This is a genomic window from Mycobacterium conspicuum (assembly GCF_010730195.1).
Lineage (GTDB): Bacteria > Actinomycetota > Actinomycetes > Mycobacteriales > Mycobacteriaceae > Mycobacterium > Mycobacterium conspicuum.
Genome location: NZ_AP022613.1, coordinates 2,914,256 through 2,969,352, shown reverse-complemented (window position 1 = coordinate 2,969,352; position 55,097 = coordinate 2,914,256). Strand labels below are relative to the sequence as shown.

The following is a 55,097-nucleotide window of genomic DNA, read 5'->3' as shown; positions in this document are numbered from 1 at the left end:
GCGGCTGGTGCAACGCAATGTGTTCAGCCCGTCGTCGATGTTCAACTACAGCGCCGGCGGCACGGTGTACACCCGCGCCAACGCGGTGGTAGCCCCCGACGGCATCGTCGGTGGCCCCTACGACGCGCTCAAGCAGGCGTGCTACGGCGCGCAACGAAGCCGTCTTTTGTTGGTGCAGTACGAAACGCTCAGCAGCGACCCGGCCAAGACGATGGACGCGATCTACGCCTTCCTCGGCGAGCCGCCCTTCGAGCACGATTTCGACCACGTCGACTACGACGTCACCGAATTCGACGAGCGTGCCGGCACTCCGGGGCTGCACGCCGTGCGGCCCAAGGTCAGTGCCGAGCAGCGCGACACCCTGCTCCCGCCGGATCTGTTCAAACGCTTCCGCAACGACGCCTTTTGGCGCGATCCGCAGCGGGTTCCGGCCGGCTTGCAAGTCGTGTGAGGACCTAGCCTGTCTTCGAGCCCGATTCGACGTCGCTGAGCGCGCGCAGCAGCAGGTGCATCGCCACCGTCGTGGAACGCTCGCGGATGTCGGACCGGTTTCCCGGGAGCTGCAGTGTCCTCGTCGTCGTGGCGCCGTCGGTGAGCCTGACCGTGAAACAGACTGTGCCGACTGGCTTTTCGGGCGTCCCCCCGCTCGGTCCGGCGATTCCGGTGATCGCGACGGCGGTGTCGGCGCCGAACTGCTTGAGGGCGCCCGATGCCATCGCCTCGGCCACCGGCTCGGACACCGCGCCGTGGGTTTCGATCAACGCGGGGTCGACGCCGAGCAGCTCGACCTTCGCGTCGTTGGAGTAGCTCACCACGCCGCCCATCACGTACTCCGACGATCCGGGCCGGTCGGTGAGCCGGGCCGCCAGCAGCCCCGCGGTACACGATTCCGCGGTCGCGATGCGGCGGCCGGCGAGCAGCCGCGCGACCAGGTCGTCGACATGCGAGCCGTCCTCGGAATACAGCTGGTGTCCGTGCTTTTCGCGCAGCAGCTCGGTGAGGCGGGCGTAGCTATCGGCGGCGTCCGGCTCGTAGCGGGTGACCATCTCGATCTCTCCGCGCCGCAGGCAGGTGGTGATCTCCAACTTGCCGAAGTCGGATACCGATTTTTCGGCGTCACGCAGGGTTTCGGCCAGCCCCGATTCGGGCAGCCCGAACATCCGGATGGTCTCTTGCCGGTACACCGTCCGGCCGGCGATCGCCTGCTGTGCCGCAGCGGTCTGAATTGCGTTGTGCCACATGGGCTGTAGCTCGCGCGGCGGACCCGGGAGCACGATCACCGCCGGCCTGCCGGGGACGACGACGCCCGGCGCGGTGCCCACCGGATCGAGCACCTCGGCGCCGGCGGGAACCATGGCTTGCTTGCGGTTGGCCGCCCTGATCGAGTCGAAGCTGCCCGGCTGCAGGGCGGCGTTGCGCGCCCCCATCAGGCGTTTGAGGATGTTGGCGATCTTGTTCTCGACCTCGGCATCCAGCACCAGCTCGCGGCCGGTGAAACGCGCCACCACCTCGACGGTCATGTCGTCGGCCGTGGGCCCCAGGCCGCCGCTGGTGACGATCAGGTCCACCCCCTGGTCGGCCATGAAGCGCAGCTGCGCCTCGATGTCGGCCGGGCGGTCACCGCAGATGGTGATGTGGGCCAGCTCGACGCCGAGCTCCAGCAGCCGGTCGGCGATCCAGGGGCCGTTTTTGTCCTGGACGCGGCCGGTGAGGACTTCGGTTCCGGTGACAACGATGCCCGCGCGTGCGCTCACCGGCATGAGCCTACGCATGCAAGCTGCGCGAGCGGTAAGCCTCAGTCGCCGGGGCTGCCCGGTTGGCCGGGTTGGCCCGGCTGCCCCGGTTGGCCGGGCTGACCGCCGGGTCCGGGTGCCCCGCCGGCACCGCCCTCACCGCCGGCACCGGGCTGACCGCCCGCGCCGCCGTCGCCGCCGCGACCGCCGTCGCCGCCCCTGCCCCCGTCGCCGCCGCGACCGCCGTCGCCGCCTCTACCTCCGGCGCCGCCGGCACCTCCCCTGCCGCCGGCCCCGCCGGCTCCTCCGGCTCCGCCCCGGCCGCCCTGACCTGGCTGCCCAGGCTGACCTGGCTGACCGGGCTGGCCGGGCTGACCCTCGCCGGTCACGAGGTTCCCACCGATGCGGGAGTTGCGTATCGAGCCATGAGTCTGCCTCCTTAGCGGCCGAATTTCCTCGGCTCACGCCAAGCTACCCCAGTGGCGAGGGACACTGGGCCGATGATCGAGTTAGAGGTAGCCCAAACCGACGTGACCAAGCTCGAGCTGGACGCGATCGCTAACGCGGCCAACACCCAACTGCGGCACGGCGGCGGCGTCGCCGCGGCGATCGCCCGCGCCGGCGGTCCCGCGGTGCAGCGGGAATCCACCGCCAAGGCGCCGATCGGGCTCGGTGAAGCCGTCGAGACGACGGCCGGCGACATGCCGGCGCGCTACGTGATTCACGCCGCGACGATGGAGCTGGGCGGCCCGACCTTGAAAATTTGCGGAGCTGAAATCATCGCCCAAGCCACCGAATCCACCCTGCGCAAGGCCGATGAGCTGGGGTGCCGTTCGCTGGCGCTGGTGGCATTCGGCACCGGCGTCGGCGGCTTCCCGCTCGACGAGGCCGCACGTTTGATGGTCGACGCGGTGCGCCGGCACCGGCCGGGCTCGCTGGAGCGGGTGGTGTTCGCGGTCCACGGCGACGCGGCCGATCAGGCCTTTCGAGCCGCGGTGGGGGCCTAGTGCCGGGCTAGGTGCCGTTCGACGGAAGCGACTTTCTGCGTCATCGCGTCGGTCGCCCCGGCCCGCCAGTCCACCTTGATCACCGTGCTGACCCGCGGCGCGCGAGCGGCCACGGCCTCGACCGCGCGTTGTACCACCGCCATCACCTGTTCCCAGCTATCGCCTTCGATCACGGTGAACATCGAATCCGTCTTGTTGGGCAGCCCGGAATCGCGCACCACGCGAACCGCTTCGGCGACGATCTCGCCGACACCCTCGCCCACGCCGAGCGGGGTGACCGAAAACGCGACCAGCACAGACATTCGACGAGCCTACCTGGCAGCATCGAGCCCATGCGCGTTCTGGTGCAACGGGTCTCGTCAGCAGCGGTGTCGGTCGACGGCCAGGTGGTCGGTGCCATCCGGCCGGATCGCCAGGGACTGCTGGCGTTTGTCGGTGTCACACACACCGATAACCCCGATAAGGCGCGCCGCCTGGCTGAAAAGCTCTGGAACCTACGTATTCTCGCCGACGAAAAGTCCGCGGCTGACGTCCGCGCGCCGATCCTGGTCGTCAGTCAGTTCACGCTGTACGCCGACACCGCCAAAGGTCGTCGGCCGTCCTGGAATGCGGCCGCTCCCGGCGCGGTCGCCGAGCCGCTGGTGGCCGCGTTCGTGGAGGCGCTGCGGGGATTGGGTGCCCGGGTGGAGACCGGCGTGTTCGGGGCGCACATGGATGTCGAATTGGTAAACGACGGCCCAGTAACCGTGATTTTGGAGCTCTGAGGGCGCAGTCGCGGGTACTTTGGTGCGCACGGCTGCGTTTCGGGAGGGCTAGTGGCGTTCACGTCATCCGCATCACCTGAATTTGGGTCGCTTCGTTCCGACGACGACCACTGGGACATCGTCAGCGGCGTGGGCTACACCGCGCTGCTGGTGGCGGGTTGGCGCGCCGTGCACGCGGTGAGCCCGCAACCGCTGGTCCGTGACGACTACGCGAAACTTTTCATAACAGCCTCCCAGGACCCGTATCTGGCCGGCGTGTTGGCCGACCCGGGCACCTCCGTGGACGAGACCGCGTTCCCCCGCCTCTATGGCGTGCAGACCCGATTCTTCGACGATTTCTTCAACGCCGCCAGTGCGGCAGGCCTACGTCAGGCCGTGATTGTCGCCGCTGGGTTGGACTCTCGGGCCTACCGGCTCGAATGGCCGGACGACACAACCGTTTTCGAGATTGACCTACCGAAAGTCCTGGAATTCAAGGCGCGGGTGCTCGACGGGCATGGCGCCACGCCCAAGGCCCGCCGCCGCGAGGTGGCGGCCGATCTGCGCACCGATTGGCCAACACCGCTGCAGGCGGCCGGATTCGACCCGCGGGAACCCAGCGCCTGGTCGGTGGAGGGGATCCTGCCCTACCTGACCGACGACGCACAAACGACACTGTTTGCCCGGATCGGCGAGCTGTGCGCATCCGGCAGCCGAGTTGCGGTGGGCGCGCTGGGAACACGCTTGGACCACGGCCGGCTTGCGGCGCTGGAAGCCGAACACCCCGGCGTCAACATGTCGGGCAGCGTGGACTTCTCCGCGCTGACGTATGAGCCCAAGTTCGACACCGCGGGCTGGCTGGCCGCACACGGCTGGGCCGTCGACCCGGTCCGCAACACCTTGGAGTTGCAGTCGGGCTATGGCATGACGCCGCCGGAGGTGGATGTCAAGATCGACGGCTTCATGCACTCGGAGTACATCACGGCGGTCAGGTTATGAAGTTCTCGCCCGCGCAAGCCCTCGCCGAAATCGGCGCCAGTCCACCCGGTCCGGGCGTCGGTGCGTTCTTCGACCTGGACGGCACGCTGGTCGATGGATTCACCGCCGCCGTCCATGTCGGGGACCGAATCCGCCGCCGACAGGCCGGTTTCGGCGAGCTTCTGGGCGTCTTCGACGCCGCGCTCCGCTACAAATTCGGCCGGCTCGAGTTCGAGCGGATGATCGTCCGGGCCGCCGGATACCTGCGTGGTGAGGCGCTCGCCGAGCTCGACGAGTTGGGTCAACGGCTCTTCGTGGAACGTGTTGCACCACGGCTCTATTCACACATGCATCACATCGTTCGGGCGCATCAGGAACGTGGGCACACCGTGGTGATGAGCTCGTCGGCGCTGTCCATCCAGGCGCTGCCGGTCGCCCGCTTCCTCGGTATCGCCAACGTGCAGTGCAACCATTTCGAGCTCGACGAGCACGGGCGGCTGACCGGAGGGATCGTCAGACCGGTTGTCTGGGGCACCACCAAGGCCGCGGCGGTCCAACAGTTCTGCAACGACAACGGGATTGCGTTGCAGCACAGCTACTTCTACGCCGACGGTGACGAGGACGCCGCGTCGATGTCGCTGGTCGGGTGTCCGCGACCGGTGAACCCGCGATCCGGGCTGGCCGCCGCGGCCGCCGCGCACGGCTGGCCGGTGATGTGCCTTGCCTCGCGGGCTCGCCGGAGGCCGGTGCGCGCGCTGCGGCACCGGCTAGGGCGTCAGAAGGACCTTGACGCTGTCGCCGGAGCGTGAGCCCGCGACGTCGTAACCTTTGGCCGCGTCGTCCAACGGCAGTGTGGTGGTGAAGATGCCGTCGACGTCGAGCCGGCCGGACTGAAGCAGCGGAATCAGTTCCGGCCAGGTGCGCTGCACCGGCGCGGTGGTCATGCGCAGCGTGATGCTGCGAATCAAACAGCCCAGGGCGTTGAGCGGAAACGGGTTCATGTCGTGCACGCCGACGACCGAGACCGTGCCGCCGGGTCGTACCGCGTTGAACGCGTCGGTCAGGGATGCGTCGGTGGCGACGGCGTCGATCACCGCGTCGGCGCCGCGCCCGCCCGTCGCGGCGAGGATGGCCTCCACCGCCGGCGCCTTGACCGGCGTCGCTCCCCAGCGGGCGGCGCGGTCCAGGCGGCCGTCGACTCGATCGACGGCGAAGACCGTTGCCGCGCCCTGAAACAGCGCGCTGCGCAGCGCGCACAGCCCGACGGCTCCCAGGCCTATCACCGCCACGGTGCCGCCGAACGGGATGTCGGCGCGCTGCGCCGCCGCCCAGCCGGTGGGCAGGTTGTCGGTGAGCAGCAGTGCCTGTTCGGAGGTGATGCCCTCGGGCATCTTGAGCAGCTGAAAGTCGGCGGCCGGCACGGCGAGCAGATCAGCCTGCGCCCCGGCCAGCACGCCGCCGCCGAAAATCTGAAAACCGTTGTAGCACATGACCGGATCGCGGGTGGCACAGCCGGCGCACGCGCCGCAGCCGGTCACCGACGACACCATGACTTGGTCACCGACTTTGACGTTGCGCACCTCCGGCCCGGTCTCCACGACGGTGCCGATTGCTTCGTGGCCGACCGTCAGCGGCTCGGTGAGCGGAAAGTCGGCCTCGTAGAAGTGCAGGTCGGATCCGCAGATGCCGGCCGCCGTGACTTCGACGATCGCCCCGTCGGGGCCGGAAAGTGTTGGATCGGGCCGGTTTTCGATGCTGATGCTGCGCGGTCCGTCAACAACTACTGAGCGCATGGCGGCGTGCTCACTTTCTGTCTCGGATTACCAACTGTGACCAGTCGGGCTCGCGTACCGCGGCCCAGTATTCGTTGAGCCGCCATGGACTGACGGTGTGGATCTCCCCGTCGGCGTTCTTGAAGTAGGAGTGCTTGACCGCGGGATGCGCCCACACCATTTTCTTGATTTGGGTCTGTGTCCGCTGGTGCCAGTCGACGGCGGCTTCGGCCGTCGGTTCCATCGAGTGCACTGTGGGGTCGGACAGTCGTGCCAAACACTGGTCGACGTAACGCATCTGCAGTTCGGACTGAAAGATGAGGCTGCCGCCGTGCGCGAGATGCGTTCCTGGCCCGTAGATGATGAAGAAGTTCGGGAAATGCGGCACGGTGATGCCGAGGTAGGCGTACGGTCGGCTCCCCCACATTTCGTGCAGGTCAATTCCGTTGCGGCCGGTCACTTTCAGTGGCCACAGCACATCGGTGTGCCGGAAGCCGGTGGCATAGACGATGACGTCCGCGTCGTGTGTCACCCCGTCATTGGTGACTACGCTGCGGGCGGTGATCTGACGAATCGGAGTGCGGACCAGTTCCACGTTGTCGCGTTGCAGTGTCTGCAGCCAGCTGCCGTTGTCCTGCAACGTCCGCTTGCCGCACGCGGGATAGTCGGGCATGACCTTGGCCAGCAGCTCGTTCCCTTCGCCGATCTGGCTGGTGATCCACTGCGAGAACATCATGTGGGCGCCGGCGTTGATGTCGCTGACCGCGTGGTCCTGGTCGGCGTAGTTCGGATCGCTCTCGGCGGCGTCGAGACCCTTGTCGGACCCGGGCCACAGCACCAGGAACCGGTACCAGCGACCGTAGAACGGCAGGTGCGCCATTGCCCAGCGCACACCGTCGCCGACCTCGTCGTGATACATCGGGTTGGGGAACATCCACTGGGCGGTGCGCTGGAATACGGTGAGGTGCTCGACGCTGTCCGCGATCGCCGGGGCGATCTGAAAGCCGCTGGCGCCGGCCCCGATCAGCGCGACCCGCTTGCCGGTCAGGTCCACCGAGTGATCCCAGGCCGCCGAATGAAACGACGGACCCTCGAACGTGTCGGCGCCGGGGATCTCGGGAATGTGTGGCCGATTGAGCTGACCGACCGCGGTGATGACGGCCCGCGCGGTTACCGTGCTGGTCTGGCCGTCGGCCGAGCGCAGCGACACCGTCCAGATACCGTCGTCGTCGTTCCACTCGGTCCCGAGCACCTCGGTGTTCCACCGGATGTGCTCGGCCAAGTCGTGCTTGTCGATCACCTTGGTGAAGTAGTCGCGCAGTTCGTACTGCTCGGCGAAGAAATGCGTCCAGTCGTTGTTCGGTTCAAAGCTGTAGCAATAGAAATGGTTCGCGACGTCCACCCGGGCCCCGGGATAGCTGTTCTCCCACCATGTTCCGCCCGGCCCCGGATTCTTCTCCACGATGGTGAAGCCGATGTTGGCCTGTTTCAACCGGATTCCCGCCAGGATGCCCGATTCGCCGCATCCGATCACCAGTACCGGGAGGTCATCCGTGCGTTCGGTGGGCAGGGCAGCCGGCCGGCGAGGGTCGACGCCCTCGAGGTCCAGCTCCTCGCAAATCAACGGAACGTAGTCGTCGGGCACGTGCTCGCAGGCCGCCCAGTCCATCATTTCCCGGATGAGTTCGGCGTTGAGCGGTTCGGGTTCGGGGCAACCGCGGTCCCGGTAGTCGGTGATCACCGCCAGGGCTTCGGCGCGCGCCCGGGCCTTCTCCTCCTCCGACATGAACCCTTGCACCTCGTTCAGGAAGACGCCCATCTGCTTGAAGTCGCGGATGAATCGGGGGTCGCCGGTGATGTGGACGAGCGACAGCAGCAGTGTGGGAATGCTGACATCCTCCAGCGCGGCCGCGATCTCGTCTGTTGGCGTGGTGAAGGGCTGACCGGCGTAACGGCTGCGCATCGAATTACGCTACTCCTAGTTTCGTAATTGGCAGCACTACGCTACCGCGTAGCCGCGCGGCCGATCAAGGTTATTGCTTGCAGAATCGCGGGTGATCCCGTCCTCGAGCGCGCTCAAGCTTCGGCCTCTGCTGGCCGCGCTACCGGAAGGAGGTGAGCGCTATGGCCCCAGTGCTGACGGCGTGCAGTTCATTCCTGCTCGCCGTGTTGTGGATGGACCTCATTTTCGACGTTCAGGTGCTCCGGCACCGCATCGACGTCCCCGAACCCGTCCTCGATTCCATTGCCGCCTACTACCGTAGGGCGACCACCACCTCGCGGCCGATGAGCCGGCTGATCGTTCTCGTCATGCTGATCTTGTTGGGCGCGTTGGGGTTTCAGGCCGTCCGCGGACACGAGCCCGGCTGGTTGTTGACCACCTCGGCGATTCTGGCCGCGGTACCGATACTGCTGGCGCTCACGCGCACGGTGCCCTCCGCGGTTCGCCTGGGGCGGCGCACCGACGATGCACGCGAACAATCCCGTCTCGCGCGCGCCATCTGCCGAGATCACGTCGTCTGCGCTAGCAGCATGCTCGCGTTCCTGGTGCTGTGGGCCGCGCACAGCCTGGCGATCTGACCTGTCTGGCCATCCCCAGTCCGCGCGTACTAAACTAGAACACGTTTCAGTTTCTGCGAGCGCCCAGGAGCAGGCATGCACACCGCCATCTGCGACGAACTCGGCATCGAGTTTCCGATCTTCGCCTTCACCCACTGCCGCGATGTCGTCGTCGCGGTCAGCAAGGCCGGTGGTTTCGGCGTGCTCGGGGCCGTCGGGTTCACACCCGAACAACTCGAGATCGAGCTCAACTGGATCGACGAGAACATCGGCGACCACTCCTATGGCGTCGACATCGTCATCCCGAACAAATACGAGGGCATGGACTCCCACCTGTCGGCCGAGGAGCTCGCCGAGACGCTGCGCAAGATGGTGCCGCAGGAACATCTGGATTTCGGCAAGAAGATCCTCGCCGATCACGGCGTGCCGGTCGAGGACAGCGACGGCGACACCCTGCAGTTGCTGGGGTGGACCGAGGCGACCGCCACACCCCAGGTCGAGGTCGCGCTCAAGCACCCGAAGGTGAAGATGATCGCCAATGCGCTCGGCACCCCGCCGGCCGAGATGATCAAGCACATCCACGCGGCCGGGCTGAAGGTGGCCGCGCTGTGCGGCTCCGCCTCGCAGGCGCGCAAACACGCCGACGCCGGGGTCGACATCATCATCGCCCAGGGCGGCGAGGCCGGCGGACACTGCGGCGAGGTCGGCTCCATTGTGCTGTGGCCGCAGGTGGTCAAGGAGGTCGCTCCGCTCCCCGTCCTCGGCGCGGGCGGCATTGGCAGCGGCCAGCAGATCGCCGCGGCCCTGGCGCTCGGCTGCCAGGGCGCCTGGACCGGATCGCAGTGGTTGATGGTCGAGGAGTCCTCGAACACGCCGGTGCAGCAGGCGGCCTACATCAAGGCCGGCAGCCGCGACACCGTCCGCAGCCGCTCGTTCACCGGCAAGCCGGCCCGGATGCTGCGCAACGACTGGACCGAGGCCTGGGAGCAGCCGGACAACCCCAAGCCGCTGGGCATGCCGCTGCAGTACATGGTGTCCGGCATGGCGGTGCGCGCCACCAACAGGTACCCGAACGAATCCGTCGACGTCGCGTTCAACCCGGTCGGTCAGGTCGTCGGGCAGTTCACCAAGGTCGAGAAGAGCGCGACCGTCATCGAACGCTGGGTGCAGGAGTACCTGGAGGCGACGACGCGGTTGGACGAACTCAACGAGGCCGCCGCCGTTTAAGGTCGGCTACTCCTCGGCCTCTTCCTTGCCGGTGAACACCTCTTTGGTCCGTTCCACCGCGTAAGTGCCGATGTCGATCGAGTGCTGGACGATGCCGCTGGCGCCGCCCGCGACGTCGCCGCGGATGATGTCGCTGGCGTGCTCGACGATGTCTGAGGCTTTCTCGACGGCATTGGTCGCGATGTCCCTCGCCGCGTCGACGGCATCTTTAGGGTTGAAGGCCATCGGGGTCTCCTATTCGTTGGCTTGATTCGACTCTAGACGTCGGCGGTTGACGTGACCGCGCCCACAGCGGCGGAATTTCGGCATTCGATGTGTCTTGTGAATTCCACCTATCAATACGGGGCGCTGGTGCCTAGCATGAGATGTCCACCGATGTCAAATACGTCGAGGTTGGTCGCCGTGCCGTCGCTGTGGTGGGAATGACGATCGAGGTAGATGCCTGGTTGTTCGCAGGCCAGTGATTGGAGGCTAGGGATGTCCCTCGTGATTGTGGCGCCGGAGGCGGTGTCGGCAGCGACATCGGATTTGGCGCGGATCGGTTCGACCATCAGCGCGGCCAACGCGGGCGCGGCATTGCCCACGACGCAGTTGCTGGCCGCCGGTGCTGATGAGGTGTCGGAGGCGATTGCCGGACTGCTTTCTAACCACGCCCAGACATTTCAGGCGTTGAGCGCTCAGGCAAGGCTGTTTCACAGTGCGTTCGTGCAGGCGCTGGGCGCAGGTGGTCATTTGTATTCGGCCGCGGAGGCGGTTAACGCGTCGGTGGCGGCGTTTACGGATGTCGGTGGTGCGCCGTTTTCGCCGTTCCTGTTGCTGACCGGGCGTGCGCTGTTTGGCAACGGCGCCAACGGAGCGGCCCTCGGCGCCGATGGTGGCGATGGCGGGTTGATTTGGGGCAACGGCGGCAACGGTGCCACCGGGCACACCGGCCAGGCTGGCGGTAACGGCGGGGACGCCGGGCTGATCGGCAACGGCGGCAACGGCGGCAAGGGCGGCTTGACCGCCGACGGCGGTCGCGGCGGGGCGGGCGGGGTCCTGGTCGGCAACGGCGGTAACGGCGGGGCGGCCGACGAGACCGTGCTGGGTGACGGCCATGTGGGCGGCAATGGCGGTTCGGCCGGGTTGTTCGGTAACGGCGGAAGGGGCGGCGCGGGCGGAGAAGGGGCCGACAGTGGCGGGCATGGCGGCAACGGCGGCAACGCCGGCACGTTCGGCGGTGCAGGCGGTGCGGGCGGCGGCGGCGGCGACGGCGACAGCGACGTCGGCGGCGCCGGGGGCAACGGTGGTGCTGGCAGGCTTTGGGGGTCCGGCGGTGCCGGCGGAAGCGGCGGAGACGGTTCCAACGGCGGCGGCCTCGGCGGCGTCGGCGGCAACGGTGGGATCCTCGGCGGCAATGGCGGTCACGGCGGGGCCGGGGGGCCCAGGCATGAACGCCGGTGACGGTGGCGACGGCGGCAATGCCGGGTTCCTGTTCGGCACTGGCGGTGCGGGCGGTATGGGCAATCTAGGACAAACCGGTGGTGTCGGCGGTGACGGTGGCACAGCCGGGTTGATCGGCAACGGCGGCGCCGGTGGTGACGGTGGTGGCGGTACTTTCGCGGGCGGCGTCGGAGGCGATGGAGGCGACGCCCGACTGTTCGGCAGCGGCGGCGCCGGTGGCGGCGGTGGTAACAGTCCGGACAATGGGGGCGACGGAGGCGATGGAGGCGACGCCGGGTTGATCGGCAACGGCGGCGACGGTGGTGACGCGGGAACGGGCACGCCTCCAGGTAAGCCAGGAGCCGGCGGCGCTGGCGGACTGCTGTTCGGCCAAGAAGGGGCGCAGGGCCACTAGACGCCCTTTGCCGCCACGCCACCTGGGACATACCAACTGGCCAGGTTCAGGGGAGCTACGGCCGGTGCCAGTTGCTCCACACGCCTTTGGAACACATCACGCGGCCTGGTGAGGCAAGCAGGGCGGGGATATCTTCGCCGTGTCTGGTGAAGGCCAGGTCAACGGGAGTGAATGAGAGAGAGCCAGTACTCCTCGGGTATCTCCTTGCCGGAGCGCAGTATTCGCGCCAACCCGACGGCCATCGCGATTCCGAGCAGGCCGAGCACCAAACCGGCCAGCGCGATGAGTGCCCACAGCACGGCAGTGACCGTCGGCCACGGCGACAGCACCGCGAGCACCGGTGCGAAAAAGAAGCCCGTGCCGATGTACCACGCCGAGCCGGCGCGATCAGAGGCCAGGACGAGCCGCAGCCAGCGTGGAACTGGTGATTGCACTGGCCCGTCGGCGCTCATGTCATCGAGTTAACCGGACGGCGGGAAGAACCCTGCCCCGGTGAACCAGCCCGGCTGCCAGCCCTGGGCGCCCAGGCACAGCATCGGCAGCCCGTCGGGGGTCTGTGCCGCGCTTTGCGGGCCCGGGCAGGGCGCGCCAGTCTGCTGCACTCCGTACAGGGGGTAGGAGATCACCCAGTAGCCGACGGTCGCTGCCGGGAACTGATTGGGTGGTGGGAAGTGGCACGCTTCGGCTTGGCCGCTGGGCCCGCGCCCGAAGATGAAGCGCTCGTAGTTGTCGCACGGCGCGCCCAGCGACGCTTGCGGGTTCATGCCCGGTACGTCGCCCTCGTAGGCGGCCGCGACCGGCGCCAGGCCGACCGCGCCGCCCGTGATCGCCCCCGTAATCGTTGTGCTGGCGAGTAGTTCGCGAATCATGTCCCACCCTCGCTGTCGTGCCGTGCGGCCCATACCGGCCGGTGACCTGGAACAAAGCTTAATCGTTGCGGGGCGCGCCACAAGACCGTCGAACCTGAACACGTTCCAATTCGGCTTCGCCGATCTTGCTCTAACGCTTCCCAACTGGGGCGTACCAATGGTTTATTTGGCACTGAAAGACAACTAGACGGATTCGTATCGAGGAGTGGCCCGCATGCCAACCCCCAATCTGCCTCCCGGCTTCGACTTCACCGACCCAGACATCCATGCCGAACGCTTGCCGGTCGAAGAACTTGCCGAGCTGCGCCGCACCGCGCCGATCTGGTGGAACGAGCAACCCGACGGCGTCGGCGGCTTCGACGACGGCGGCTTCTGGGTGGTGTCCAAACACAAGGACGTCAAGGAAATCTCCCGGCGCAGCGACGTCTTCTCGAGTCTGGAGAACACCGCGTTGCCGCGCTACCGCGAGGGCACGGTGCGTGAACAGCGCGACACCGGCAAGTTCGTGCTGCTCAACATGGACGCGCCGCAGCACACCCACCTGCGCAAGATCATCTCCCGAGGCTTCACGCCCCGGGCCGTCGAGCGCCTCCGCGACGATCTGCACGAGCGGGCCCAACGCATCGTGGCCGACGCGGCGGCGCAAGGCTCCGGCGACTTCGTCGAGCAGGTGTCGTGCGAGCTTCCGTTGCAGGCCATCGCCGGCCTGCTGGGAGTGCCCCAGGAAGACCGGATGAAGCTGTTCCACTGGTCCAACCAGATGGTCGGTGACCAGGACCCCGAATTCGCCCGCAATGACGCCATGGGCGCCTCGGTGGAACTGATCACCTACGCCATGCAGCTGGCCGCCGACCGGGCTCAGAATCCCGGCGACGACATCGTCACCAAGTTGATCGAGGCCGACGTCGACGGCCACAAGCTCTCCGACGACGAGTTCGGCTTCTTCGTCATCCTGCTCTCGGTGGCGGGCAACGAGACGACCCGCAACTCCATCACCCAGGGCATGATGGCGTTCACCGAATTCCCCGACCAGTGGGAGTTGTACAAGCGCGAGCGCCCCGCCACCACGGCCGACGAGATCGTCCGGTGGGCCACCCCGGTCACGTCGTTCCAGCGCACCGCGCTGGTGGACTACGAGCTGTCCGGCGTTCAGATCAAGAAGGGTCAGCGGGTGGTAATGGTCTACCGCTCAGCGAATTTCGACGAGGAAGTGTTCGACGACCCGTTCACGTTCAACATTTTGCGTGACCCCAACCCGCATGTCGGCTTCGGCGGCACCGGCGCGCACTACTGCATCGGGGCCAACCTGGCGCGGATGACGATAGACTTGATGTTCAACGCGATCGCCGACACCATGCCGAACCTGGAACCACTGGCCAAACCCGAACGGCTGCGCTCCGGCTGGCTCAACGGGATCAAGCACTGGCAGGTCGACTATCAAGGCAGTGGGGCTGCGAAATGCCCCGTCGCGCAATAAAATACGACGGGGAAATAACGTGTCCACGCATCGAGCGGTCCACGTCAAGTCCGCGGGCGCACCGTTGGAGCTGGTCGAGGTCGAAACCACGCCACCGGCGCGCGACGAGGCCCGCATCACCGTGCGCGCTTGTGGCATCTGCGGCACCGATGCCCACTTCGTCTCCGGTGGATTCCCCGGCATGTCCTGGCCCTTGACTCCCGGGCATGAAATCGCCGGGACCATAGCCGAACTCGGCGAGGGCGTCGAGGGTTTCGCCGTCGGTGATCGGGTGGCGGTCGGTTGGTTCGGCGGGTGCTGCTACCACTGCGATCAGTGCCGCAAGGGCCAATTCATCCACTGCGAGAACGGCAAAGTCCCGAGCTACCAATACCCCGGCGGATACGCCGAATCGGTGACCGTACCGGCCAGCGCGATGGCCCGAATTCCCGCCGAGCTCTCCGACGCGGAAGCCGCGCCGATGGGCTGCGCCGGCGTCACCACCTACAACGCGCTGCGCCACACCAAGGCCGTGCCCGGCGACCGGGTTGCGATTCTCGGCGTCGGCGGGCTGGGGCACCTCGGCGTGCAGTTCGCCCGCGCAATGGGCTTCGAGACCATCGCGATCAATCGCGGAGCCGGCAAAGCCGACGACGCGCGAAAACTGGGCGCCCACCACTACATCGACTCCACCGCCGCCGACCCGGCCGAAGCGCTGAGGGCTCTCGGCGGTGCGGCGGTGGTGCTGGCGACCGCGGGCAATTCGGGTGCCATGGCGGCCACCGTCGGCGGCATCTCGCCCCGCGGCGAGCTGGTCACCGTCGGCGTCACGCCGGAACCTTTGCCGATCAGCCCCATTCAGCTCATCACGCCGGGCGTCAGCATCGTCGGCCATCCCTCCGGGACCGCCAAAGATGTCGAGGACACAATGCATTTCGCGGTCTTGTCCGGCGTGCGGGCGTGGATCGAGGAGTTGCCGCTGTCGCGGGCCGCGGAGGGCTACGCCGCGTTGGAGCAGGGCCGCGCGCACTACCGCACCGTGCTCACCATGTGATGGCGTGGACGTTTGACGCTTCCGACGGCGAGTTGCGGCTTCGCACCGGCGTGACGGGCAGGGCCGCGCGCATGGGCCACCGGCTGACCATCGCAATGACGCGTTGGCGGGCCACGGTGAATTGGGATGGCGGCGAACCCGTGACCGCCGAGCTCGTCGTCGACGCCGAGTCATTCCAGGTCGTGCGCGGCGAGGGCGGGGTCAAGGGATTGTCCGGACCCGAGAAGGCCGTCGTGCGCTCCAACGCGTTGAAATCGCTGAGCGCCAACCGTTTTCGCGAAATCCGATTCAGCAGTGACGCTATCGACAAGACCGACGACGGGTATCGCCTCAGCGGAACGCTGCAAATCCGCGGGGTGTCGCAAGACCACGTAATCGATTTGCGCACCGACGATCTCGGCGACTCGTGGCGAATGTCCGCCGAATCCGCGGTCCGCCAATCGGATTACGGCATCAAGCCGTTCTCGCTGCTGATGGGCTCCGTGCAGGTCGCCGACGAGGTGACGGTTTCGTTCAGCGCGGTCTACGGCTGCGAGTCCGAGTCGCCGTAGGCGGCGGGGATGTGTTCGAGCACCCGTGCCACCGCGGGCGGGTGGCCGTCGGGATCCGACGTCGCGTTCTGTTGTTCCATCGGCGCGACGGGCTGCGCCGCGGGCGCGGCGGGCGGTTGCACCTGCGACATCGGCCGCACCCCCTCCCGGGGGGCGGGCGGCGGCGGGGCCGTCGGCGCCGCCTCGATGGGTGGCCTCGAGGTACGCGGCGGGTGATTTGCCGTATCGGAAGCGTTGTCGGGAACCAACTGGAGGCCCACCGCCAGCGACAACGACGTGACGAACGTGACCGCAGCGGCGGCCAACGCGGTCACCGCGCCGGCGTAGGAGACGTGCCGCGACCGGACGGCGGGCGCGGGAGCGGGCTCGTTGGCCGTCTCGAGAAGCAGTTGCTCGTCGGTGAACTCGGTGCTGGCCGCCGCCGCCAGCGCGGCGCCGCGGGCGACCGTCACCTGGGCCATGCTCTGCGCGAAAACCGGTACCGGCAAAGTCTTTTCGAGTTGCCAGGACAGGGCATTGATGTCGAGGTCCGAACCGACCACCAGCACGCCCGCGGGGCGCCATCCGTCGCGGTCGAACATTCCGCTCAGCCAGGACGTCAGCCCGTCAAAGCCGCCGCGCACAAGTTTGACGGCCGTGCGCGTCTCGCCGTCATTGGTGTCGACCATGACGACGTTGGCCCACTCCTGCTCGAGGATGCACACCGCGGCCTGCTCGTAGCCGATGACCGGCGTGATGGCCCTGGCGAGCGTGTCGACGGCTTCCAGGTAGCGAATGGGCACCACGTTCTCGAAACCCGCGTCGGTCAGGGCCTCCAACAACAGCGCGGCCTCCGCCGACGCCTCGTCGTTCCAGGTCACGCCGACGACCCGCAGACGGCGCTCGCTCGCGCTCACCAGCGCCTCAACCCGCAATACCTCGTCTGCCACCTGCTCCGCGGTGCTCACCGCCCGCACGCCGCGTCCGCGGGGCAGCTTCAACTCGTGATGGTCCAGGATCGTGCCGTCTGCGCCATGTCCGTCAGCGAGGACCCACCCGACGGTGGTCGGCGTGACTGATACCCCTAGTACCGTATCCAAATTTGCACCTCAATCGGCCCCGGAACACTGACGCTCCCAGCCACACCGCCGCACACCATGCGGCCCGCTGGTGCGGTGATTCGTGGGAGCCGGAACGGACCGGGTTAGCGTGGTCTCTCGGCTTGCTTCGTGAGAGCCTACGCGGTCGGCGCGAGTTGGGTAGCCCCGAGCCCGAAGACCCAGGTGACGCACAGCGATATATCCCGCGCGCCACGGGCGCAACACGCCAAAACCGTCAAGCGGATTGCGCGGCGCCCCGCGGTTAGCCAAAAACCGAAACGCCATTTGCTTAGTGGCACTTTGTAACTTTTCGTGATGCGTCGCCGGGCGCGGGACTCGGCTGCGTTAAATCGGCCACTAGCTGGTGATTTCCGCGCCCTGCGGGCCTGCGGCGGGGCTGCGGGCACATCTTGCGCCGCCGCCGGCGCCGCGTTATCACCGTTGCTGTATTCGCGGCGGTGGCCGATACAAAACCGAGATTGGTTCGCGTCCAGATCGACATTTGGCCTATTCGCACGGTAAATTCCTGCCGAGAGCACGGCTCGAGCTACGCCAGACATAAGACAAGGTGGGCAGGTATGACAGACGTGAGCGAGAAGGTCCGGGCCTGGGGGCGGCGGCTGTTGGTCGGTGCCGCGGCGGCTATCACCCTGCCGGGCCTGGTCGGTCTTGCCGGTGGTGCGGCGACCGCGGGGGCATTCTCTCGGCCAGGTCTGCCGGTCGAATACCTGCAGGTGCCGTCGGCCGCAATGGGCCGCAGCATCAAGGTCCAGTTCCAAAGCGGCGGGAACGGCTCCCCCGCGGTGTACCTGCTGGACGGGCTGCGCGCGCAGGACGACTACAACGGCTGGGACATCAACACCCCGGCCTTCGAGTGGTACTACAAGTCGGGCCTGTCGATCGTGATGCCCGTCGGCGGGCAATCCAGCTTCTACGCCGACTGGTACCAGCCGGCCTGCGGTAAGGCCGGTTGCTCCACGTACAAGTGGGAAACCTTCGTCACCAGCGAGCTGCCGGCGTACCTGCAGTCGCAACGACAGGTCAAGCCGACCGGCAGCGCCGCCGTGGGCATCTCGATGTCCGGTTCGTCGGCGTTGATCCTGGCCGTGAACCACCCCGGTCAGTTCATCTACGCCGGCTCGTTGTCGGCGCTGATGGACCCGTCCCAGGGCATGGGCCCCAGCCTGATCGGCCTGGCGATGGGTGACGCCGGTGGCTACAAGGCCGACGCCATGTGGGGGCCGTCCAGCGACCCGGCCTGGCAGCGCAACGACCCGACCCTGCAGGTCGGCAAGCTCGTCGCCAACAACACGCGGCTGTGGATCTACTGCGGTAACGGCACCCCGTCGGAGCTGGGCGGCGCCAACATGCCCGCCGAGTTCCTGGAGAACTTCGTGCGCAGCAGCAACCTGAAGTTCCAGGACGCCTACAACGCCGCCGGTGGCCACAACGCGACGTTCAACTTCAACGCCAACGGCACGCACAGCTGGGAGTACTGGGGTGCGCAGCTCAACGCGATGAAGGGCGACCTGACGGCCACCCTGGGCGCGACCCCCGGTGGCGGCGGCTAACCCGCCCCGTTTCGAAGTCCGCTACTGCGCTCGACGGCAATCGTCGAGCGCAGTAGCGCGTTAGGGGCCCGGGAATTGGTTGGTGATGTCGATCCACCCGGATGCGTCCCTGCGGTGATCGTTGGTGTCGCGGCACTCGCCGTACGCGCGCAGGATTCCCAGGGACGAATCGTCGCCGTGCGGATAGATGATGGCGGTGACGGCGTCCTTGGCGACGGTCATCCCGAACACGTGATCGTTGGGCGGTAGGCCCTCCGTCCAGCCCCGGGTCACCAGCGTCGCTGCGATTGTCTTGAAATAGATGTCGGGACGAGCGCCCGCGGGCAGTGTGAAGGTCAGGTAGATCGCACCCTGGTAGGGAGGGTCATTCTGGTTCTTACAGGACATCAACAGATAGCCGGCCGACTTTGTCCGCAGCCCCGCGAGGCTCACGATTTGTTTGGCCGACCCGATTACCTGGGCGGAGGTCGCGTCGTCGCTGACCGGGTTGGCGGGATGGTCCAGCTTTTCCAACGGCGACGGACGCAGCGCGCTCACCACCAGGAACGCACCGCCCAGCAGCAGCGAGACCGCGAGCGCGGCCGCCAGCAGCGCCCGAGCGCGCCGCGCGCGCAACCAGTCTCCGCGTATAGCTATGTCAGCCAGGCTATCTCGCGATTGGCGCGCGCCGGGGTCGTCGTGCTGGCCGTCCTGCTGGCCGCACCGCAGGCGCGGGCCGACAGCACGAACCCGCTGAGCGAGCTGGTCGACGCGGCCGCGGCTCGGTTGCAGGTCGCCGACCCGGTGGCCGTGTTCAAATGGCGGACCCGTGGGCTGATTGAGGATCCCGGCCGCGTCGAGCAAGAACTCGCCGCGTTGCGCGCCGACGCCACGGCTAAACGCATTGACGCCGAATATGTCGCGCGAGTCTTCGCCGACCAGATCGACGCCACCGAGGGCATCGAATACAGCCGCTTTGCCGATTGGAAGTTCAATCCGCCGGCCGCGCCGACGGGCGCGCCGGACCTGTCGGCGTCCCGCGCGACGATCGATGGCCTCAACCAGACGATGCTAACCCAGATCGCGTTGAACTGGGATTTGTTGCGGTCACCGGGGTGCGTCGGCGCGCTCGACGCGGCCCGGGCCGACGTCGTCGTCGCCCGTGGGCTCGACGACCTGTACCGATCAGCCCTCTTCTCGGCGACGCGCTCTTATTGCTCTTGAAAGATATGAATTGAATAGGTATTCAGCTGGCGCCTGACGTGCCGATTTCTGCTGATTTCGTTGCCATAGATTTCTTATCTCGCGATTTATTCGAATCCGTAACACTTCGGACACGCCTGCCGAAAAGCTTGACATGAAAATACTCGGCAAGCCTCTCGTCGGGTCCGCCGTGATCGGCGGGTTCGTTGCAGTGTCGATGACCATCTCCGGCGGTGCGGCCAGCGCCGCCCCCGCGGCGCCCAACTGGGACGCGATCGCGCAATGCGAGTCAGGTGGCAACTGGCACGCCAACACCGGCAACGGCGAATACGGTGGGCTGCAATTCAAGCAAGCCACCTGGAATCAATACGGCGGGGTCGGCAACCCGGCCGCCGCGTCCAAGGAGCAACAGATCGCCGTGGCCAACCGGGTTTTCGCCGATGATGGCCTGGACCCGTGGCCCAAGTGCGGCTCGGCCTCGGGCCTGCCGACCGCGTGGTATTCGCACCCCGCTCAGGGCATCAAGCAGATCATCAACGGGCTGATCCAGGCTTCGGTCCCGCACCGGTAAGCCCTATGTCCCGGGGCGAACCTGTGTTTGGATCGGGTCATGGAAGGTTCGGCGACGGTTCACATGGCGGCGCCCGCGGACAAGGTGTGGGACGTGATCGCAGACGTCCGCAACACCCCGCGGTTCTCCCCGGAAGTTTTCGAGTCGGAGTGGATAGGTGGCGCGACGGGCCCCGAGCTGGGCGCCAAATTCCGCGGGCACGTCAAGCGCAACGAGATCGGGCCGGTGTACTGGACGACGTGCGAGGTGACCGCCTGCGAGCGGGGCCGCGAATTCGGGTTCGCGGTCCTGCTCGGCGGGCGAGCGGTCAATAACTGGCACTATCGCCTGGCACCTGCGGACGGCGGCACCGACGTCACCGAGTCGTTCCGGATGCCGCCGTCCGCGTTCAACAGCGTCTATTTCTGGTTGTTCGGCGGGTGGCTGCGTAAACGCCGCAACATCCGCGACATGACCAAGACGCTGGAACGCATCAAGGCCGTGGTCGAGGAGTGAAGTCCGTCTTCATCACCGGGGCGGGCAGCGGCATGGGGCGCGAGGGCGCAAGGCTGTTCCACGCCAAGGGCTGGCGAGTCGGTGCGGTGGACCGCAACGACGAGGGGCTGGCCGAGCTGAGCGGCCAACTCGGCACCGATCGGCTCTGGACCCGCGTTGTCGATGTGACCGACAAGGCGGCCCTGGACGGTGCGTTGGCCGACTTCTGCGCCGACAACGACGGCGGCGGGCTGGACATGATGTGGAACAACGCCGGCATCGGCCAATCCGGCTGGTTCGAGGACGTGCCCTACGAGGACGCCATGCGCGTCGTCGACGTCAACTACAAGGCCGTGCTGACGGGCGCCTACGGCGCGCTGCCCTACCTGAAAAAGACCCCGGGCAGCCTGATGTTTTCGACGTCGTCGTCGTCGGGCACCTACGGCATGCCGCGGATCGCCGTGTACTCGTCGACCAAGCACGCCGTCAAGGGGCTGACCGAGGCGCTCAGCGTGGAATGGCATCGGCATGGCGTGCGGGTCGCCGACGTGCTGCCCGGGATGATCGATACCGCGATCCTGACGACGACGCCCAACCACTCCGGCGACGCGCCGTCGAAGTTGACCGCCGACGAGATCCGGGCCCGAGCCCCCAAGAAGGGCATGATGCGGATGATGCCCGCGTCCAGCGTGGCCGAGGTGGCCTGGCAGGCCTACCAGCATCCGAGCCGGTTGCACTGGTACGTGCCCAACAGCATTCGCTGGATCGACCGGATCAAGGGACTCAGCCCGGAATTGGTGCGCCGCAGCTTCATTCGGGCGCTACCCCGGCTGATGCCGAGCGAATCCGAGGTGAACCGTTGATCGCGCGCGCCGCAAGTGCTTTGGTCCTCGCCGCCACCATCGCAGGGTGTGGGGCGGCGCAAACGATCCCCCGCCACGCCGCGCGCCTGACCATCGACGGGAACACGCGCACCGCGCGTCCGCCCGCGTGCAGCCAGATGCAGGGGTACCGGACGATCGACATCGTCGATCACGACGGACGGGTGGAGGCCGCGGTGCTGCTCAGCGGCGAGCGGGCCATCCCCCAATGGGTGAAGATCCGCAACATCGGCGGGTTCACCGGCAGCTTCTGGCAGGGCGGGGTGGGCGACGCGCACGTAGACCTGGCTCACAGCACCTACACCATCACCGGCAGCGCCTACGGCATCAACGACAGCAACCCCAACAGGGTCATCACGACGGACTTCAAGATCACCGCCGAGTGCTGAGCGGCCTAGGCTGGTCGCTGTGAAGCAGAGACTGCACTGGCTGGCGATGCACGGGTTCATCCGTGGCGCCGCGAAGATCGGAGTCCGGCGGGGCGACGTGCAGTCGCGGCTGATCGCCGATCCGGCAGTGATCGCCGACCCGGTGCCGTTCTGCGACGAGCTGCGCGCGCAGGGGCCGCTGACGAAGGGCCGCGCCGCCTATCTGGCCGTCAGCCATCCGCTCGCACATGAGGTGCTGCGGTCCGACGACTTTCGGGTGCTGATGTACGGCGGTAATTTGCCCGCACCGTTGCGGTGGCTGGAGAGGCGCCTCCGCGACGATCTTCTTCATCCGTTGCGCGCGCCGTCGTTGCTGGCCGTCGAGCCCCCAGACCACACGCGCTATCGAAAAACGGTGTCGGCCGTGTTCACGACGCGGGCGGTTGCCGCGTTGCGCGACGGCGTCGAGCAGACCGCGGCCGGGCTCTTGGACGAGCTGGCCGGCCAGTCCGATGTGGTGGACATCGTCGATCGGTATTGCTCGCAACTTCCGGTCGCGATCATCAGCGACATCCTGGGCGTGCCCGAGCCGGACCGGCGCCGCGTCCTCGACTTCGGTGAGCTGGCCGCGCCGAGCCTGGACTTCGGGCTGCCGTGGCGACAGTACCGGCGCGTGCAGGACGGGATCGCCGGGTTCAACCATTGGCTCGCCGATCATCTGCAGCAGTTGCGGCGCGAACCGGGTGACGACTTGATGAGTCAATTAATTCAGAAAGCCGAAAGTGGTTCTGCCGAAACCTATCTCAGCCCGAGCGAACTTCAGGGCGTCGCCGGTCTGGTGTTGGCGGCCGGGTTCGAGACCACGGTGAACCTGTTGGGCAACGGAATTCGGATGTTGCTCGACAATCCCCAACACCTGGACACGCTGCGCCACCGTCCTGAGTTGTGGCCCAACGCCGTCGAGGAAATCCTGCGGCTGGAATCGCCGGTACAGCTGACCGCGCGGACGGCGCTCAACGATGTCGAGCTGGCCGGCGTCCGGATCAAGGCCGGCGAGATGGTGGTGGTCTACCTGGCCGCCGCTAACCGCGATCCTGAGGTGTTTCCCGATCCGCACCGCTTCGACATCGAGCGCCCCAATGCCGGCAAGCACCTGGCGTTCTCCGGTGGACGGCATTTCTGTCTGGGGGCCGCGCTGGCCCGCGCCGAGGGCGAGGTCGGGTTGCGCACGTTTTTCGAGCGCTTCCCCGAGGTGCGGTCCGCCGGCGCGGGCAGCCGGCGGGACACGCGTGTGCTGCGCGGGTGGTCGAAGCTGCCGGTGACACTGGGACCGGTGCGCTCGATGGTGTCGCCCTAGGCGGGGTCGCCCGTTGACTCTGCGCTCAGCGCGGGTCCTACTCGAACATTTGCGCGCTCACTGCAGAGTCAATGGCGGGCTAGGCGAGGTAGCGGGCGAACCAGTCCAGCATTCGCCGCCACGCATCGGCCGCCGCCGCCGCGTTGTAGCGCGGGCCGGTGTCGTTGAAAAACGCATGGTTGGCATCGGGTTCGACCACCATCTCGTTGACCAGCCCGGCCCGGCCCAGGGCCGCTTTGGCCGCCGCCTGCGACCCGGTGACGCGGGTGTCCAGGGCGCCGTAGATGCCCCTTGCAGCCGGCGAAATCGGGGTTGTCGGGGAACGGCCCGTAGAACGGGACCGCCGCTGACACCCCCAGCGCGCCGTCGGCCAGCAGTTGCCACACCAGACCGCCGCCGAAACAGAAGCCGACCACGGCGACCTTCTCCCCCGGAGCGCGCAACTTCAATTGCGCGACAGCGGAATTCAGATCGTGGACGAACTGTTCCGGCGCGATCGCAGCCAACGCCGCGGTGGCCTGCGCCGGGTCGGCGAACGCTCCGGTGCCACCGCGCTCGGACAACAGATCGACGGCCATCGCCGAGTACCCGGCCCCGGCCAGTCGGCCCGCGACCGACCGCACCCAGTCGTTCAGACCCTTGTTCTCGTGGATCACCAGCACGGCGCCCTTGGAGTTGGCCGTTTGCGACCACGCCGCTTGCAGTTGGCCGCTGGGCCCTGGCCAGCTGATCGGCTGGGTGGGCAGCCGGTGGGCCATTCCCGGCGGCTGCGGCGGCCCGAGTGGGCCGGGCGGGTACGACGGCGCCGTCGACGGCCTGGCAGCTTCCTCGGGTTTCTCGCTGCAGGACGCGATGAGCGCCGCCGAGGCCGTCGTCGTCAACCCGAGTAGGCCGAGCCTTCTCAGCGTTTCGCGCCGGGTGAGTAGACCGCCGAGGTGATCGGTCGCGATCTCTTCGGCGAGGTAGCGCTGCAGGGGATTCACTGTGGCGAGTATGCGCCCGAGTCGTTGACAGCGGTGCCGCGGCGGGGTGTTATTGGCGACTATGACAGAGGTATCTATGAATGCGGTCGAGACGGAGGCGGTACTCGGGCTGTGGCAGGCGCTGTCGCGTCGCGATTGGGACGCGGTCAAAACGTTCTTGTCAGCCGATTGCCTGTACGTCGACATGCCGGTGCCGGCGCTGGCGGCACGCGGTCCCGACGACATCGTCAAACGGCTCAAGATGGGCCTTGCGCCGCTGGCCGGATACGAGAATCACGACGGCGTGCTGGTGTCCAACGGCGCCGACGTGCTCTACGAACACTCCGAAACATGGACGTTCGAGACCGGCGAGCAAGGCCTGCTGAGGTTCGTCACCGTGCACAAGGTCGTCGACGGAAAAATCACCGTCTGGAAGGACTACTGGGACATGAACAGCCTGGTCGCCTTCGCTCCCCCGAACCATTTCGAGAACCTGGCATCTGGGGATGTGAGCTGGGTGTTTGACGCTTCGGGGCTGGTCTGAAGGGCGGATGGGCCAACCCGCCCACCGGGGTCGGGGGTAACCCGTTTTCGGCGAAACGCGACAAGACGACCCAAGTCCCGTTCTAGGCTCGTCTCATCCTGACCGGGTGGGCAAAACGAGGGCTTGTTAGTGAGGTGGACCGACATGTCGTTTGTGAGCGCGGCGCCTGAGCTGATGACCGCGGCGGCAGCGGATTTGGCAACCATCAGCTCGGACCTCAGTGCGGCCCATTCGGCGGCGGCCGCCTCCACCGTCGCCGTGACGCCAGCGGCCGCCGATGAGGTCTCGGCGGCGATCTCGGGGGTGTTCGGTCGCTACGCCCAGGGCTTTCATAGTCTGGCCGGCCATGCAACGGCGTTTCACGATCTGTTCGGCCAAAACTTGAGCGCGAGCGCGGCCTCATATGCCGGCGCCGAGGCCGCCAGCGACTCGGTGTTGCGGACCATCCTCCACGAAATAGTCTTCCTGCAGCCCGTGATACAAGCCGTGCAGACCATCACCCAGGGTATCGAACAAAATCTGGCGTTCATCGGGCTGAGTCTGGTGAGCGTCGGGCAGGGTCTGCAGTTTCTGGGACTAAGCGCGGGGCCCAACGGGTATGGTCTGGCGATGTTCGGGCAAGGTCTGCAGGGTCTTGGACAAAGCGTGCTGAACCTCGTAGTAAATCTGGAGAAGCTACCGATAAGCGGGCAATCGTAGTATCGAATTTGGATCAATCGCTGCGAGCTCCCTTGTGCGCCAAGGGAAAAAGGGTTTCCGGCTCGCGCTTCAGCGCGTGCGGGACGGGTCGTGACTATCCACCGGCTGCGTCACGGCGCCTGCTCAGCGGTTCCGGCGCAGCACACTGCGTGCCACCGTCGTCGTCGCCTTCGGCCGGTGAGTTAACGCCGAACGTGTCCGAGTCGGCGAGCACGGTGTAGACCTCCCACCTCTCACCCGACGGGCCGGTGACCCACACCTTGTCCTGCAGGGCGAAGCAACACGTCGTCCCGATTTTCTCTTGGGTGAAGACACCCTCGTCGGTTAGGCGGGCGATCTCAGCCTGGACCGCCTGGCTGGACTCGACCTCTACCCCGAGATGGTTGAGAGTGCCTCCGTGGCTGGGGTTTTCGATCAGGACCAGCTTTAACGGCGGTTCGGCGACGGCGAAGTTGGCATACCCCGGCTTCACCTTCGCCGGCGCGGTCTTGAACAGCTTGGAGTAGAAGGCGATGGCCCGCTCGAGGTCATCGACGTTGAGGGCGAGTTGGGCGCGGGACATAAAGCCTCCCTACCTTTGCGGCTTATATCGAACTTGTTACGCTGCCGATGATGCCACGTCTTCGATATTTGTCAACAAGGTGTGGCATCATGAACAAGTGCCGAAGACACTGCCCGAGGTAGACGTTTCCGCGCCGGTGTGCTGCTCACCGGTCGCCGCCGGCCCGGTGGGCGACGATGCGGCATTAGAGATTGCGCTGCGGCTCAAGGCTTTAGCCGATCCGGTCCGGGTCAAGCTGGTGTCACTCTTGTTCAGTAGCAGCACCGGCGAGGAATGCAGTCGCGATCTGGCGGCGGCGGTCGGACTGGCCGAATCCACTGTGAGTCATCACCTGTCGCGGTTGCGCAGGACGGGGTTCGTTGAGTCCGAGCGACGCGGAATGAACGTGTACCACCGCGCTCGCGATGAATCGCTTGTCGCGCTGTGCTCGGTTCTAGATCCGAGTTGCTGCCGCTAACCCGGGCAACTCCGAGCGAAAGACCTTCGGCGCCAAGATGTTAAGCAGGACTCCCTAGAACGAAAACGTGATACCGTCGATGCTGATCGATCCGCCAGTGATGACCGGGCCTCCGTCGGTGATCTTCCCGGTCAACGACAACGCCTCGCTGCCACCCGGACTTTGCGCACTGATGTGACCGGAGAACCCGCCGTCAGTCGTGACGACCGCCTGTCCGGTCGCCTTGAAGATGTTCAGGTCCCCGAACGGAGTGTGGATGCCACCCGACGCTTTCAGGGTCTCCCCGACTTCGGTGTCGGTGTTGATCGGGGTCCCGGACGCGTGGAAGGCCAGCGGAGGCCCAAACGGACTGTGGCCACTCAGGGAGGCGGTGAATCCGCCGTTTGTGGTCGAGGTCGCGCTGCCGCTGGCTTCCAGCCAATTCACGGTGCCGACCGGGGTGTGGAAAGTGCCAGTTGCTTTCAGGGCCGCCCCCGAAGCGTTCTGGGTTGCGCTGAACGACAAGGACGGACGGAACGGCGTGTAAAACGTGATGTTCCCGCTCGCGCCCGTCGCGGACTGATTGAACGCATACGAGAAGAGGCCGTAGTTTCCGCTCAGGCTGGTGTCGCTGGCCGCTTCGGTGCCGACGTACTGCGCGGCCCCGCCTTTCAACAGGTTCACGAAGTCGTCGTGAAAAGCCGCCGCCTTGGCGCTGGCCGCGTGAAAACCCCGAGCGTGCGTGCCAAGTAGGGCCGTGATGGCTGCCGATACCTCATCGGCGGCCGGGGCCGCGATCGAAGTCGTTTGGGTTGCGGCCGTCGCGGTCGCGCTTCGCAACGCAGAACCGAGGTCCGCCAAATTTTCGCTAGCGCCCGCCACCATGTCCGGCGCGATGCTCAAAAACGACATTCCTCCCCTTCCCGGGTCGAACACCTTCCGACACAAAACGCCCACATGTCGAGCGATGCGCAAACTGTAAGGGTCACGATCGAATCGGCGTGGAGTTTTAGGAATATTCGGTCTCCACGGGACTGGTGTGCCGCTGCGAGTGCACCGATTCCTGTCCCCGCGTATGGGAAAGTCGCGATATTCGTGACAATCGGTTTGCGATTTCCCGTCTTTGCGTTCGCGGCGCGCCTGCTGGTCAGATTCACACCCACAGCGGCGGGGGCTGCCACCCGCCGAACACCGTCTCCAGGTGCGCCGCGACGGCCAGCGCGGTCGCGTCCTGCCATGGCCTGGCGACGATTTGGACACCGATCGGCAAGCCGTCGTTGGAAGTGCCGCACCGCACCACCGCAGCGGGCCATCGGGTGATGTTGTGCACCATCAGATGTGAGAAATCGCTGACTTCCACCAGACCGTGATGATGCGGTTTGGCCGGAGTGGGCATCGCCGGGCAAACGATCACGTCGTAGTCGGCCATGAACTTGAGCATGTCGACGCGATACTGATCGAGCTCGGCGAGTCGGCGTCGGGCATGGGTCACGGAGAACTCGACTTTGCTTGCCTGGGCGCGGAATTCGGCCAACTCCTCGGAGGTCTCGGTGACCCCGAGCGCCCGCAGGACTTCTTCGAATTCCTGTCCACCATCGCCACCGAGGAAGACCGACGTCCAGAGCAGCTCCATGGTACGACCCAAACAGCCCGGGATCGCGTGCCGAACATGCGCGGCCACCTCTCCCACCGCGGCGGCCGCCGCGGTCACCACCGCGGCCACCTCGTCGGTGGGCGCCGAAATGCCGTCGTCGAGGTAGGTGGCGACGCGAAGCGACGCAAGGTCGACGTCAGCCGGATTGCCCAGGGGCGCGGGTACCGCATAGGGATCGCGCAGATCCGGACCTTGCATGATCGAGAGGCCGAGGAAAAGGTCGGCAACCGATCGTGCCAGCGGACCGTAGTGGCTGAACGGACCGAAGATTCCCGGCGCGCTGCCGAAGACGTTGCCCGTCCGGGGAATCCGGCCATGCGACGGCTTGAGCCCGGCGATTCCGGTGTTGTGGCTCGGCTGCCGGATGCTGCCACCCTCGTCGGTGCCGACGCTGAGCGCCGCGCCACCGGCGGCGACAAGTGCGGCCGATCCGCCGCTGCTGCCCCCGGGCGTCCTGGCCAAATCGTACGGATTGTTGGTGCGGCCGTAGAGACTGTTGTTGGATTCGGCGCCGCGACCCAATTCGGGAACGTTGGTGAGCCCCAGTACGATCGCGCCGGCGCCGCGCAGCCTCGCGACCGCGGTCGCGTCGGCAGGTGCGACGGCGCGCAGCGCGCTGCTCCCACCGGAGCAGGCCAGGCCTGCCACCTTGATGACGTCCTTGACGACCACCGGCAGTCCATGCGCGGCACCCAGCGGCCGGCCACGCGCGGCGCACTCATCGGCGTGGTCGGCCAACCGCAGGCATTCCTCCGGATCCGCGGCCTCGACCAGCGCGTTGAGCGTGGGGTTCACGCGTTCGATCTGCGCCAGGTGGGCTTGCGTGACCTCCCGGCAGGACACCGAGCGGCTCGTCATCAAACGGACGAGTTCGTGAGCCGGCAGGTGACACAACTCCATGCGGGAAACTTACGCCCCGGGCGGCGTGTCAGACTCGCACTCATGCAGGTCAGCTTGTGAAGGCGGAGCCGAGGGCGGCCTACCGGCGGACGCGTGCAGCGCATCTCACCGCAGTGGGCGCTGCACTCGAAGAGCACATCACGCGGTTGGAGTGGTCGCGCGAGCGGATCGAGGATTATCAGAACCACCGACTGCGGGCGCTGCTGGCATACGCGCGGGAGCGCTCGCCGTTTCACGCCCGGCGGCTTCAGGCGCTGGATCCATCGTCGGCCACGGTCGCCGATCTGGCGTCGCTTCCGATGATGACCAAGCAGGAAGCCCAGGGGCAGTGGGACGATATCATCACCGTGGCCGACCTCGACCGCGCCGGCGCGGAACGGATTCTCGTTGACCAGCAATGGTTTTCGTACACTCCGGGCGGCCAGCAGATCTTCAGTTCGGGCGGCTCCAGCGGGGTGCGCGGTGTGTACGTGTGGGATTGGCAGTTCTTCGTCACGGCGGCGTGCCTGGCCTGGCGTGTGCAGGCGCGTGAAGAGCGCCGCGATCCCAGGGACTTCAGCCGACTCGCGGTGCTGACGGCCGGTGTTCCGCCACACGCCAGCACGCCGCTGTTCGACATCCCGACGACCCCGGACATGGAAACGGTCGTGTTGGCCGCGGGCGCACCGTTCGACGAGCTGCTCGCCGCGGTGGCGACCGCCCAACCTACCCATCTGGTCGGCTATTCGTCGGTCATCGGGCGGCTCGCTCGCGCGACGCTGGCCGGTGACCTCCGCATCCAACCGGTGCGGATCAGCACCAACTCCGAGCCGCTGCTCGACGAGGATCGGCAGGCGATCGGTGCGGCCTGGGGCGCACCGATCCACAACGTCTGGGGTTCAACCGAAGTCGGGGTGCAGGCCGTCGGCTGCGGATACGGGCCCGGGCTGCACGTCTGCGAGGACGAGGTCATCATCGAACGCGTCGACGACCACGGCACCCCGGTCGGTCCCGACGAGCCCGCGGCGCGGACCCTGGCCACCGGGCTGAGCAATTGGACCTTCCCGTTCATTCGCTACGACCTCGGCGACGAGGTCACATCGCTGGCCGGCGAGTGCGCGTGCGGTTGTGCGTTCGTGCGCGTCGCCGACATCGGCGGGCGGCGCGACGAGGACTTCCGTTACGGCGCAACGACGGTGCCGCCCATCGCGTTTCGTCATATTCTCGGAACTCAGCCGCGGGTGTCGGAGTATCAGGTCACCCAAACGGCCACCGGGGCCGAAATCGTCGTGGTGGGCGCCCTGGACACCTTGGACGTGGCGGCGCTGACCACATCGTTGGTCGCCGAGCTGCGCCGGCGCGGCCTGTCCGAGCCGACGATTCGGATTCAGGTGACCGACAGCCTGCGTCGTCATCAGGACAGCGGAAAGCTGCGGCGCTTCATACCGCTGTAGCGCCCCTCTAGCGCTACGACTCGGCAAGCCGCTTGAGGCACTTCAGGGTGCCGGCCAAAGTCCGGCCCACCTGACGCACGGCGATCCGGTCGGCGATGTAGCCGAGCAGCCCGCCCGGCGCCTGATACGACAGCCGGAACATCACCTTCGTTTGACCCGGGCCGGCGTCACGCAGCCGGATCCGGCCCCGCACGGTGATGCCCGTGATCCCCACGAAGGCCAGGTCGCGACCCTCGTCGAACTCGACCACCTCGATCAGCCCGCCAACCGGCACCGAACCGATCTTCCAATGCACGGTGTAACGCGCACCGACGCCGGCACGCTGCTCGTTGGCCGATTCCCAGCGCTCCAGGTTGGTCATGAACGACGGGTAGCAGTCCGGGTCGCCGACAATCTTCCAGACGACGTCGCGATCGGCGTTGATCACGCACCGGCGTTCGACGCGCATCAGCCCAGCACCGGGAAGCGACGCTTGGCGGCGAGACGATCGACGCCGTCCTGCAGGCTGGCAAGTACCTTCTTGTGCACGACCTCGTCGTCACCGTCGACTTCGATCGGTTCTTGCACCTCGATCGCGATCTTGGTGGGCAGCGGGAAATGGCCCGCCAGATCGCTGATGTTCAGCCCCCACGGCAGTGCCAGCGATATCGGAATGCTCTTGAGCCGCAGCACTTTATCCGTCCGCAGCAGTTTGGCCAGCCATTGCCCGCGGCTGAGGATACAGCGCGCTCTCCTGGCCGCCGACGCTGGCGACGGGGACGATCGGCACGCCGGCATCGCGGGCCAACCTGACGTAACCCATCCGCCCACCGAAATCGACCCTGTGGCGCTCCCAGGACGGCCGGAAAACCTCGTAGTCGCCGCCCGGGTAGACCAGCAGCGCTGCCCCGGACTCCAGGGCCAACCGGGCATTCTCATGGTTGGCGGCGACGGTGCCGAACTTTCGCAGCCAGCCCAGCGGCGGCGCCGAGACGACGAGGTTGTGGGCCAATTGATAAAAGGGGCGCTCCACGCCGAAGTAGGAGCAAAACGCCAGCGTGAACACGAACGTGTCCGGCGGGACGTTGCCGCCGCTGTGGTTGCCGACCAGCAGCACCGGGCCCTCGGCGGGGATCCGCTCCAGGCCCGTCACGTCGGCCCGGAAGTACAACGACGCCAGCAGCCAGGTCCCGGGCAGCTGGTCGCGGATGTAGTCCGGATCCCGCTGATCGAGGTCGGCTCTGGGGACTCGCGACACAACTTGGTCGCGGGTCCAATTCATGACGTCGCCGAGGGCGCTCATAAGCGCCTATATACCCCGGTACAACCTGAGGTCAAACGCGGTAAAGGCGGGCGGCGTTGTCGCGGGCGATCAGATCGACCACCCGCATGGCGTCCGCTTCGCTCCAGTCGCCGTCCTCGACAAACCCCCGCAGGGTGCGGCGAATGCCGTTGCGCCACAAGGCGGCACCGAGGTAGTGCAGCTCCGCGGGGCCATAGCCGTCCGACGAGTAGAGAACCTTGCGAAACGGCGCCAGTTCCAGCAGGGAACCGATGAATGCGGGCGCGCGAGCCCCGAGGTAGTTCACGCTCAACCCGCCGTCGAGATACACGTTGTTGAAGGCCTGCGCCAAATAGCCCGCCTCGCGCTGATACGGGTAGCAGTGCAGCAACACGATCGGGGTGTCACCGGACCGCCGCAGGAAGTCAAGCAGGTGGAGCGGATTGGTCTTGTGCAGATCACAGTCCCGATCGCCCAAGCCCACATGGAATTGCAACGGCTTGCCCTGCCGCAGCGCCTGGTGCAGCCCGAAGCGCAGCAACACCCGATCGTCGAGCCGGACACCGCCGCGGTCGCGCCACCGGGCGGCGGCGTCGGCGACTTCGGCCGCCGATGGTTCGGACAGGTCGCCGTCGAACCCGCCGCGGTAGGCCAGGATGGATTTGGTGCCGACCGCACGGGCCGCGCGGTCTGCCAGGATTTCGCCGAAGGCTTGCGCGTAATCTCCCGACGCCCGCGCCGCCTGCTCGGCGACCTGCTCGAGCCGGACCACCTCGTGTGCGCGGCCGCCGGACAGTTCGGCCATGGCCGCCACGTCCGTCACGTCGGGACCGATGCCGGTGTCCACCAACCAGTCCGACACACCGGCGGCTGGCAGGAACATCCGGGCCAGCTCGGCTTCAGTGAATTCACTGCGGCGTTCCCAATAATGCTGCGGATCAACGTGTTTCGGCAAACCGAGGATGGGTGCGCAGTGGGCCCTGACGGCGAAGCCGAGCTGTGAATCGAACGCGGAGTCGAAGTCGGCCAACGGTTCGGTGTTGGCCTCGTTCAGCGCGTTCTCAAACCGGCGCCTGTCCCCCGTGGTTAACCAGCACCCGTGCACATGCTGGTCGATCAGCGCGACCTCGTCGATATGCGTCGCCAGTGCGCTCACAAGCGCTCACAAGCGCTCACAAGCTCCAAGCCATCCGGAACTTGTCCGCCAGCTGTTCGGGTTCCAGATCGCTGTAACGCTTGTGCTCCTCACCGCGTACCGCGATCACCATGTCGACGGCCGCATCCCCCAGGATGCTCCGCAGTCGCTTCGAACCATCCAGTGCGGCAATGGATTCGGGCTGGCTATCCGGTAGGCGCACGATCCCCGCCGCGTCGCGCTCCGCTTCGGGCAGGCTCGCCGGATCCTGCGTCGCCTCCGGCGGCAGCGCGGCCTTGTCTCGAATTCCCTCCAGCGCCAGGCCGAGGATCGCCGCGGACGCGAAATACGGGTTCGCCGACGGGTCGACGATGCGTACCTCGACATTGCCGCCGTACGCGGTGCCCGGGCCGCCCCTGACGATTCGCACCGCCGCCTCCCGGTTCTCCGTGCCCCAACAGGCATAGACCCCGGCCCAGTTGCTGGGTTGCATCCGCAAACCGGACACGATCGAGCCGCACAGCACCGCCTGAGCTTCGGGCAGCCCGCGCACGATGCCCGCCACCGCGTGCTCCCCCGCCGCCGTCATGCCCACCGCGCCCGTCCCGCCGGAAAAGAGCGGGCCGTCGGCCGAGCTCAGCGAGAAGTGCTGGTGCGCACCCGATCCCACGTTGCCGGCGAAAGGCGCCGGCGACAGGCTGACGCGCAGCCCGTGTCGGCGCGCGACACGGCTGATGATGAGCCGAGTCAACGCCAGCTGGTCGGCGGCCGCCACCGGTGCCAGCGGTGACAGCGAGATCTCGAACTGGTTGGCCGCGTACTCGGGATGAAACTGCTCGATCCCCACCCCGGCCGTGACGGCCGCGGCGTGAACATCGCGGATGAACGCTTCGTGCTCGAGCACGCCGACCAGGCCGTACTGCGTCCACAGCGCCGAACGCAGCCGGCCGCCGTCGGGATCCACCAGGAGGAACTCGATTTCGTGGCCGATCAGCGCCTCGATGCCGGCTTGCGCGAGCGCCGCCTCGATCCGGCCGAGGGTTCCGCGGCTGCACTCCGGCACGGGTGTGCCGTCCTGCTCGAAAAAGGAGGCCGGCGCCCACGCCAGCCCGTCGCCAATGATGCGCAAGGCCGATAGGTCGATACGCAGGCGCTGGTCGCCGATGACGGGGACGACGTCGGCGATGCCGGTCTGGTCGATGACGAAGGCATGCCACGACGGACTGGCGCCCAGGCCCGGATTGGCGAACGTGTTGGTGCGGCGGATCGGGACCGTCTTCGCCTGGGTGAGCCCGGCGGGATTGACGGCGGTGCCGATCACGGTGTCGACGCCCTCGGCCTCGAGTTGACCGATTGCCGCCGTGGCCAGGGGCGTGGCGGTCATAGATGGACGCTTGAGCTTGGAAAGGGGGGTCAGGCGCGGCTGGGCAGCGTCAGCTTGCAGGCCTGGCCGATGTCGAGGGTGCGCAGCATCCGTCCCATGCCGACCCACAGCGCGCACGACATCGCCAGGTCGGCGAGCAGCTCTTCGGAGAAGTGCTCGCTGCATCGGCTCCAGAAGTCCTCGTCGTCGCGCAGCTTGGTGTGTTCGGTGGCGAACCGGTGGGCGAATTCGGCTGCCAGGCGCTCCTGTTCGCTGTAGCCCGGCCAGGTGCGCCACTCCAGCACGTGCTCGTAGAGCGCTTCGTCGACACCGGCGGCCGGCCCGTCGGCGTCGCGGGTGTTGGCGCACACGACGCATTCGTTGTCCTGGGCGATCACCGCCCGGGCGAGTTCGCGGGTGCGCATCGGCAGCCGGTTCTTGGTGTAGACCGCCTGACTGAAGTTGGCGATCGCGCCGCCGAGGTCAGGGGATTTCGCAGCCCAGCTGTAAACGTCGTCGTCAGCGAACGATCCGATTCGGCTCATGGCGTGATGGTACAACCGCGCCTCACGCGTGTTCGCGTTTCCCCGCGGTCAGGACCTGTGTCGGCGGTTCGTCGTGCCAATCACGTTGGGCCAGAACTCGATGCGCGATGTGTTGCAGGGCGGCTTCGATCGCGCCGCGGTCCGGGCGGCCGGCGAAGCTGGGCGAGCGGGCCAGCTTGTCGCCGATCCAGGCCAACAGCAACGAATAGACGTAGTCGACCTGCTGGGCGCCGGATGGTGTCAGCCACATCTGATCGCCGTCGCGCTGCGCAAATCCGGTGCTTACCAACCGCGCGAAGGTGGGTTCGAGGACCTCGAAGGGTATGCGCAGCGAGTCGCCGATGTCGCTGAGCCGGGCCGTCCCGTACATCTGGCCGAAGCGGTAGATCCGCATCACGCCCCAAAGTCCCGCGACGTCGAGGCGGCAGTCGGGCCGCATGGCGATGCTGCGCAACCGCATCCCGGGGGCGCCGCGCAACATGCGGGCGATCGCATTCTCCAGCATGCGTTCCGGGGTGTCGGTGGTCGGCATGCCGAACCCGTCGCCGAGATCGACTGCGCTGTTGTGGATGTCGCGCAGCGGCACTTCGCGCAGGAACAAAGCCAGCACGAAACCGAGCAGGGCGACCGGCGCCGCGCACAGAAACACCTGGCTGAGGGAATCGGCGTAGGCACCCACGATGGGCGCCGCCACGCTCTGCGGCTGTCGGTGCAGGGCTCCGGGAGACGCGACCGCGGACGGGGCCACGTGGCTGGCGGCCAGCGCCGGACCGATCCGATCTTTGAGGAAGTTGGAGAACAGCGAGCCGAATATCGCGGCGCCGAACGAGCTGCCGATGGTGCGGAAGAACGTCACGCCCGAGGTGGCGACGCCGAGGTCGTCGAAGTCGGACGTGTTCTGCACGATGAGGACCAGCACCTGCATGGACAGCCCGATTCCGGCGCCCAGCACGACGAGGAACACCGACTGCACCAGCGCCGAGGTGGACGGGTCCATCCGCGACATCAGCAGGAACGCCAGCGCCATCAGCGCGGTGCCAACCACCGGGAAGATCTTGTAGCGGCCGGTTCGACCGACCAGGGTGCCGCTGCCGGTCGACATGATCAGCATCCCCACCACCATCGGCAGGGTGCGCAGACCTGAGGTGGTGGCCGAGACGCCGTCCACGTACTGCATGTACGTCGGCAGGAACGTCATCGCGCCCAACATGGCGAAGCCGACCACGAACGACAGCACGCAGCACACGGTGAATACCGGACTGCCGAACAGCCGGGTCGGCAGGATCGGTTGCTCCGCACGGCTTTCCACCCAGACGAAGGCGCCGAGCGCGACGGCCGAGCCGGCGAACAACCCGACGATCGTCGGCGATCCCCACGGGTAGAGGGTGCCGCCCCAGCTGGTGGCCAGGGTCAGGCCGGCCGCGCCCAGGCCCACCAGCGCGATCCCGGCGTAGTCGATGACCGGCTTCGTCGCGGCGGTCAGCTCCGGAATGGCCGCCGCCGCCACCACGATGACCACCGCCGAGATCGGCACGTTCACCCAGAACGCCCAGCGCCAGGTCAGATAATCGGTGAAGTAGCCACCCAACAACGGTCCGATGACGGTCGTGACTCCAAACACCGCACCCAAGATCCCCTGGTAGCGGCCGCGCTCGCGGAGCGGGACGACCTCACCGATCAGCGCGCTGGCGGTCACGGTGATCGCGCCGCCGCCGATCCCCTGCAGTGCCCGCGCCCCGACCAGCATGGCCATCGACTGGGCCAGCCCGCACAAGGCCGACCCGACGACGAAGAACAGCACCCCGGCCTGGAACACCCGTTTGCGGCCGAACAGGTCGCCGAGCTTGCCGACCAGCGCGGTGACGACCGTCGAGGCCAACAGGTAGCTGGTGACGACCCACGACTGATGGCCGGCGTCGCCCAGGTTGGCGACGATGGTTGGCAGCGCGGTCGCGACGATCGTCTGGTCCAGCGCCGCGAGCAGCATGCCCAGCACGATCGCCACAAAGATGAGGTTGCGACGTTGCGGGCTGATCGGCGCGCTGCCGGATCCTCGAGCACCAACGGGGCTAGCTGGCGCGGCGGGGGTATTTGCCGCGGCTCTCGGGCTTGTCATCTCCTCCGGAGATTACCCGGGCGAGTTTTGCGATCCCGGCGGCCGCGAAACGCATTGCGCCGAGTAGAGCTCCTCGCCCAGCTTGTTCATCAGCTCGAGCTGGGTTTCCAGGTAGTCGATGTGTTGTTCCTCGTCGGCAATGATCTGCTCGAGCAGGAACGCGCTGGTGCTGTCCTGCTTGGCCCGGCACATGATGACGCCGGGCTTCAGGCGCTCCATCACCTCGTATTCGATGGCCAGGTCGGCCTCGAACTGTTCGCGCAGCGTCTGGCCGATCCGCAGCGAGAACAGCCGCTGGTAGTTCGGCAGGCCGTCGAGCAGCAGGATGCGGTCGGTGATCGCCTCGGCGTGCCGCATCTCGTCGAAGGATTCCTTGCGGGTGTACTCCGCCAGCTCGGTGAAGCCCCAGTTTTCCTGCATCTTGGAATGCAGGAAGTACTGGTTGATGGCGGTCAGCTCGCTGGTGAGTTGCTCGTTGAGCAGGCGCAGAACGTCGGGATCCCCTTGCATGGTCACTCCTCCGTGTGAAGTCCGTCAGGTGGCCCGCGGGCGCGGCTGGCTGGGCTGGAGCACGGGCGCGCGCCGGGGCTGTAGCAGCACTCTGCCACGCCTTTTTCTAATCTTCCAGCAAGGTTTGGCTGTGCTCAGTGGGACGGAAGGGGACTTAGGATAGGGTCGGCTAACCAGATTCTGTCGAGTTAGGTTAGACTCCACTAACATGCGGGATGTGCGTTTGGCGATGGGAGTCTGATGTACGTCTGCCTCTGTGTTGGGGCCACCAACCAGACCGTGTCCGACGCGGTCGCCAGCGGCGCGTCCACCTCCAAAGAGGTCGCCGCGATCTGCGGCGCGGGCGGCGACTGCGGACGGTGCCGACGCACGCTGCGGGCGATCATCGCGGCCAGTAAGCCCGAGCCCGCGCCCGTGCACTAGGTCGCTAGCTCGCGCGCCCCTTGTTGAAATCGGCCAATGCAGCGGCGTTGGCCTGCGTTCCCATCAGCTCGGCGAAGTGCGCGTTTTCTCGTGCGGTCGCGGCCGCGATCTCCGGACGCACCGGTTCAAGCATGGTGTGCTTGACCGCCATCAGGCTCGAAATAGGCCGTGCGCCAAGGATTTCGGCGTGCCGACGGGCTTCTGGCAGCAATTCCTCCGGCTCGCACACCCGCCAGACCAACCCCATCCGGAGGGCCTCCTGGGCATCGACCCATTCCGAGGACATCAGCAGCCAGGCGGCGTTTTGCCGACCCACCAACTGGGGCAACAGGTACGACGACGCGGCCTCGGGCGCCACGCCCAGGCTGGTGAACGGGCATTTCAGCCGCGCCGTCGATGACATGAACGCCAGGTCGGCATAGCCGAGGATGGTGGCGCCGATGCCCACCCCGACGCCGTTCACGGCGCAGATCAGCGGCTTGGGAAACGCGCTGAGCGCATCGATGAGGCCACGGAAGCCATGCTTTCCGGGCTTGAAGTCGGGGTCGGTGACCATTGCCTGCATCTCGGCGAGGTCGGTGCCGGCGCTGAAGGCGCGCCCGGCGCCGGTCAGCAAGACGACGGCGACCTCGTTGTCGTCGGCCGCTGCCAACAGCGCATCGGCGGTCGCGTCGTAGAGGGCTTCGTTGAAGGCGTTGAGCGCCTCGGGCCGGTTCAGCGTGAGGGTGCGGACATGCTTGTCGTCGTCGATCTGCAGCACGGCTGTCAACCTACCGATCGCATTGACTCTGCGGTGAGGGCGGGCCGCAAGAGTCAATGCGTCAGCCGTTGCTGTAAACCCGCGTGGGCTCGATCAACACGACGGCGCGACGTTCCTTGGCCATCACGCGGTCGTACTCCGGCCAGTCGTCGTGGGTGCCGCCCGCGGCCGTGAACACCTCACGCAGCAGCAGTCGCAACTGGTCGGCGTCGGCGAGCCACGGCGCCGCGTCGTCCGGGCCGGCCAATTCGGCGCGGCCCTCGACGGTCGCCCATTGCCATCCGTTGCGGAAGGTGATGGCCAACTGCGGCCGCGCCCGCAGGTTGGCCAGTTTGACCTTGCCGTAGGTGGTGAAGCCCAGGACCGGCTGGCCGCCGGACGGGTGCGCCAACTTGCCCACGTTGACCAGCGAAGCCTGCACGGTGTGGTCGGCCCGCACGGTGGAGATGACCGCGAGGCCGCTCTCCCCTGCCGCCAGCGATACGGCGTCATCGAGTGTCGTCATGGGCGTCCCTCACATTTCAAACGGTGCCTTAAGCACGTAGCGACTGGTCGGCACCGTGTCGATGTTCTCGTTGGCGCCGAATGCGCTAGTGCTGGCGATCATTTGGCCTAACCGATCCTGTAGCTCTTTGTCGTCGGCGGCCCCGAAGAACGCTTGCAAATCGGTGATCGCCTCCGCGGGGAACAACTCCTCGACGATGCCCGCGATTCCCGGTGCGTCCGGGGTCAGCGTTCGCACCACCCAGTTCTGGGTGTAGCCGAAGGTCGACTGCGTTTCGATGGCCACCGGGGTGTGGTTGAGCTGCCAGCGGTTCAGCCAGGTGGCCTGGTCGAGGTCGTCGGGGCGGCGCAGCAGCGCGATGTTCGCCAAACCCGTTGTGCGAGAGCCGAGTTCGAGTGGGGCGGGCAAGGGGACGGATTCGGTAACCAAATAGGCGGCGAGTTGTTCGCACTCGGCGCCGAGCAGCTTGAGCGCGGTCGTCGTCTGTTCGCCGTAGCACTGCTGGGTCCAGAGGCTCGCCACCGCGGCCACCGGTGGATCGAGCGTCGTCAGCGTCATCAGTGAGTGGGTGACCGCACTGTCGCGGACGTTGACCGACAGCCCGGCGATGCCGAGATCCAACAGCGCGTCGGCCACCGGGCCGCGCTGGCGGGTGCACCAATCGTCATCTGGTTCCGCGCGCCTGAGCACCGCGATTACCTTCTCCATAGGCAGAACTTAACGTGTCAGGCGAACGGATTGTTCGGCGGCGATCAGCTCACCGATGATGCCGGCGAGGCGCCGATACGGTTCGTCGCGGGCACTCGACGGGCGGAACACCAGACCGACCCGCCGACCGGGGCGGGGTGCGGCAAACTTGGCCAGCCCAAGTCGGCTGCGTGCCGCCTCGATGGGCGCCGCGCTCTGCGGGATCAGCGTGGCCCCCAATCCGCCCGCCACGCATTGCACGGCCGTCGCCAGCGAGGCCGCTCGGGTGTCGGCAAGGTCGGCCTGCACCCCGGCCTTCTGGCAGACGTCCAGGGCCTGATCGCGCAGGCAGTGACCCTCGTCGAGCAACAGCAGCGGTAAGTCCGCCAACGCCGAGACCGGCACCCGGTGCTTGCCCGACAGCGGGTGTCCGGGTGGCAGCGCGAGCAGGAAATCCTCGTCGTAGATCGGGATGGTGGTGAGGTGGGCGGTACCGGCCGGCAGCGAGATCAGCGCGGCATCCAGTGCCCCGTCGCGCAGGGACGCCAGCAGGCGCTCGGTTTGATCCTCGACCACGCGCAGGGTCAGCGCGGGTAATCGCTGCGCGAGCCCGGCGAGCACCGCCGGCAGGACGTAGGGCGCCACGGTGGGGATCAGACCCAACCGCATGCTGCCCTGCAGCGGATCCGAGGTGCCCGCGGCCACCGCGGTGAAGGCCTCCGCCGCGTCGATGACAGCTTGGGCGAGCGGGAGCAGCTGCACGCCCTCGGGCGTCACGTCCACCCGGCGGGTGGACCGCTCGACGAGGTGGCTGCCGAGGCCGGTCTCCAGCGCGGCCAACGCCTGCGACAGCGTGGATTGGCTGACCCCCAGAGTTGTTGCGGCACTGCCGAAATGCCGCTTCTCCGCCACCGCGACGAACGCGCGTAGCCCGGCAAGGGTGGGCTGAAAAGTCTTATCGGTCATGCCTATTAGTGTAGTGGTAAATATCACCTTTACTTCTCAGTAGCTTGGGGACACCATGGGAACAGACGACTAATCTTGATTTGATCCAGAAAAGGAGTGCAAATGTCTTTGCTCACCATCGGCGAGCAATTCCCCGCCTACCGGCTCACCGCGCTGATCGGCGGCGACCTGTCGAAGGTCGACGCGCAGCAACCCGAGGACTACTTCACCACCGTGTCCAGCGACGACCACCCGGGCAAGTGGCGCGTGGTGTTCTTCTGGCCGAAGGACTTCACCTTCGTGTGCCCGACCGAGATCGCCGCGTTCGGCAAGCTGAACGACGAGTTCGAAGACCGCGACGCGCAGATCCTCGGCGTGTCGATCGACAGCGAGTTCGTGCACTTCCAGTGGCGCGCACAGCACGAGGACCTCAAGAAGCTGCCCTTCCCGATGCTCTCGGACATCAAGCGCGAACTGGTCACAGCCACCGGCGTGCTCAACGCCGACGGCGTCGCCGACCGCGTGACCTTCATCGTCGACCCCAACAACGAGATCCAATTCGTCTCGGCGACCGCCGGATCCGTGGGGCGTAACGTCGACGAGGTGCTGCGGGTGCTGGACGCACTGCAATCCGACGAGCTGTGTGCCTGCAACTGGCGCAAGGGCGACCCGACGCTGAACGCCGGCGAGCTGCTCAAGAAGTCGGCGTGATCAGGAGGCAACGATGAGCATCGAGAATCTCAAGGAAGCGCTGCCCGAGTACGCCAAGGACCTGAAGCTCAATCTGGGCTCGATCGCGCGCAGCACGACGCTGAACGAGGAGCAGCTCTGGGGCAGCCTGCTGGCGAGCGCCGCGGCGACGCGAAACACCCGGGTGCTGGCCGAAATCGGCGCCGAGGCGGCCGACATTCTCTCGGCCGAGGCGTACCACGCCGCGCTGGCCGCGGCGTCCGTGATGGGCATGAACAACGTGTTCTACCGTGGCCGCGGCTTTCTCGAAGGCGCCTATGACGACCTGCGGGCCGGACTGCGGATGAACGTCATCGCCAATCCGGGCGTGGACAAGGCCAATTTCGAACTGTGGTCGTTTGCGGTGTCGGCCATCAACGGGTGCTCGCACTGCGTGGTCGCGCACGAGCACACGCTGCGCGAGGCGGGCGTGGATCGGGAGGCCGTGCTGGAGGCGCTGAAGGTCGCGGCGATCGTTTCCGGTGTGGCGCAAGCCATCACCGCCGCCGAGACCCTGGCTGCGGTCGGCTGACCCTTGGCCGCGTCGTGGGTTTCGCACGCGATCTGGTGGCAGGTCTACCCGCTGGGTTTCGTCGGCGCGTTCCCTAGCGACCAGCCGCCGGGGCCGGACGAACACCGGCTTCGGCGGCTGGCCGATTGGTTCGACCACGCCATCGCACTGGGCGCGTCGGGCATCGCGCTGGGACCGATCTTCGCGTCGCGCACCCACGGCTACGACACCACCGACCACTACCGCATCGATCCGCGACTTGGTGACGACACCGACTTCGACCACCTGGTCGCCGAGGCGCGCGGCAGGGGCCTGCGCATCCTGCTGGACGGCGTCTTCAACCACGTGGGCAAGGACTTCTCGGCCGCGGCCGGCTGGTTCAGCGGCGGTACGTTCGAGGGCCACTCCGAGCTGCGTGCGCTCGATCACGACAACCCCGACGTCGTCGACTACACGGTCGACGTCATGTCGCACTGGTTGGAACGCGGCGCCGACGGCTGGCGTCTGGACGCGGCCTACGCTGTGCCGCAACACTTCTGGGCGCAAGTGCTGCCGAGGGTTCGGGAGCGGCGCCCGGAGGCGTGGTTCGTCGGGGAGCTCATCCACGGCGACTACGCGGCGGTCGTCGAGGCCGCCGGCTTCGACTCGGCGACCCAGTACGAGCTGTGGAAAGCGACCTGGAGCAGCCTCAACGACGGCAACTTTTACGAGTTGGACTGGGGACTGCAGCGGCACAACGAGTTTCTGGCCAGTTTCGCGCCGCTGACCTTCATCGGCAATCACGACGTCACCCGCATCGCCAGCCAGTTGGAGCGTCCCGAGCATCTGGCCCACGCGCTGGTGATCCAGTTGACGGTCGGCGGGGTGCCGAGCGTCTACGCGGGTGACGAGTTCGGTTTCCTCGGCGTCAAGGAAGAGCGCTACGGCGGGGACGACGCGGTGCGGCCCGAATTTGACTCTCCCCCAATGCAATTAGATGCGTCCGGTGTCCAGGTTTGGGGCCTGCACCAGTATCTCGTTGGCCTTCGTCGCCGCCACCCGTGGCTGCACGCCGCGTCGACGTCAAAGTTGCGGCTGGACAACCGCCATTACGTCTACCGCACCAGCCACGGCGACGACGCCCTGGTGGTCGCGCTGAACATCGACGAGGCGCCGCTGCCGCTGAGGCTCGAGGAGCTGGGCGTTCACCGGGCGGAGGTGCTCGCCGGATCGGCGGCACCGCCTCAGGAGGTCATCGAGGCGGTGGTCGTGGAGCCGCACGGTTGGCGGATACTCAGGCCCGTCAGCTGATCAGCCGCGCCAGCGTCAGCTGGTCTTGGTTGCCGTCGTAGTACTTGTCCAGCAGCGCGAGGAAGTCCTGATTGTCGTCGGTGGCGCGGGCGAACAGCGTCATCGACGAGCACAGCTTGAGGTCGTCGGGCGAGCCGAAGATTTCCTGGACGGAGCGGCCTTGCACCTGGTTGACCAGCCGGGTGCACTCGCGCAGTCGCGGCCCGAGCAGCTCATGCCCTAGATAGGCGCGGGCCTCCTCCAGCGACGAGATGCCGTAGCGGACGGCCATCGGGCTGCCGCCCAGGCCGAGCAGTTGTGGAAAGACGAACCACATCCAGTGGCTGCGTTTTCGTCCCGCGCGCAGCTCCTCGACGACGCCGCGGTAGACCGGCGCCTGGGCGTCGACGAAACGCTGCAGCTCGTAAGGGTCGGGTTCGGAATCCATACGGCTACCGTGACACACATGCCGGTCAAACGACGAGTGCCCAAGGTTCACGACCTGGCGCCGCTGATCCAGTTCAAACGACCCGAGCTCAACCGCACCAAGCGCCGCCTCGATGCCGCGCTGACCATCGAGGATCTGCGTCGCATCGCCAGGCGGCGCACCCCCAAGGCGGCCTTCGACTACACCGACGGCGCCGCCGAGGACGAGCTCTCGATGCAACGCGCCCGACAAGCCTTCCGCGACATCGAGTTTCACCCGACGATCCTGCGCGACGTCTCCGACGTGGCCACCGGATGGGACGTGTTGGGCAAACCGGTCGCGTGGCCGTTCGCGATCGCGCCAACCGGATTCACCCGGTTGATGCACACGGAGGGCGAGATCGCGGGCGCACGGGCGGCGGCCGACGTCGGGATCCCGTTCTCGTTGTCGACCCTGGGCACCGCGGCGATCGAGGACGTGGCCGCCGCTGCTCCGCAGGGCCGCAAGTGGTTTCAGCTGTACATGTGGCGTGATCGCGACCGGTCGATGGCGTTGGTCAAGCGTGCGGCCGACGCCGGATTCGACACGCTGTTGGCCACCGTCGACGTGCCGGTCTCGGGCGCACGATTGCGCGATAACCGCAACGGAATGACGATCCCGCCGACGCTGACGCTGCGCACCGTCCTGGACGCCGTGCCCCACCCGAAATGGTGGTTCGATCTGTTGACCACCGAGCCGCTGGCGTTCGCCTCATTGGACCGCTGGTCGGGCACCGTCGGCGAGTACCTGAGCACCATGTTCGACCCCAGCCTGACCTTCGACGACCTGGAGTGGATCAAGGCCGCCTGGCCGGGCAAGCTCGTCGTGAAGGGGATCCAGACCCTCGACGACGCCCGCGCCGTCGTCGATCGCGGCGTCGACGGCCTGGTGCTGTCCAATCATGGTGGCCGCCAACTAGACCGGGCCCCGGTGCCGTTTCATCTGCTGCCGGTGGTCTCGCGTGAGCTCGGCAAGCACACCGAGATCCTGGTGGACACCGGCATCATGGCCGGCGCCGACATCGTGGCGGCGGTGGCGCTGGGCGCCCGCTGCACGCTGGTCGGGCGGGCCTACCTCTACGGGCTGATGGCCGGTGGGGAGGCGGGTGTGCGGCGTGCGATCCAAATCCTGCAGGACGGGGTGACCCGGACGATGCGACTGCTGGGCGTGACGTGCCTCGAAGAGTTGTCCCCCAAACACGTGACGCAACTGCGGCGCTTGGGCCCGGCTCGGCTACCGGACTGACGCGGCCGCGGAGCCTATTGGCCGGCAAGGCCCGCCAAGATGCCCTGGTTGAGCTCTTGGGTCAGGGCCGGGTCGACCGGGGCGGTCCTCGGGGCGGGAGCCGTCAGCGCGGAGAACGGGTCGGGGTCGGTGCCGGGCTGGCTCGGGTTGTCGGCGCTGGCCGGTGCGGCTCCCAGAATCGCGCCGGCGACGATAGCTCCGCCGAAAAGCAATTTCGCAATCATTTCGGAATTTCCTTCCACTTTCGTAATCGCTAAGCCCGATGGTCCACGTCCTTGGACGGTCGAAGCGCCCGCCTTGTTCGTGCCCCCGCTCGATTGCGACGAGAGTGCAACCCTTCAGTGATGTAACCGGCTTAGCAAGTTACATATTGCTCCGCCTGATGAAACCTGTCAAGGTGGTTACATGAAGTTCGTCTACGTGAGCGGTCGCCGGTGCCTCGACTTCGCCGGCACCCTGAAATACCGCGCGTCGGCGCGCGAGGAACTGCTCACGGAGCCCGAGCGGCTGTCGGCGTGGGCGGTTCAGGCGGGGCTGGTGGATGCGGGCATGGCGGTCACGGCGGACGACCTAGCGGCGGCAATCGAGCTGCGTGAAGCCATCTACCGGGTGGTCACCGCCCGCCTCGAGCAGCGTCGGCTCGACGTCGGAGATGTCGACCTGATCAGCGAACGCGCGGCGCAGCCCCGGCTCACGCCGCGGTTGGACGCCGACGGGTCGATCAGCCGCGACGGCACACCAGAGCAGCTGCTCGCCACCCTGGCCGCGGACGTACTGGACCTGCTGGCCGGAGGCGACATCGACAACGTCAAAGGCTGTGCCCACGTCGATTGCACGCGCCTCTATCTCGACTCGTCGCGGGCGAAAAACCGCCATTGGTGCGGGATGGGCACCTGCGGCAACAAGGTGAAGGTGCAGGCCTTCCGGGCCCGGCAGCGCGCCGCCGCCGGCTCGGCGTAGCTCGCCGAGCGTCGCGCCAGCGTGACGCGGACGGCGAAACCGCACGGGAACAAACCACCTGCCCACGAGGTTGAGCGCAACAGGCTTAACTTTGGAGGATTGATGTCTGAAGCCAAATCAGTGCCGGTGCTGTTCGCGACCGACACCGTGGTGCTGCCGGGGATGGTCGTGCCGATCGCACTGGACGACGCTGCGCGGGCGGCGATCGACGCCGCGCAGGCCAGCGAATCGGGGCAGCTGCTGATCGCCCCGCGCCTGAAGGACCGGTATCCGACCCACGGCGTGATCGCGAAGATTCTTCAGGTCGGGCGCATGCCCGGCGGCGGCTCCGCGGCCGTCGTGCGCGGCGAGCGTCGGGCGATCATCGGGGCGGGGGCGAGCGGCCCCGGCACCGCGCTCTGGGTCGAGGTCACCGAGGTCGCCGGCGTCGAGCCCACCGACGAGGTCAAGGCCCTGGCGTCGGAGTACAAGAAGCTGCTGCTGGCCATGCTGCAACGGCGCGAGGCCTGGCAGATCGTCGACTACGTCAACAGCCTGACCGACCCGTCGGCGCTGGCGGACACGTCCGGGTATGCGTCCTACCTCACCGACGTGCAGAAGCGCCAATTGCTGGAGACCGTCGACGTCGCCGAGCGCCTCCGCGTGCTGATCGACTGGACCAGTTCGCATTTGGCCGAGGTCGAGGTCAACGACAAGATCGCCGAGGACGTGCGCGAGGGCATGGAGAAGACGCAGAAGGAGTTCCTGCTGCGCCAACAGCTCGCCGCCATCCGTAAGGAGCTCGGCGAGGGCGAGCCCGACGGATCCGACGATTACCGGGCCCGCGTGGAGGCCGCCGAGCTGCCCGAGAAGGTGCGCGAGGCCGCGCTGCGCGAGGTCGGCAAGCTGGAACGCGCCAGCGACCAAAGCCCGGAAAGCGGTTGGATCCGCACCTGGTTGGACACCGTGCTCGACCTGCCGTGGAATGTGCGCACCGAGGACTCGACCGACCTGGGCGCCGCCCGGGAGATCCTGGACGCCGACCACCACGGGCTGGACGACGTGAAGGACCGCATCGTCGAGTATTTGGCGGTGCGGACACGGCGCGCGCAGCGCGGACTGCAGGTCGTCGGCGGCCGCGGCTCGGGCGCGGTGATGGTGCTGGCCGGCCCGCCCGGCGTCGGCAAGACGTCGCTGGGCGAGAGCGTGGCGCGGGCGCTGGGCCGCAAGTTCGTGCGCGTCGCCCTGGGCGGGGTGCGCGACGAGGCCGAGATCCGTGGGCACCGGCGCACCTATGTGGGCGCGCTGCCCGGCCGCATCGTGCGTGCGATCGGCGAGGCGGGTTCGATGAATCCCGTTGTGCTGCTGGATGAAATCGACAAGGTCGGCTCCGACTATCGCGGTGACCCGAGCGCGGCGTTGCTCGAGGTGCTGGACCCGGCGCAGAATCACACGTTCCGCGACCACTACCTGGACCTGGATTTCGACTTGTCCGACGTGGTGTTCCTGGCCACCGCCAACGTGATCGAGAACATCCCCTCGGCGTTGCTGGACCGCATGGAGCTGGTGCAGATCGACGGCTACACCGAGGACGACAAGGTCGCCATCGCGCGCGACTATCTGCTGCCGAGGCAGCGGGAGCGGGCGGCGCTGAACGACGACGAGGTCACGGTGACCGACGCGGCGCTGCGCAAGATCGCCGCGGACTACACCCGCGAACCGGGCGTTCGTCAATTCGAGCGGCTGCTGGCCAAGGCGCTGCGCAAGGTCACCACCAAGATCGCCGACGATCCGATCACCATCGACGAGCCCCACCTGGTCGGTTACCTGGGCCGGCCGCGGTTCACCCCCGAGTCGGCAGAACGCACGGCGGTGCCCGGTGTGGCGACCGGCCTGGCCGTCACCGGCCTGGGCGGCGACGTGCTCTACATCGAGGCCGGGGCGACTGACGGTGAGCCGAGCCTGCAGCTGACCGGCCAATTGGGTGACGTGATGAAGGAATCGGCGCAGATCGCGCTGTCCTACGTGCGCTCGCACGCCGAGGAGCTCGGCGTGGACCCGAAGGCGCTGGACCGGCGCATCCACGTGCACGTGCCCGCGGGCGCGATCCCCAAGGACGGCCCGTCGGCGGGTGTCACGATGGTCACAGCGCTGGTGTCGATGGCCACCGGCCGCCAGGTCCGCTCCGACGTGGGCATGACCGGCGAGGTCACGCTGAACGGGCGGGTGTTGCCGATCGGTGGCGTCAAGCAGAAGCTGCTGGCCGCCCAACGTGCCGGTCTGTCAACGGTTTTCATCCCGTCCCGCAACGAGCCGGATCTGGATGACGTGCCGGCCGAGGTGCTCGAGGCGCTGACGGTCAAGCCGATGACCGACGTCGCCGAGATCGTCGCGCAGGCGCTGCAGCCCGTGGCCGACCCCGCGACCGTCGCCGCCTGACCCCGCGCTCGCCGCGCCGGCGCGGCGGCGTTGAATGGACCCGTGAGTCTGAAACGGGAACTCGTGCATCGCGTGCAGCGGCTGGTGGTCAACCCGATCGGCCGGCAATTGCCGGTCACCATGATCGAGACCACCGGCCGCAAAAGCGGGCAGCCACGGCGCACCGCGGTGGGCGGACGCCTGGTGGACAACCAGTTCTGGATGGTGTCCGAACACGGTGACCATTCGGATTACGTCCGCAACATCAAGGCCAATCCGGCCGTTCGGGTCCGCGTCGGCGGCAAGTGGCGCAGCGGCACCGCCCACCTGCTGCCCGACGATGACCCACTGCAGCGGCTCGGCAACCTCCCGAAGCTCAACAGCGCCGTCGTGCGCCTGATGGGGAGCGACCTGCTGAGCATTCGGGTGGACTTGGACTGACGTGGCGTACGACGAAGATCTGGCCAACCGGATCCGCGAACTGCTTGGCCGCGAGCGCGGCGTCGAGGAGAAGCGCATGTTCGGCGGGCTGGCGTTTTTGATCCACGGCAACATGTCCGTGGCCGCCAGAGGCAAGGGCGGCCTGCTGGTGCGGGTGCCGCCCGACGACACCGAAAAGCTGCTGGCCCGAGCCCATGTCAGCCCGATGGTGATGGCCGGGCGCGAGACCCGCGGCTGGTTGCGGGTCGACGCCGAGGGCATCAGAACCAAACGTCAGCTGCAGGGTTGGGTCACTCGAAGCGTGGACTACGCGCGCGGCCTGCCCCGCAAATAGTCCGGTTTGTCCGGGCCGGCCGCGGGTACGCGGCGAAGTATGGACAAGCCGGAACAAGTGGTGCGACGACTGCTCAAGACCGCCGGCACCACGTACGCCACAGAGGCCGGGATCCGGCTCAACGACAAGCCGATGCCGCTGTTCCAGTTGCTGGTGCTGTGCATGCTGGCCAGCAAGCCGATCGACGCCGCCACCGCCATGCGCGCCGCGCGTGAGTTGTTCAAGGCGGGACTGCGCACGCCGAAAGCCGTTCTCGCGTCCGATCGGCAGACCATGATCAAGGCGTTCGGGCGTGCACACTACGTGCGCTACGACGAAAGCTCGGCGACGCGGCTCACCGATATCGCGCAACTGGTCAGCGATGAGTACTCCGGTGACCTTCGCGAGCTCGCCCGCGGCAGCCAGCACGACGTAAAGAACGCTGCGCGGAAGTTGAAGCAGTTCAAGGGAATTGGCGACACCGGCGCCGACATATTTCTGCGTGAGGTGCAAGACGTCTGGACGTGGGTGCGGCCCCATTTCGACGACCGGGCCAAGGCGGCCGCCAAGCAGCTGGGCCTGCCCGCCGATGCGGCGAAGCTGGGAGACCTTGCGCCGCGCGGGAATGCGCGGTTGGCCGCGGCGCTGGTCCGGGCGTCACTCGACGACGAGGTACGCCAACGGGTGACCAACTAAACCACCATGACGGTACGGATCGGCACGTCGGGTTGGTCCTACAACCACTGGGCGGACGTGCTCTACCCGCCGGGGATGCCGGCATCGCGTCGCTTGGCACGCTACGTCGAGGTCTTCGACACCGTCGAGTTGAACGCGAGTTTCTATCGCTGGCCCAAGGATTCGACGTTTGCGGGATGGCGCGAGCAGCTGCCGGACGGGTTCACCATGTCGGTCAAGGCGCATCGCGGACTGACGCACTATCGGCGGCTGGGAACGCCCGAACCGTGGATCGAGCGCTTCGAGCGTTGTTGGCAGCTGCTGGGTGACCGCCGCGGCGTGTTGTTGGTTCAGCTGCATCCCGAGCAGCGCCGCGACGACGAACGCCTGGATTCCTTCCTCGGCAGCGTGCCGGCCTTCATCCGGGTGGCCGTCGAGCTGCGCCATCCGTCCTGGAACGACCCGGAGGTGTATGCGATTCTGGCGCGCCGACGCGCCGCATACGTGGTGATGAGCGGGGCCGGCCTGGCGTGTGTTCCGCAGGCCACCACGGACCTGGTGTACGTCAGGATGCATGGCCCCGACCCGGATTCGATGTATGCCGGCTCCTACCCCGAGCAGGACCTGCGGCACTGGGCCGGCCTGATCGATGCGTGGAACAACGAGGGCCGCGACGTGTGGATGTATTTCAACAACGACTTGGGCGGCCACGCGGTGCGCAACGCGCTGCGGTTACGGGATCTGTTGGGTTAGTCGGCTTCTTGGCACTCGGCAAGCCACGTCGAGTCGATCACATCCGGCGGGCCCTGGGCTTGCAGGCGTTCCCGCTCGGTGCGCCGCCGTTTGATCCGCAGCCGGGCATCGGCCGGCATGGTCACCAATTCGTCGCACGTCAGGTAGTACGCGTCAGCCACGACATCGATCAGGTCCGCCGCGATTCGGCGGGAAGCCAACTCGCGCAATGTCATTCGAAGTTCATGCGTGAAACGGATGGTGGCGTCGTAGGCCAGCTCTCGCGATTCGCGAGCCCCCGCGGCGAATCGGTGGGCCAGTGAAGCCGGCGGCTGGGTGCGCGCATCGACGGAGTGGGCGATCTTCGAGGCCGCGAGCACTAGCATCGCCGGATCGTCGCCGAAGGTGGGGTTGGCCAGCTCGGCCTCCCCCGGCCCGCGGTGCCCGATCCGGGCGAGGGCCGCCGAAAGGGCGGCGGCGCCGTCCGGAGACAAGGTGCGCAGGCTGACGAAATCGCCGTCCCGTGCCAGCGCCCGCATCAGTGGATCGGCGCGCAATATCGTTGCTAGGGAAGCGGTTTCCTCCGCGATCCGGCTGCTCTGCAGGATTGCGTCAACCCCGGACACGCTGGTGTCGTCCAGTACCGCGGCGGCCACGCCGGTGCCGATCACCCACATCGCGGTGAGGATCCAGCCTTGGTGAATGCGGTCACGCAACAACGGGATTCGCACTTCCAGTCCGGCATCCGGTAGCGCGGCCAGCTGGGTCGCGTCCAGGTGCTCCGCGCCGGCCGCGGCGGCATAGGCGCGGGTGTCGGTCCTGAGGTGGCGCAGCAGGGCCACCGACCGCGCCGCGACGAGCGCTTTGGCGACCGAGCCGCGAGCTCCGCCGGCCAGTTGGGGCTGACCGAACGGCAGCAGCTCGGTCGCCGGCGGCGACTCGCCGAAGGCTCGCTGCGCAATGGCGTGCTTGTTCCAGCCCGGCAACTGGCCCGCGGCGACGACGTTGGCCGACACCCCGACATAGGGGCGATGGCCGAACACCGCGATGGACCTGCTCCACCATTCGTCGGCCACCGTGCCGCCGAGCACGAGCAGCTGACCCATCACCCGGCTGGCCATGCGCAGCCCACTGAGCTGGACGTCCAGCGTCATCGGCGTCAACGGTCCGGGCAGCGTGTCGGCCAGGCCCTTCGCGCTGAAGATCGGGAACCTGGGATCGATCCGGTCGTCGAACTCGCCCTCGAGGCCGTCCGGTGCCGCCGAACGTAACCCGTCGGGCGGTTCGAATCGGGGCGGCGCCTCCACCGGAAGCTGCACGTCGGGGCCGTGGCTCACCGCGCCGGCGGCGTCGAGTCTGCGACCGACCAATCCGCGCCCGGTGTCGGCGATCGCGTCGATCGCGCGCCAGCCGAATTCGAACCGCCAATCCTCTTGCACCGCACTAAGATCCATTTCCGGCGCCAACCGTGGCCAGCGTGGCACGCGATGCGCCCGCGAACGCGGGTCGACGGATCGCAGCAGCCGCCAGGCGGTGATCAGGTTCGTCGTGTCCGGGGTAGCCAGATCCACCACACCGGTGCGGTCGGTGTCGACGACCAGCAGCAGGAAGCGGACCAGGTCGTCGAGGTGCAGGACCCGGATCGGCTGCGCCGAGGACCCGGCGCGCAACACGGTGGCCACGGTGCGGCACACCATCCAGTCGAGCTGGCGACCGACCGGCGGCGCTATCCGGATCACCAGGCTCGGCCCCCAGCTGGTGGACACCAGCGCCTCGGCGGGCCGATACACCTCGGGCCGGCCCGCGGCCTGCGACAGGTACAGCAGTCGGGCGCCGGCGCGGGCCGCCACATGGGCGACCTGGGCAACACCGTCAAGGCCGATGTGGTCCGGAGCGGCGGGGTCGACCGGGGCGAGATGGACGACCGCGTCGGCGTCGTCGGCCAGTTCTTGCAGCACGGGGTCGGACAGCGGCGCGCGGACGAACTCGACGGCAGGATCCAGGCAGGCGTGCGGATGCTCGGCGATGCCACTGACCGTGTGTCCGGCCGCGATGAGCTGCCGAGCGACAATCCGGCCGAGTGTGCCGGTGGCGGCGGTAACCAGGACGTGCACCTGGGCTCACCTCCCGCTCAGCTCCCCCAGGGTCCACCAGGGTCCACCTTCGACAATAGGCGCGTCGGTGTGACTCGCGCGACCGATAGGAATTTGCCAGCCCGGGGCCTACAGGGTCGCGCTGCCGTCGGCGGCGACGGCAACCTTGGCGCCGCCGATGTCTTCACTCACGGTGACTTCGGCCGCCGCCGGATCGGTGATCCGCGCCAGGGCCCGCGACCCGTCGGGGGTGCGAACGGCCAGGAAGGCCCGCTCCGGTTGCCCCTCCCGGTTAAACGGGGTCGTCCACGCTTCGACGGTGCCGACGCCCTCCCACTCGACCAAGCCGTCGCGGGTGGGCTCGCGATCCACCGCCGGCTGCATGTCTTCCCAGCGAAACTCCGCCGGCGGCTCGGTGCTGTACACCCCGAAGCTGTGTTTGGTCAGGTAGCCGCCGTTGGCGGTGATGAGCCCGCGCCGCCCCGGATTGGCCATCAGCAACTCGGCCAGGGTGGCGATGGAATGCATGACGTAGTTGCTCCACGGGCCGCCCGCGAAGGTCAGGCCGCCGGTGACGGTGAGCGGGCGGGCCGGGTCGTCGAGGGGCAGGCCGAGCTCGGCCGCCGCGACCTGCACGGCGGACGGGAAGCAGGAATACAGGTCGACGTAGTCGATGTCGTCGAGACCCAGGCCGGCCAGTTCCAGCACCCGCGCCCCGGCGATCCGGATGGCGGTGGACCGGTGCAACTCGTCGCGGTCGGCGATCGCCGACGTGTCGTGCGCGTCGGTCCCGGCCTGCGGGTAGACCCAGCGCTCGGAAGGGATCCGCAGGCGGGTGGCCTGCTCGACCGACGTCAGCAGCAACGCGGCGCCCTGGTCGACCATGTTGTTGGAGTTCATCAGCTTGGTGTAGGGCCAGCTGATCATCCGGTTGCGCGGGCCGGGTTGCGTGATCCGCTCGGCCGTGGCCGGTTCGCGGATCCACGCGTGCGGATTGCCGACCGCGACCGCGTTGAAGCGCGCCCACAGTTCGCCGACACGCGCGGCGTGCTCGTGGATCGGCTCGTCGTTGGCGATCCGCAGCGCCTGCTCGAATAGCGGATACACGTAGGCCGGCCGGTCCAGTCCGATCCTGATCTCCGCGTCGCCGGCCATCGGCACGTCTTCGCCGGCGACTTGGGCCATCGGCACCGAATCGTCTTGTACCGTCCACTGCAACTTGGCGCCCTTGGCGCGCAGGCCGCGGCGGGTGCGCCAGGTTTCGGCGCCGGTGAGCAGCACCAGGCCGGCCCGGCCGGCCTGGATGTCCAGGCACGCCTGGTTGACCAGCGATTGCGGCACGTTGCCGCCGACGGGGCTGTATAGCGTGCTGAACTCGGTGGCGCCGATCCGCTGGCCCACCAGCAGGCCCGGATCGCGGTAGTGCGCCGACAGGATGTTCACCACGCGGACCGAATCCACGGCCTCGAGCACCTTGGTGTCGGCGGCCTGGCGGGCCGCGGCCACCATCAGGTCGACGGGTTCGATGGACGGCCTGTCCGGATCAATGTCGTCGCGGTGGTTGACCTGGCCGTGGCCGATCAGCACCGGGGTCCTGGGGTCGACGGGCATCCGTCGAACCTATCGCAGGGTGCCGAAAGCGCGCCGACGGTCACGCCAGCGTGACGCCCGACGCTAGGCGGGCGCCCCGCCGTCGAACAGCACGCGCTCGGCGATCAGCCGCTCGGTCTGCTCGTCGCTCATCCCGAGCACGTTTCGGCAGATCTCCCGGGTGTCGCGACCGGGCAGCGGCGCCGGGCGCTGCGGTGCGGGCGGGATGTGGCGGAAGTGTGCCGGACCCGTTTCCGCCGGCAACGGATGTTCGATCAGGGGATGCGTCATCTCGCTGAGCACTTTTCGCGCGACCAGCTGCGGATCGACCAGGATGTCGGCGGGCCTGTTCATCGGGCCCGCGGGAATTCCCGCCGCTTGCAGTGCTTCCGCGGCCTGCACCGGGCTGCGGTCGCGTGTCCAGGTCGACACGAGCGCCACCAGCTCCCGTCGGTGCGCCACCCGGGCCGCGCCGGTGGCGAAACGCGGATCGTCGGCGGGGTGACCGAAAAGCGCTGCGGCGCACTGCCAATCGGCGTCCGAGCGGATCGAGATGACGCACCACTCGTCGTCGCCGGCGCACGGATAAACCCCGTGCACACCGGTGTCGTCACGGATCTCGCCGACACCTGCTGCGCGTGCGGCCTCTTCGACGTAGAGCGTGTCCAGTTGATTGACGACGACCTCGGCTTGCGAAATGTGCACATGGGCCGCGTCGCCGGTCCGGTCGCGGCGGATCAGCGCGGCCAACGCCACCAGGGCGGTGACCCGACCCACCACGTGATCGGGGAAGATCGTCGTCGCGTCGAAGAACGCGTGCCGGGATCCGGCGGCCCGGGCCTCCGCAGAGGCCTCTCCGAAGGCCTCGTCGGACGTCCACAACCGGGTCACGCCGGTGGCGGCGCGCACCAGTGGGCCGTAACCCATCCGCCTGCTCCACGGCCCGCGATTCCCGAACGCGCTGCTG

General features: G+C 67.4%; 60 protein-coding genes and 4 pseudogenes (2 of these 64 running past the window's edge). 35 read left to right on the top strand and 29 right to left on the bottom strand.

Annotated elements, in window-relative coordinates; translation table 11 throughout:
* Positions 1-451, top strand: partial view of a sulfotransferase family protein gene (locus tag G6N66_RS13810; protein ID WP_085234524.1) — the 3' portion only. It extends 359 nt beyond the left edge of the window; only the last 451 of its 810 coding nucleotides appear in the window; the start codon falls outside the window, past its left edge; it ends in the stop codon at positions 449-451.
* A gap of 4 nt (positions 452-455) precedes the next feature.
* Here the strand turns inward: G6N66_RS13810 and G6N66_RS13805 are convergent, their stop codons facing one another.
* Positions 456-1,754 (bottom strand): competence/damage-inducible protein A, encoded by a 1,299-nt coding sequence (locus tag G6N66_RS13805; RefSeq protein WP_456320199.1) that lies wholly within the window; start codon positions 1,752-1,754, stop codon positions 456-458.
* A gap of 62 nt (positions 1,755-1,816) precedes the next feature.
* Here G6N66_RS13805 and G6N66_RS13800 point away from each other — a divergent pair, with 62 nt between their 5' ends.
* Both G6N66_RS13800 and G6N66_RS13795 read left to right on the top strand, forming a co-directional pair.
* Positions 1,817-2,176 (top strand): hypothetical protein, encoded by a 360-nt coding sequence (locus G6N66_RS13800; protein WP_163645842.1) that lies wholly within the window; start codon positions 1,817-1,819, stop codon positions 2,174-2,176.
* A gap of 57 nt (positions 2,177-2,233) precedes the next feature.
* Positions 2,234-2,740 (top strand): macro domain-containing protein, encoded by a 507-nt coding sequence (locus G6N66_RS13795; protein ID WP_085234521.1) that lies wholly within the window; start codon positions 2,234-2,236, stop codon positions 2,738-2,740.
* Here G6N66_RS13795 and G6N66_RS13790 read toward each other — a convergent pair.
* Positions 2,737-3,042, bottom strand: coding sequence for an MTH1187 family thiamine-binding protein (locus G6N66_RS13790; protein WP_085234520.1), 306 nt, complete (start codon positions 3,040-3,042; stop codon positions 2,737-2,739). The two genes, G6N66_RS13795 and G6N66_RS13790, sit on opposite strands and share 4 nt — an antisense overlap.
* A 30-nt stretch (positions 3,043-3,072) precedes the next feature.
* Here G6N66_RS13790 and dtd point away from each other — a divergent pair, with 30 nt between their 5' ends.
* The 3 genes from dtd to G6N66_RS13775 are packed head-to-tail and all read left to right on the top strand — an operon-like array spanning position 3,073 to position 5,270.
* Positions 3,073-3,504 carry a D-aminoacyl-tRNA deacylase gene (gene dtd / locus G6N66_RS13785; RefSeq protein WP_085234519.1) on the top strand — a complete coding sequence of 144 codons (432 nt, stop codon included), beginning with the start codon at positions 3,073-3,075 and terminating at the stop codon, positions 3,502-3,504.
* A gap of 51 nt (positions 3,505-3,555) precedes the next feature.
* Entirely contained in the window at positions 3,556-4,482 is a 927-nt protein-coding gene (locus G6N66_RS13780) for a class I SAM-dependent methyltransferase (protein ID WP_085234518.1), read from the top strand.
* On the top strand, positions 4,479-5,270 hold the full coding sequence (locus G6N66_RS13775) for an HAD-IB family hydrolase (protein ID WP_085234517.1): 792 nt from the start codon (positions 4,479-4,481) through the stop codon (positions 5,268-5,270). Before G6N66_RS13780 ends, G6N66_RS13775 begins: the two co-directional genes overlap by 4 nt.
* Here G6N66_RS13775 and G6N66_RS13770 read toward each other — a convergent pair.
* Together G6N66_RS13770 and G6N66_RS13765 are read right to left on the bottom strand one after the other, a co-directional pair.
* Positions 5,229-6,254 (bottom strand): alcohol dehydrogenase catalytic domain-containing protein, encoded by a 1,026-nt coding sequence (locus tag G6N66_RS13770; RefSeq protein ID WP_085234516.1) that lies wholly within the window; start codon positions 6,252-6,254, stop codon positions 5,229-5,231. The genes G6N66_RS13775 and G6N66_RS13770 overlap by 42 nt on opposite strands.
* A 10-nt stretch (positions 6,255-6,264) precedes the next feature.
* The gene (locus G6N66_RS13765) at positions 6,265-8,196 is read right to left on the bottom strand and encodes a flavin-containing monooxygenase (protein WP_085234515.1); all 1,932 of its coding nucleotides are present in this window, start codon (positions 8,194-8,196) and stop codon (positions 6,265-6,267) included.
* A gap of 161 nt (positions 8,197-8,357) precedes the next feature.
* Between G6N66_RS13765 and G6N66_RS13760 the strand changes: the two genes are divergently transcribed.
* Both G6N66_RS13760 and G6N66_RS13755 read left to right on the top strand, forming a co-directional pair.
* Positions 8,358-8,813, top strand: coding sequence for a hypothetical protein (locus G6N66_RS13760; protein WP_085234514.1), 456 nt, complete (start codon positions 8,358-8,360; stop codon positions 8,811-8,813).
* Between the two features lie 75 nt (positions 8,814-8,888).
* Positions 8,889-10,019: a nitronate monooxygenase gene (locus G6N66_RS13755; RefSeq protein WP_085234513.1), complete on the top strand. Its 1,131-nt coding sequence runs from the start codon at positions 8,889-8,891 to the stop codon at positions 10,017-10,019.
* A gap of 6 nt (positions 10,020-10,025) precedes the next feature.
* On the opposite strand, the gene G6N66_RS13750 is transcribed toward G6N66_RS13755, so the two are convergent.
* A complete protein-coding gene (locus G6N66_RS13750; protein ID WP_085234512.1) occupies positions 10,026-10,244 on the bottom strand; it encodes an Rv1893 family protein in 219 nt (72 codons plus the stop codon).
* A gap of 213 nt (positions 10,245-10,457) precedes the next feature.
* Between G6N66_RS13750 and G6N66_RS30435 the strand changes: the two are divergent.
* Positions 10,458-10,718, top strand: a pseudogene (locus G6N66_RS30435) (PE family protein); the annotation flags it as partial.
* A gap of 6 nt (positions 10,719-10,724) precedes the next feature.
* Positions 10,725-11,856: pseudogene (locus G6N66_RS30430) on the top strand (PGRS repeat-containing protein).
* 158 nt (positions 11,857-12,014) lie between these two features.
* On the opposite strand, the gene G6N66_RS13740 reads toward G6N66_RS30430, so the two are convergent.
* Positions 12,015-12,308: a hypothetical protein gene (locus G6N66_RS13740; protein WP_085234510.1), complete on the bottom strand. Its 294-nt coding sequence runs from the start codon at positions 12,306-12,308 to the stop codon at positions 12,015-12,017.
* Between the two features lie 9 nt (positions 12,309-12,317).
* Complete coding sequence (locus tag G6N66_RS13735; RefSeq protein WP_085234509.1) at positions 12,318-12,725, bottom strand: hypothetical protein; 408 nt, start codon at positions 12,723-12,725, stop codon at positions 12,318-12,320.
* Between the two features lie 214 nt (positions 12,726-12,939).
* On the opposite strand from G6N66_RS13735, the gene G6N66_RS13730 reads away from it, so the two are divergent.
* Genes G6N66_RS13730 through G6N66_RS13720 form a run of 3 tightly spaced genes read left to right on the top strand, consistent with a single transcriptional unit; the run spans position 12,940 to position 15,786 of the window.
* The gene (locus G6N66_RS13730) at positions 12,940-14,202 is read left to right on the top strand and encodes a cytochrome P450 (protein ID WP_085234574.1); all 1,263 of its coding nucleotides are present in this window, start codon (positions 12,940-12,942) and stop codon (positions 14,200-14,202) included.
* A 19-nt stretch (positions 14,203-14,221) separates the two neighbouring features.
* A complete protein-coding gene (locus G6N66_RS13725; RefSeq protein ID WP_085234508.1) occupies positions 14,222-15,235 on the top strand; it encodes an alcohol dehydrogenase catalytic domain-containing protein in 1,014 nt (337 codons plus the stop codon).
* Positions 15,235-15,786, top strand: coding sequence for a YceI family protein (locus G6N66_RS13720; RefSeq protein WP_085234507.1), 552 nt, complete (start codon positions 15,235-15,237; stop codon positions 15,784-15,786). The genes G6N66_RS13725 and G6N66_RS13720 overlap by 1 nt, the downstream gene beginning before the upstream one ends.
* On the opposite strand, the gene G6N66_RS13715 is transcribed toward G6N66_RS13720, so the two are convergent.
* The gene (locus G6N66_RS13715; protein WP_085234506.1) at positions 15,759-16,865 is read right to left on the bottom strand and encodes a DUF7159 family protein; all 1,107 of its coding nucleotides are present in this window, start codon (positions 16,863-16,865) and stop codon (positions 15,759-15,761) included. The genes G6N66_RS13720 and G6N66_RS13715 overlap by 28 nt on opposite strands.
* 578 nt (positions 16,866-17,443) lie before the next feature.
* Between G6N66_RS13715 and ag85B the strand changes: the two genes are divergently transcribed.
* A complete protein-coding gene (gene ag85B / locus G6N66_RS13710) occupies positions 17,444-18,436 on the top strand; it encodes a diacylglycerol acyltransferase/mycolyltransferase Ag85B (RefSeq protein WP_085234505.1) in 993 nt (330 codons plus the stop codon).
* A 60-nt stretch (positions 18,437-18,496) separates the two neighbouring features.
* On the opposite strand, the gene G6N66_RS13705 is transcribed toward ag85B, so the two are convergent.
* Positions 18,497-19,051: a hypothetical protein gene (locus tag G6N66_RS13705; RefSeq protein WP_232079298.1), complete on the bottom strand. Its 555-nt coding sequence runs from the start codon at positions 19,049-19,051 to the stop codon at positions 18,497-18,499.
* 33 nt (positions 19,052-19,084) lie between these two features.
* Between G6N66_RS13705 and G6N66_RS13700 the strand changes: the two genes are divergently transcribed.
* The 6 genes from G6N66_RS13700 (at position 19,085) to G6N66_RS13675 (ending at position 23,269) form a co-directional block, all read left to right on the top strand.
* Positions 19,085-19,639, top strand: a complete 555-nt coding sequence (locus G6N66_RS13700) for a chorismate mutase (protein WP_139825360.1) — start codon at positions 19,085-19,087, stop codon at positions 19,637-19,639.
* Between the two features lie 133 nt (positions 19,640-19,772).
* Positions 19,773-20,189, top strand: coding sequence for a resuscitation-promoting factor RpfC (gene rpfC / locus G6N66_RS13695; protein ID WP_085234503.1), 417 nt, complete (start codon positions 19,773-19,775; stop codon positions 20,187-20,189).
* 21 nt (positions 20,190-20,210) lie between these two features.
* A complete protein-coding gene (locus tag G6N66_RS13690; RefSeq protein WP_139825356.1) occupies positions 20,211-20,684 on the top strand; it encodes an SRPBCC family protein in 474 nt (157 codons plus the stop codon).
* Positions 20,681-21,526: an SDR family oxidoreductase gene (locus tag G6N66_RS13685; RefSeq protein ID WP_085234501.1), complete on the top strand. Its 846-nt coding sequence runs from the start codon at positions 20,681-20,683 to the stop codon at positions 21,524-21,526. The genes G6N66_RS13690 and G6N66_RS13685 overlap by 4 nt, the downstream gene beginning before the upstream one ends.
* The gene (locus tag G6N66_RS13680) at positions 21,523-21,933 is read left to right on the top strand and encodes a lipoprotein LpqH (RefSeq protein WP_179968274.1); all 411 of its coding nucleotides are present in this window, start codon (positions 21,523-21,525) and stop codon (positions 21,931-21,933) included. Before G6N66_RS13685 ends, G6N66_RS13680 begins: the two co-directional genes overlap by 4 nt.
* A 19-nt stretch (positions 21,934-21,952) precedes the next feature.
* Positions 21,953-23,269, top strand: a complete 1,317-nt coding sequence (locus G6N66_RS13675; RefSeq protein ID WP_085234499.1) for a cytochrome P450 — start codon at positions 21,953-21,955, stop codon at positions 23,267-23,269.
* A gap of 79 nt (positions 23,270-23,348) precedes the next feature.
* Here G6N66_RS13675 and G6N66_RS13670 read toward each other — a convergent pair.
* Positions 23,349-24,252: pseudogene (locus G6N66_RS13670) on the bottom strand (dienelactone hydrolase family protein).
* Between the two features lie 76 nt (positions 24,253-24,328).
* Between G6N66_RS13670 and G6N66_RS13665 the strand changes: the two are divergent.
* Together G6N66_RS13665 and G6N66_RS13660 are read left to right on the top strand one after the other, a co-directional pair.
* Positions 24,329-24,775 carry a limonene-1,2-epoxide hydrolase family protein gene (locus tag G6N66_RS13665; protein WP_085234498.1) on the top strand — a complete coding sequence of 149 codons (447 nt, stop codon included), beginning with the start codon at positions 24,329-24,331 and terminating at the stop codon, positions 24,773-24,775.
* Positions 24,776-24,919: 144 nt separating this feature from the next.
* Positions 24,920-25,474, top strand: a complete 555-nt coding sequence (locus tag G6N66_RS13660) for a PE family protein (RefSeq protein WP_139825355.1) — start codon at positions 24,920-24,922, stop codon at positions 25,472-25,474.
* A 94-nt stretch (positions 25,475-25,568) separates the two neighbouring features.
* On the opposite strand, the gene G6N66_RS13655 is transcribed toward G6N66_RS13660, so the two are convergent.
* The gene (locus G6N66_RS13655) at positions 25,569-26,036 is read right to left on the bottom strand and encodes an ArsI/CadI family heavy metal resistance metalloenzyme (protein WP_085234496.1); all 468 of its coding nucleotides are present in this window, start codon (positions 26,034-26,036) and stop codon (positions 25,569-25,571) included.
* Between the two features lie 97 nt (positions 26,037-26,133).
* Here G6N66_RS13655 and G6N66_RS13650 point away from each other — a divergent pair, with 97 nt between their 5' ends.
* Positions 26,134-26,493 carry an Rv2640c family ArsR-like transcriptional regulator gene (locus G6N66_RS13650; protein ID WP_085234572.1) on the top strand — a complete coding sequence of 120 codons (360 nt, stop codon included), beginning with the start codon at positions 26,134-26,136 and terminating at the stop codon, positions 26,491-26,493.
* Positions 26,494-26,547: 54 nt separating this feature from the next.
* Here the strand turns inward: G6N66_RS13650 and G6N66_RS13645 are convergent, their stop codons facing one another.
* Together G6N66_RS13645 and G6N66_RS13640 are read right to left on the bottom strand one after the other, a co-directional pair.
* Positions 26,548-27,384, bottom strand: coding sequence for a PE family protein (locus G6N66_RS13645; protein WP_085234495.1), 837 nt, complete (start codon positions 27,382-27,384; stop codon positions 26,548-26,550).
* Positions 27,385-27,625: 241 nt separating this feature from the next.
* Complete coding sequence (locus tag G6N66_RS13640) at positions 27,626-29,026, bottom strand: amidase (protein ID WP_085234494.1); 1,401 nt, start codon at positions 29,024-29,026, stop codon at positions 27,626-27,628.
* A gap of 113 nt (positions 29,027-29,139) precedes the next feature.
* Between G6N66_RS13640 and G6N66_RS13635 the strand changes: the two genes are divergently transcribed.
* The gene (locus G6N66_RS13635; RefSeq protein WP_232079296.1) at positions 29,140-30,459 is read left to right on the top strand and encodes a phenylacetate--CoA ligase family protein; all 1,320 of its coding nucleotides are present in this window, start codon (positions 29,140-29,142) and stop codon (positions 30,457-30,459) included.
* 13 nt (positions 30,460-30,472) lie between these two features.
* Here the strand turns inward: G6N66_RS13635 and G6N66_RS13630 are convergent, their stop codons facing one another.
* From G6N66_RS13630 to bfr, 7 genes and pseudogenes are all read right to left on the bottom strand, one after another.
* A complete protein-coding gene (locus G6N66_RS13630; protein ID WP_085234492.1) occupies positions 30,473-30,907 on the bottom strand; it encodes an SRPBCC family protein in 435 nt (144 codons plus the stop codon).
* Positions 30,907-31,741 (bottom strand): annotated as a pseudogene (locus G6N66_RS13625) (lysophospholipid acyltransferase family protein). Before G6N66_RS13625 ends, G6N66_RS13630 begins: the two are co-directional and overlap by 1 nt.
* A 31-nt stretch (positions 31,742-31,772) precedes the next feature.
* Positions 31,773-32,876 (bottom strand): amidohydrolase family protein, encoded by a 1,104-nt coding sequence (locus G6N66_RS13620; protein ID WP_085234491.1) that lies wholly within the window; start codon positions 32,874-32,876, stop codon positions 31,773-31,775.
* 16 nt (positions 32,877-32,892) lie between these two features.
* Positions 32,893-34,239 carry a type I glutamate--ammonia ligase gene (locus tag G6N66_RS13615; RefSeq protein WP_085234490.1) on the bottom strand — a complete coding sequence of 449 codons (1,347 nt, stop codon included), beginning with the start codon at positions 34,237-34,239 and terminating at the stop codon, positions 32,893-32,895.
* 29 nt (positions 34,240-34,268) lie between these two features.
* Complete coding sequence (locus tag G6N66_RS13610; RefSeq protein WP_085234489.1) at positions 34,269-34,763, bottom strand: carboxymuconolactone decarboxylase family protein; 495 nt, start codon at positions 34,761-34,763, stop codon at positions 34,269-34,271.
* A gap of 22 nt (positions 34,764-34,785) precedes the next feature.
* Positions 34,786-36,879 carry an MDR family MFS transporter gene (locus tag G6N66_RS13605; protein ID WP_085234488.1) on the bottom strand — a complete coding sequence of 698 codons (2,094 nt, stop codon included), beginning with the start codon at positions 36,877-36,879 and terminating at the stop codon, positions 34,786-34,788.
* Between the two features lie 12 nt (positions 36,880-36,891).
* A complete protein-coding gene (gene bfr / locus G6N66_RS13600) occupies positions 36,892-37,389 on the bottom strand; it encodes a bacterioferritin (RefSeq protein WP_085234571.1) in 498 nt (165 codons plus the stop codon).
* A gap of 240 nt (positions 37,390-37,629) precedes the next feature.
* On the opposite strand from bfr, the gene G6N66_RS13595 reads away from it, so the two are divergent.
* Positions 37,630-37,812 carry a (2Fe-2S)-binding protein gene (locus G6N66_RS13595; RefSeq protein WP_085234487.1) on the top strand — a complete coding sequence of 61 codons (183 nt, stop codon included), beginning with the start codon at positions 37,630-37,632 and terminating at the stop codon, positions 37,810-37,812.
* A 4-nt stretch (positions 37,813-37,816) separates the two neighbouring features.
* Here G6N66_RS13595 and G6N66_RS13590 read toward each other — a convergent pair whose 3' ends face one another.
* From G6N66_RS13590 to G6N66_RS13575, 4 genes are all read right to left on the bottom strand, one after another.
* Complete coding sequence (locus G6N66_RS13590; RefSeq protein ID WP_085234486.1) at positions 37,817-38,572, bottom strand: enoyl-CoA hydratase/isomerase family protein; 756 nt, start codon at positions 38,570-38,572, stop codon at positions 37,817-37,819.
* A 61-nt stretch (positions 38,573-38,633) separates the two neighbouring features.
* Positions 38,634-39,077: a TIGR03618 family F420-dependent PPOX class oxidoreductase gene (locus G6N66_RS13585; protein ID WP_085234485.1), complete on the bottom strand. Its 444-nt coding sequence runs from the start codon at positions 39,075-39,077 to the stop codon at positions 38,634-38,636.
* A 9-nt stretch (positions 39,078-39,086) separates the two neighbouring features.
* Positions 39,087-39,785 (bottom strand): EthD domain-containing protein, encoded by a 699-nt coding sequence (locus tag G6N66_RS13580; RefSeq protein WP_085234484.1) that lies wholly within the window; start codon positions 39,783-39,785, stop codon positions 39,087-39,089.
* A 9-nt stretch (positions 39,786-39,794) separates the two neighbouring features.
* A complete protein-coding gene (locus G6N66_RS13575; RefSeq protein ID WP_085234483.1) occupies positions 39,795-40,730 on the bottom strand; it encodes a hydrogen peroxide-inducible genes activator in 936 nt (311 codons plus the stop codon).
* Between the two features lie 102 nt (positions 40,731-40,832).
* On the opposite strand from G6N66_RS13575, the gene G6N66_RS13570 reads away from it, so the two are divergent.
* From G6N66_RS13570 to G6N66_RS13560, 3 genes are read left to right on the top strand one after another with little or no spacing between them, the layout of a single operon-like run.
* Entirely contained in the window at positions 40,833-41,420 is a 588-nt protein-coding gene (locus tag G6N66_RS13570) for a peroxiredoxin (protein WP_085234482.1), read from the top strand.
* 13 nt (positions 41,421-41,433) lie between these two features.
* A complete protein-coding gene (locus G6N66_RS13565) occupies positions 41,434-41,970 on the top strand; it encodes a carboxymuconolactone decarboxylase family protein (RefSeq protein WP_085234481.1) in 537 nt (178 codons plus the stop codon).
* Between the two features lie 3 nt (positions 41,971-41,973).
* A complete protein-coding gene (locus G6N66_RS13560; protein ID WP_085234480.1) occupies positions 41,974-43,239 on the top strand; it encodes an alpha-amylase family glycosyl hydrolase in 1,266 nt (421 codons plus the stop codon).
* On the opposite strand, the gene G6N66_RS13555 is transcribed toward G6N66_RS13560, so the two are convergent.
* Positions 43,232-43,666: a DUF1810 domain-containing protein gene (locus tag G6N66_RS13555; protein ID WP_085234479.1), complete on the bottom strand. Its 435-nt coding sequence runs from the start codon at positions 43,664-43,666 to the stop codon at positions 43,232-43,234. The genes G6N66_RS13560 and G6N66_RS13555 overlap by 8 nt on opposite strands.
* 18 nt (positions 43,667-43,684) lie before the next feature.
* Between G6N66_RS13555 and G6N66_RS13550 the strand changes: the two genes are divergently transcribed.
* Positions 43,685-44,929, top strand: a complete 1,245-nt coding sequence (locus tag G6N66_RS13550; RefSeq protein WP_085234478.1) for an alpha-hydroxy acid oxidase — start codon at positions 43,685-43,687, stop codon at positions 44,927-44,929.
* Between the two features lie 14 nt (positions 44,930-44,943).
* Here the strand turns inward: G6N66_RS13550 and G6N66_RS13545 are convergent, their stop codons facing one another.
* A complete protein-coding gene (locus G6N66_RS13545) occupies positions 44,944-45,153 on the bottom strand; it encodes a hypothetical protein (protein ID WP_085234477.1) in 210 nt (69 codons plus the stop codon).
* A 181-nt stretch (positions 45,154-45,334) separates the two neighbouring features.
* Here G6N66_RS13545 and G6N66_RS13540 point away from each other — a divergent pair, with 181 nt between their 5' ends.
* The 6 genes from G6N66_RS13540 (at position 45,335) to G6N66_RS13515 (ending at position 50,468) form a co-directional block, all read left to right on the top strand.
* Complete coding sequence (locus G6N66_RS13540) at positions 45,335-45,889, top strand: CGNR zinc finger domain-containing protein (RefSeq protein ID WP_085234476.1); 555 nt, start codon at positions 45,335-45,337, stop codon at positions 45,887-45,889.
* 102 nt (positions 45,890-45,991) lie between these two features.
* Positions 45,992-48,307, top strand: a complete 2,316-nt coding sequence (gene lon, locus G6N66_RS13535; protein ID WP_085234475.1) for an endopeptidase La — start codon at positions 45,992-45,994, stop codon at positions 48,305-48,307.
* Positions 48,308-48,349: 42 nt separating this feature from the next.
* On the top strand, positions 48,350-48,727 hold the full coding sequence (locus G6N66_RS13530) for a nitroreductase family deazaflavin-dependent oxidoreductase (protein WP_085234474.1): 378 nt from the start codon (positions 48,350-48,352) through the stop codon (positions 48,725-48,727).
* 1 nt (position 48,728) lies between these two features.
* Positions 48,729-49,061, top strand: a complete 333-nt coding sequence (locus G6N66_RS13525) for a TfoX/Sxy family protein (RefSeq protein ID WP_085234473.1) — start codon at positions 48,729-48,731, stop codon at positions 49,059-49,061.
* A 39-nt stretch (positions 49,062-49,100) separates the two neighbouring features.
* A complete protein-coding gene (locus G6N66_RS13520) occupies positions 49,101-49,736 on the top strand; it encodes an HhH-GDP family DNA glycosylase (RefSeq protein WP_085234472.1) in 636 nt (211 codons plus the stop codon).
* A gap of 6 nt (positions 49,737-49,742) precedes the next feature.
* On the top strand, positions 49,743-50,468 hold the full coding sequence (locus tag G6N66_RS13515) for a DUF72 domain-containing protein (RefSeq protein WP_085234471.1): 726 nt from the start codon (positions 49,743-49,745) through the stop codon (positions 50,466-50,468).
* Here G6N66_RS13515 and G6N66_RS13510 read toward each other — a convergent pair.
* The 3 genes from G6N66_RS13510 to G6N66_RS13500 form a co-directional block, all read right to left on the bottom strand.
* Positions 50,465-52,561: an NAD-dependent epimerase/dehydratase family protein gene (locus tag G6N66_RS13510; RefSeq protein ID WP_085234470.1), complete on the bottom strand. Its 2,097-nt coding sequence runs from the start codon at positions 52,559-52,561 to the stop codon at positions 50,465-50,467. The genes G6N66_RS13515 and G6N66_RS13510 overlap by 4 nt on opposite strands.
* 108 nt (positions 52,562-52,669) lie before the next feature.
* The gene (locus G6N66_RS13505; protein ID WP_085234469.1) at positions 52,670-54,151 is read right to left on the bottom strand and encodes an acetyl-CoA acetyltransferase; all 1,482 of its coding nucleotides are present in this window, start codon (positions 54,149-54,151) and stop codon (positions 52,670-52,672) included.
* Between the two features lie 63 nt (positions 54,152-54,214).
* Positions 54,215-55,097, bottom strand: the 3' portion of a protein-coding gene (locus G6N66_RS13500) for a CoA transferase (protein ID WP_085234570.1). It continues 1,529 nt past the right edge of the window; the window shows 883 of its 2,412 coding nt (coding positions 1,530-2,412); the start codon falls outside the window, past its right edge; it ends in the stop codon at positions 54,215-54,217.

Coding starts and splice junctions, on each gene's coding strand:
- G6N66_RS13795 (WP_085234521.1), top strand. CDS start 2,234: ATGATCGAGTTAGAGGTAGCCCAAACCGACGTGACCAAGCTCGAGCTG.
- G6N66_RS13790 (WP_085234520.1), bottom strand. CDS start 3,042: ATGTCTGTGCTGGTCGCGTTTTCGGTCACCCCGCTCGGCGTGGGCGAG.
- dtd (WP_085234519.1), top strand. CDS start 3,073: ATGCGCGTTCTGGTGCAACGGGTCTCGTCAGCAGCGGTGTCGGTCGAC.
- G6N66_RS13775 (WP_085234517.1), top strand. CDS start 4,479: ATGAAGTTCTCGCCCGCGCAAGCCCTCGCCGAAATCGGCGCCAGTCCA.
- G6N66_RS13770 (WP_085234516.1), bottom strand. CDS start 6,254: ATGCGCTCAGTAGTTGTTGACGGACCGCGCAGCATCAGCATCGAAAAC.
- G6N66_RS13765 (WP_085234515.1), bottom strand. CDS start 8,196: ATGCGCAGCCGTTACGCCGGTCAGCCCTTCACCACGCCAACAGACGAG.
- G6N66_RS13760 (WP_085234514.1), top strand. CDS start 8,358: ATGGCCCCAGTGCTGACGGCGTGCAGTTCATTCCTGCTCGCCGTGTTG.
- G6N66_RS13755 (WP_085234513.1), top strand. CDS start 8,889: ATGCACACCGCCATCTGCGACGAACTCGGCATCGAGTTTCCGATCTTC.
- G6N66_RS13750 (WP_085234512.1), bottom strand. CDS start 10,244: ATGGCCTTCAACCCTAAAGATGCCGTCGACGCGGCGAGGGACATCGCG.
- G6N66_RS13740 (WP_085234510.1), bottom strand. CDS start 12,308: ATGAGCGCCGACGGGCCAGTGCAATCACCAGTTCCACGCTGGCTGCGG.
- G6N66_RS13735 (WP_085234509.1), bottom strand. CDS start 12,725: ATGATTCGCGAACTACTCGCCAGCACAACGATTACGGGGGCGATCACG.
- G6N66_RS13730 (WP_085234574.1), top strand. CDS start 12,940: ATGCCAACCCCCAATCTGCCTCCCGGCTTCGACTTCACCGACCCAGAC.
- G6N66_RS13720 (WP_085234507.1), top strand. CDS start 15,235: ATGGCGTGGACGTTTGACGCTTCCGACGGCGAGTTGCGGCTTCGCACC.
- ag85B (WP_085234505.1), top strand. CDS start 17,444: ATGACAGACGTGAGCGAGAAGGTCCGGGCCTGGGGGCGGCGGCTGTTG.
- rpfC (WP_085234503.1), top strand. CDS start 19,773: ATGAAAATACTCGGCAAGCCTCTCGTCGGGTCCGCCGTGATCGGCGGG.
- G6N66_RS13665 (WP_085234498.1), top strand. CDS start 24,329: ATGAATGCGGTCGAGACGGAGGCGGTACTCGGGCTGTGGCAGGCGCTG.
- G6N66_RS13660 (WP_139825355.1), top strand. CDS start 24,920: ATGTCGTTTGTGAGCGCGGCGCCTGAGCTGATGACCGCGGCGGCAGCG.
- G6N66_RS13655 (WP_085234496.1), bottom strand. CDS start 26,036: ATGTCCCGCGCCCAACTCGCCCTCAACGTCGATGACCTCGAGCGGGCC.
- G6N66_RS13645 (WP_085234495.1), bottom strand. CDS start 27,384: ATGTCGTTTTTGAGCATCGCGCCGGACATGGTGGCGGGCGCTAGCGAA.
- G6N66_RS13640 (WP_085234494.1), bottom strand. CDS start 29,026: ATGGAGTTGTGTCACCTGCCGGCTCACGAACTCGTCCGTTTGATGACG.
- G6N66_RS13630 (WP_085234492.1), bottom strand. CDS start 30,907: ATGCGCGTCGAACGCCGGTGCGTGATCAACGCCGATCGCGACGTCGTC.
- G6N66_RS13615 (WP_085234490.1), bottom strand. CDS start 34,239: ATGACCGCCACGCCCCTGGCCACGGCGGCAATCGGTCAACTCGAGGCC.
- G6N66_RS13610 (WP_085234489.1), bottom strand. CDS start 34,763: ATGAGCCGAATCGGATCGTTCGCTGACGACGACGTTTACAGCTGGGCT.
- G6N66_RS13605 (WP_085234488.1), bottom strand. CDS start 36,879: ATGACAAGCCCGAGAGCCGCGGCAAATACCCCCGCCGCGCCAGCTAGC.
- bfr (WP_085234571.1), bottom strand. CDS start 37,389: ATGCAAGGGGATCCCGACGTTCTGCGCCTGCTCAACGAGCAACTCACC.
- G6N66_RS13595 (WP_085234487.1), top strand. CDS start 37,630: ATGTACGTCTGCCTCTGTGTTGGGGCCACCAACCAGACCGTGTCCGAC.
- G6N66_RS13585 (WP_085234485.1), bottom strand. CDS start 39,077: ATGACGACACTCGATGACGCCGTATCGCTGGCGGCAGGGGAGAGCGGC.
- G6N66_RS13580 (WP_085234484.1), bottom strand. CDS start 39,785: ATGGAGAAGGTAATCGCGGTGCTCAGGCGCGCGGAACCAGATGACGAT.
- G6N66_RS13575 (WP_085234483.1), bottom strand. CDS start 40,730: ATGACCGATAAGACTTTTCAGCCCACCCTTGCCGGGCTACGCGCGTTC.
- G6N66_RS13570 (WP_085234482.1), top strand. CDS start 40,833: ATGTCTTTGCTCACCATCGGCGAGCAATTCCCCGCCTACCGGCTCACC.
- G6N66_RS13565 (WP_085234481.1), top strand. CDS start 41,434: ATGAGCATCGAGAATCTCAAGGAAGCGCTGCCCGAGTACGCCAAGGAC.
- G6N66_RS13555 (WP_085234479.1), bottom strand. CDS start 43,666: ATGGATTCCGAACCCGACCCTTACGAGCTGCAGCGTTTCGTCGACGCC.
- G6N66_RS13550 (WP_085234478.1), top strand. CDS start 43,685: ATGCCGGTCAAACGACGAGTGCCCAAGGTTCACGACCTGGCGCCGCTG.
- G6N66_RS13545 (WP_085234477.1), bottom strand. CDS start 45,153: ATGATTGCGAAATTGCTTTTCGGCGGAGCTATCGTCGCCGGCGCGATT.
- G6N66_RS13540 (WP_085234476.1), top strand. CDS start 45,335: ATGAAGTTCGTCTACGTGAGCGGTCGCCGGTGCCTCGACTTCGCCGGC.
- lon (WP_085234475.1), top strand. CDS start 45,992: ATGTCTGAAGCCAAATCAGTGCCGGTGCTGTTCGCGACCGACACCGTG.
- G6N66_RS13520 (WP_085234472.1), top strand. CDS start 49,101: ATGGACAAGCCGGAACAAGTGGTGCGACGACTGCTCAAGACCGCCGGC.
- G6N66_RS13515 (WP_085234471.1), top strand. CDS start 49,743: ATGACGGTACGGATCGGCACGTCGGGTTGGTCCTACAACCACTGGGCG.
- G6N66_RS13505 (WP_085234469.1), bottom strand. CDS start 54,151: ATGCCCGTCGACCCCAGGACCCCGGTGCTGATCGGCCACGGCCAGGTC.